The sequence below is a fragment of the Halomonas organivorans genome (assembly GCF_014192055.1).
Classification (GTDB): domain Bacteria; phylum Pseudomonadota; class Gammaproteobacteria; order Pseudomonadales; family Halomonadaceae; genus Halomonas; species Halomonas organivorans.
The window spans coordinates 56,037-110,854 of record NZ_JACHXM010000006.1 but is presented as its reverse complement, the minus strand read 5'-3'; the positions used below and the strand labels follow the sequence as shown (position 1 = coordinate 110,854).

Below are 54,818 nucleotides of genomic sequence, written 5' to 3'. Positions count from 1 at the left end.
GCATCGTAGCCCTTCGGGTTGACCGCCCACAGCTCACCGCGAAATCCCCCCTCCTGCAGGTTGCGGATCACCAGCCCCCCCATCGAGTGGGGCTTTTCCGAAGCGCCCACGACGGCAATGGTGCGCGGTTCGAAGAAATGGTGCAGAAAGCGGGTGCTCATCGGGCGACTCCGTGGCGGGCAAACAGTCTCCTGTGTACGACTTATGGCCACTGTTCCGCAAGGGCCCAGCGCGCTTAGGGTAAGGGAACCTGGACGGAGCGCTAGCATGATTACGGCCTATCTCACCCACCCTGACTGCCAACGCCATCACATGGGCCCCGATCACCCCGAAAGCCCGCTGCGCCTGGAGGCCATCCATGCGCGGCTGATGCGCGACGGCCTCCTCCAGCAGACCATGCAGGGTGACGCCCCCCTGGCCACCGACGAGCAGCTTGCTCGGGTGCATCCCCCCCGCCACCTGAGAGCCCTGGAAGAGTGCCTGCCCGAGCACGGCCTGATAGCGCTCGACGGCGATACCCTGATGAATCCGGACAGCCTGCTGGCCGCACGCCATGCCGCCGGCGCCGTGGTCCGCGGGGTCGACCAGGTATTCCGCCACCAGGCCGACAACGTCTTCTGCGCGGTGCGCCCGCCCGGCCATCACGCCGAAGCGACCGATGCCATGGGCTTTTGCTTCTACAACAACGTGGCGGTGGGCGCGGCCCATGCCAGGGCCAGGTATAGTGCCCAGCGAGTCGCCATCCTCGATTTCGACGTCCATCAGTGCAACGGCACCATCGATATCTTCCGTGACGATCCCGAAGTGCTGATCTGCACCAGCTACCAGTATCCCTTCTACCCCTGGCGCTACCTGCGCAACGAGCATCGCAACGTGGTCGACACGCCGCTGCCCGCCGGCACCGACGGGGCCGCCTTTCGACGCGCCGTCGAAGACGACTGGTTGCCCGCCCTTCATGCCTTCAAGCCCGACCTGGTGCTGGTCTCGGCCGGCTTCGATGCCCACCGCGATGATCCCCTGGCCGAGCTGTGCCTGGACGACGAGGACTACCACTGGGTGACCCGACTCGCCATGGAGATCGCTGCCCTTTACGCCGACAACCGCCTGGTCTCGGTGCTGGAGGGCGGCTACGACCCCGACGCCCTGGGGCGCGGTGCGGCGGCACATCTCAAGGCACTGCTGGGGCTGCCCTTCGACTGACCCCGGACCTGACCATGGCGTCAGGTTTCTCGATGGCGGGAAACCTCGCTGCCCGCGTCATCGCCCCCGGACGACGTCGCAGCCGGCCTGTTCAGCGTCGCGACGGGAGTCTGCATGCGCTGGCGGATGTGGTAGCCTGTAGGAAACCTTGTTTCCAATAGTGAATCTTCCATGACCGCCACCAAAGACCAGGAGGCCGCGCTACGCATTGCCTCCGGGCGCAAGCCCTTCGTCGAGCCACTGCGCCTTGGCGAGCGCCTCAAGGAGATCCGCCTGGCAAATCAGTGGACCCTGGGCGACGTCAGCGAACGCACCGGGCTGGCGCGCTCGACCCTGTCCAAGATCGAGAACGATCAGATCTCGCCGACCTTCAGCGCCGTGCAGAAGCTGATCAGCGGACTCGACATCGACCTGCCGCAACTGCTCTCCCAGCCGCGTCCCCAGTCGCGCACCATGGGACGCCGCGATTTGACCCGCCGCGGCGAGGGGCAACAGCATCCGACTCCGACCTACGAGCACGAGCTGCTCAGCTGCGAGATGGCCCAGAAGCGCATGATCCCCTTCAAGACCATCGTGCGGGCACGCAGCTTCGAGGAATTCTGCCAATGGGTGCGCCATGACGGCGAGGAGTTCCTGATGGTGCTGGAGGGCGAGATTCAGCTGTTCTCGGAGTTCTACGAACCCCTGCACCTGGCCAAGGGCGACAGCATCTACTTCGACAGCGACATGGGCCATGCCCTGGTCTCGGTGAGCGAGGAAGATGCCGTGGTCCTCTCGGTGTGCACGCCGCGCGAGACCCAATAGCCGCGCTCAGCCCGCTCGATCCCCAGGCCGGCGCGGGGGAATGGCGTCCAGCTCGAGACGCCCCTCGGCGCCGATGGCCTGAAAATGCTTGCCCTTGGCACGAGCAATCAGCAGCACCCCGAAACGCTCGGCGAGCTCTACCCCCTTCTGGGTCACCCCGGAGCGCGATACCAGCACGCCGATCCCCAACTGGGCCACCTTGAGTACCATTTCGGAGGTCAGCCGCCCCGTGGTGTAGAAGATATCCGGCGGCTCGGCGCTCCCCTCACCCAGCCACTGGCGTCCCGCCAGGGTATCGACCGCATTATGCCGCCCCACGTCCTCGACGAAATCCAGCACCCTGGCCTGGCGACACAGCGCGCAGCCATGCACCGCCCCGGCGCTGCGGTAGGTGGCGTTATAGGCGCCGAGATTCTCGAGGAGCGAATAGAGCACCGACTGGCGCAAATGGGTCGGCAGCGGCGCGTGCAGGTCGGTGGCCTCGAGCAGCCGGCCGAATACCGTGCCCTGGCCGCAGCCGGTGGTCACGGTACGCTGGCCCAGGCGCGCCTCCAGGTCGGCGGGTTCGCGACGCGTCACCACGGCCGCCGCTTCGACCTCCCAGTCCACGTGAACCGCCTCGAGATCCTCGAGCCGCTCGATCAGTGCCTGGTTACGCAGGTAGCCGACCACCAGGGCCTCGGGGTCGTCGCCCAGCGTCATCAGGGTGACGATCTCGCGACGATTGAGATAGATCGTCAAGGCACGCTCGGCGGCGATCGCCTGGCGGCGCGCCTCGCCAAACTCGTCGACGACGCGGATCTCCAGGGTGGCCGGCAAGCGGGCGCGACTAAGCCGAATCGACGACATGGGCGAGACTCCGATGGCGACAGGCTTCCCTCATGATGGCACTCCAGGCGCGACGTCGCGACTCGATCGCTGACGCCCCAGCCACCCCGACATTTGGTAAGCTGGACGCCTACCCGATGGGCCAGAACGACAACGGAGTCAATACCATGCAACACCTGGACGACAGCACCCGCACCGAGCTCGAAGCCGCCGCCTTCCGTCGCCTGCTTCGCCACCTGGACGAGCACAAGGAAGTGCAGAACATCGACCTGATGATTCTCGCCGACTTCTGCCGCAACTGCCTTTCCAAATGGCTGGTCGCCGCGGCCGAGGAGCGCGGAGAAACCGTGAACTACGAGGCTGCACGGGAATACGTCTACGGCATGCCCTACGGTGAGTGGAAGGCCAAGTATCAGGCCGACGCCACGCCGGAACAGCAGGCCGCCTTCGAGGCTCGCCAGCAACAGAAGGCAGCGGCCAAGCAGGACGCCGACTCATGAGCGAGGCGATGATCCCGCTGTCGGTGGCGGTTCTGACGGTCTCGGATACCCGCACCGAGGACACCGACCGCAGCGGCCAGGCGCTGGTCGAGCGTCTCACCGCCGCCGGCCATCGACTGGCCGACAAGCGTATCGTCGCCGATGACGTCTACCGCATCCGCGCCGTGGTGGCCGTCTGGATCGCCGATCCCGAGGTCCAGGTGGTCTTGACCACCGGCGGCACCGGCTTCACCGGTCGCGACTCCACGCCCGAGGCGGTCTCGGTGCTGCTCGACAAGCGCATCGAGGGCTTCGGTGAACTGTTCCGCCAGCTTTCCTGGCACGAGGTGGGCAGCTCCACGGTGCAGAGTCGCTGCCTGGGCGGGCTGGCCAACGCCACCGTGGTGTTCTGCCTGCCCGGCTCCACCGGCGCCTGCCGCACCGGCTGGGACGGCATCCTCGCCGAGCAGCTCGACAGCCGACACAAGCCGTGTAATTTCGCCAACCTGGTGATTCCGGAGCGAGGCACCCATGGATGACACCAGCACCCGGCGACACACGCCGTGTCACTCTCTGCAAGGTCCTGCCAACCCGATGATTCCGGAGCGAGGCACTCATGGATGACACCAGCACCCGGCGACACACGCCGTGTCACTCTCTGCAAGGTCCTGCCAACCCGATGATTCCGGAGCGAGGCACCCATGGCTGAGCTCAAGCCGGTCGAGGCCGCGCTCACCGCCCTGCTCGAGGACGTCGTGCCGCTCGGTGCCGAGCGCCTGTCGACCTCGGAGGCCGCGGGACGAGTGCTGGCCGAGGACGTGGCGGCCCAGCTCGACGTGCCGCCCTTCGACAACAGCGCCATGGACGGCTATGCGCTGCATCACGACGACGCCGGTCGCTGGCTGCCGGTCCGCCAACGGATCACCGCCGGTGCAGTGGCCACGCCGCTCGAGCGCGGAAGCTGCGCACGCATCTTCACCGGTGGCGAGATCCCGCCCGGCGCCGATTGCGTGGTCATGCAGGAAAAGGTCGAACTGGACGGCGAGCAGGCATGGATTCCCGCCGACGTCCCGTCCGGCGACAACCTGCGTCGTCGCGGCCGCGACGTGGCGGCCGGCGCATGCCTGCTTGGCGCCGGCACGCGTCTCGATGCCGCAGCACTCGGCCATCTCGCCGGCCAGGGCATCACCGACGTCTCGGTCCGGTGTCGCCCGCGGGTCGCGCTGCTCTCCACCGGAGACGAGATCGTCGAGCCCGGCCAGCCGCTGGGCCCGGGACAGATCTACAACTCGAACCGCCCCATGCTGCGCGAACTGCTGACCCGTTTCGGCGCCGACGTCATTCAGGTCGCCACTGTCCCGGATACCGCCGAGGGAACGCGGCGCCTGCTCGCCCAGGCCGCCGAACAGGCGGATGTGGTCATCACCACCGGTGGTGTCAGCGTGGGGGAAGAGGATCACGTCCGTGGCGCCGTCGAGGCGCTGGGCCGGCTCGACCTGTGGCGGCTGGCGATTCGCCCCGGCAAGCCGTTGGCGCTGGGGCGCCTGCCCGGCGCCAGCGGCGAGGTGCGCTTCGTGGGGCTGCCAGGCAACCCGGTGTCCGGCTTCGTCGGCGCCTGGCTGTTCCTGCGTCCGCTGATGGGAGCGCTGCTGGACTGCCCTGCCCTTGGCAGCCTGCCCCGGCTCAACGCCCGTGCCGCCTTCGAGACGCACACCGGCCCCCGCCAGCATTACATGCGCGTGACCCTGGATTTCACCGCCGAAGGCATCACCGCCCACGCCTTCCGCGACCAGAACTCCGGCGTACTGTCGTCCTGCGTGGGGGCCGATGCCCTGGCCATCGTCCCGCCCGAGACATCGCTGGCGAAAGGCGCTGCCGTGGACTGCCTATGGCTGCGGGTCGACTGACCCCGGCCGGACCCCGAGCCTGGCCTCGAGGTCCGGCCACAGGCGCTCGAAGGCCTCGTCCAGGGCCATATAGTCGCGCTCGAGCCAGGGCAGCAACTCCGCAAGCCGGTTGGGTCCCGAGAGCCGTCGCCCCAGCCCCGCCACGGCCCGGCAGGTGAAGCGAAAATCCGCATAGCCGCGCAGCCAGTCCTGGCTGACCAGGGCCGGCGCCATGGCCGCCAGGCGCGTCGGGGCCGGCCGCGTCTCCAGCAGCCGGTAGCAGCGGGGAATCAGCCAGTCGCGTTCGGCTATCGTCAAGCGGCGTGCCAGACAGTGATCCCACATCAGATCGAGGGCGATGCCGGCGACGCGGCGCCCACCGCGGGGAGCCCTGTCCTTCATCTCGCCGATCACCGCATGACCATCGACGAAGGCATCCACGCGACGATGGTGGCGGATCCCCTCCGCCACTGCCGTCGGCCACGCCGACAGGTCGGCGCCCTTGACGCCGTCGGCGATCAAGTTGCCGTAGAGGAAGTCGTCGCTGCCGCCGCGCGCGAGCCAGCCGTGGGCCAGGAAGTTCATGTCACAGGCAATTGGTCGGTTTGGGCAATCCCGCCAGGCGCGCCGCCAACTTGGCGGGGCTGCCGGGGAACAGCCGCATCAGATGGATCGAGCGCCCCTTGTCAGGCCCCAGCTCGCGGCCGACGGCCTTGACCAGGGGCCGCATGGCCGGTGCCATCTGGTAACGGGCATAGAATTCGCGCAGCACCTCGAGCACTTCCCAGTGCTCGGCTTCCAGCGTCATCCCTTCCTCTTCCGCCAAGGCCTCGGCCACCGTGGATGACCATTGGCCGAGGTCGACCAGATAGCCCTCCGGGTCGAGCCCGATATTGCCTTCCGGCACGGATAGATAACGGTATATTTCGGTGCTCGCCATGACTCAGTACCAGCTCAATGTCTGTTCGGCTTCTTCGGTCAACTGGACGAAGCCATCCACGTCCACCACCTGCACCGAGGCGTCGCAGTGGCCAAGCAGACCACGCGCCTCCAGATCCTCGCGCAGCGCATAGAGCCGTCCCGGGATGTCCTCATAGTAGCGGACCAGTTGGGGCAAGGCTCCCTGCACGCCATCCTCGATCAGCAGCAGTCGGTCGTCCGGCCCCATGGCGGACAGCGCCTGGCCGTAGACGCGGCTGCTGGCCGGCGAACGATTCACGATATGGAGTTTCATGGTCGTCAGGCTCCAGGCCGAGGCTAGAAGGTCAGCACCCGAGGATGCGTCTCGACCGCATGGGCGATCGCCTCGGCGGTCAGGGCTTGGGGGGCAAGCATCAGCTCGTGCTCGTCCAACCCGAAGCGCGCCAGGGCCTCGGCCTCGACCCATAGCGTCTCGATATCATACATCTCGAGCATCTCGAGTGTCGGCGCGGTGCCTTTCTGCCCCAGGGCACCGGTACCCTGCCCGGCGAGGAGTGCCAAGACGCCATCTCCCATGAAAAGCAACGAGACCCGGCGCCCGAAGGCGGCCGCCACCAGGGCCACGTCCAGGCCTTCGCGCAGCCAACTGCTGCCGTGGGGACCATGACGCAGGATGACCAGCAGCTCGCCGTCAGGCATGTCATTGTCGTGGCTCATCGTTCCTCTCTTTTCAAGGCCCGAAGGTCACCAGCCGGTCACAGCGCTGACCCAGGTCGACCAGTTGCCCTACCCCGGTCAGCTCGAACGGCTCAGCGACGCTATGTCCTTCCTTGCCATGACGGGCAGCCTCTCGCGCGTCCATCAGGCCGCGACGCAGTGCCGCCGCGATGCATACCTGCAAGGCGACACCATGATCGTCATGAAGCGCCACCCAACCGTCGACCAGATGCGGCTCATCCTGGGGCGGTGCCGCCAGCCGGGCCGCATTGTAGACCCCGTCATGGTAGAAGAACACCGCTTCGAGGCGATGCCCCCGTGCCACCAGCGCTCGGGCAAAACGCAGCGCCGAATGGCTGGCCTGATCGCTGTAGGGAGCCCCCATCAGCAGGATCGCATAACGCATGATCATTCTCGCAGAAACAGGCTGGCCCCGCCGTAGCGGGGCCAGCATCCTCATATCGCTTGACGCGTCAGTCCTGGCTCATGACCCCGAGCAGGGAGAGCAGGCTGACAAAGAGGTTGTAGATCGATACATAGAGGGTAATGGTCGCGAGAATGTAGTTGGTTTCGCCGGCCCGATGAACGATCTCGCTGGTCTGGTAGAGAATGGCCGCGGAGGCAAACAGTACGAAGCCTGCGGAGACCATCAGCGACAGCGTGGGGATCTGGAAGATCAGCGCGGCGACCATGGCCAGCACCAGCACGATGGCGCCCGCCATCATGAAGTTGGCGAGGAAGCTGAAGTCCTTGCGCGTCACCAGCGCCACGGCGGAAAGACCGAAGAACGTCAGACCGGTCAGCCCGAGGGCGGTCATGATCAGCTCGGCACCGTTTGGCAGTGTCAGGTAGGCACTGAGGATCGGCCCAAGCGTGAAGCCCATGAACCCGGTGAAGGCGAAGGTCGCCAGCAGGCCCATGGCGGAGTTGGCGGTCTTGTGGACCAGGAACATCAGCCCGTAGGCGCCGATGAAGAAGACCAGGATGTTCATCTGCTGGATGCCCAGAGCCACGGCGGCACCCGCCGTCACGGCGGAGAACAACAAGGTCATCGCCAGCAGGCCATAGGTATTGCGCAGCACCTTGTTGGCGCTGACGGCACCTGTCCGCTGCGTTGTCACTCGTGTGTCTTGGTAAGCCATCGATCCAGAGCTCCCTTTGGTTGATCCTGGCAATGTGGACACAGGATGCCGCCTGGGGGTTCCCGACGCAAGTATCGCCCCGGGCGCGATTCAACGAACTTCTGGCGCAGCGAAGCCAGCCAGCAGCCGCTCGGCAACGGCCAATTCATGGGGCGTCGCCACGAACGCCGGCGCATTGCGCTGCTGTGGGGCTCGCGCCGGCCGGCCCCACGACCTCATCTTCGCCGGCGCAGAGAACATGCGATAACACCTTGATCGCACGAGAGTCTTGACCTCCGAAAAAATAATGGTAAAGTAGCTCGCCGTGAGCCGGAGGGATGGCAGAGCGGTTGAATGCACCGGTCTTGAAAACCGGCGTAGGTGAGAGCCTACCCAGGGTTCGAATCCCTGTCCCTCCGCCACCTTTTTCCAAGGGGATCAGCTACTTAGCTGATCCCCTTTTTCGTTTTCGAGCCCCCTGAGGTGTCGCCAGCAGAGCAGCGGCTTGGGGACCGGCCGACATTCCTCTTCCCTCTTCCCTCTTCCCCTGCACCGCCCGCAAGGCAGGTATCACGGAAATCGAGGACGGCCCGGCTTGCGAGAGAAAGCGGCATCCGAGGCTTGCTCGGGGCGACCTGCACCGCTTGGACGATCCACCTGTCACAATGGCGTTTTAGCGCGTTCCGCCATCTTTCTTTCGGCCAAGCGCCGCCGTGCTGCGCCTGCGTCCTCTGGCTGATATGATCCGAAGGATTTACCGCCGAGCGGACGCCGCAAGAGTCTTCTCATGACCCATCGAGACACAGGCATCTTCACCACGCACGAGGATCCATACCCCGTGGTAGCGACGATTGCCGTATTGATTCGGGACGGCCGGATTCTTCTAGTGCGTCGCGCCAATCCACCCGACGCCGGCCTGTGGGGCTTTCCGGGTGGAAAGATCGAGCGGGGAGAAAGCATAGAGCAGGCTGCCATGCGCGAACTGCACGAAGAAACCGGTATCGTGGCAAGCGCGCACAGGACCTTCAATGCCATCGATGCGTTCGACGTTGGCGACGACGGCAGGCTTCGGCATCACTTCGTTCTCATCGCCGTGCTGTGCACCTGGCGAGCCGGCGAACCTGCTGCGGGTGACGATGCCCTCGAAGCCGGCTATTTCGATATTCAGGGTCTGGGCGATGGCCGCGTCCCGCTTAGCCGAAACGTAGCGGAGGTGGCGCTCCAGGGTGCCGACATCTTCCGGGCAGAGCTCGCCGAATAAATCGCCTTGCGGCTTTCGCCCCTGCCGCGGTCTGCTTTCGATGATGCCAGGCCGCTCGCTAAAGCATGGGTGGGATGGTGCAACGCGATGGCGGGCTGCCACGGCAACACACAATTCAAGGGAGCAGCGAATTCGCTGATCCGCTTTATCGCGTGTTCGATGGCGGAAATATCGTCGAACACCCCGCTCGGCCGCTGCTCGCCAACCTGGGCGCTCGAGTCATAGTGCGGCAAGCTACCGTCCCCTCCCTCCTTGTCATGGCAGCCCAATGGGAACAGCGTCACTCAGCAGCCTGATAGCCCGGCATCGGCAGGATTGGCCGGCAGGCGTGGCCCATGCCATTCGCGACCCGCGTGAGCCGCATCTATCGCTTTACGCCGATGAAGAAGCCGCCATCACGGGTATGGGCATCAAACGGCGAATGGAGTTCGCAGCCGGACGTTCGGCTGGCCACGCCGTGCTGGAAAGCCTCGGCTGCCCTGCCACGTCAATTCCGATGGGTCGGGATCGAGCCCCCATCTGGCCATCGGACGTCGTTGGCAGCGTTTCGCATAGCCAGGACGTCTGTGTGGCGGTCGCAGCGTTATCCTGCAATGTCCGGGCCATCGGCATTGATGTCGAGAACCTGACGTCGCTGGACGATGACCTCGCGGCAGACATAGCCAGTCCCCGGGAGCTGGCCTGCATGAATGCCCCTGTCGGGCTGGCAGCGCTACGCGTCTTTTCCATGAAAGAGGCCGCCTACAAGGCGCAATACCCCATCAGCCGAACGCCCCTGGACTTCGATGCCCTGGAAGTCACGCCACTAGGGTTGCGCTTTCGCTTCCCGGTCCCCGGCTTTCATCGCGGCGCTCTGCTCCCTGTATGCCAATGGACCAACGCCGACCTGTGCCTTTCGCTTTGCGTGCTGTAGCGCCGTGTGCATGGCCAAGCGCCTCGGGGTCAGCGCATGGACATGCACGGGCGCCAGCCAATAGTCGGCGCCCGCTGGCCTTGGCCATGAATGATCGAGGCGTGGTTACCCGCTAGTCGACGGCTTCCCCCTGCGGGATCGGCACGCCGAGATACGACAGGTAGCTCTCCAGCTCTTCGCGCGCGAATACCGGCTCCTCGATACCGCTGTCACGGAGAAAGTGCTTGGTATTCCGGCAATCCCAGAGGTAGGTGTTCTGATAAAGCTCCACCGTGGACTGATCCTCGTACATGATGTCGTTGAACAGGCTCAGCAAGGGATACAGCGGTGCCTTGTCATCATGCTCCCACTGCGCCTTCCATTGCGCATAGGGAAGCGCCCGAAAGCGATAACCGAAGTGCTCTTCCAGACGGCGGAAGAATTCCTTTAACGTGAGATTGTTGTCTCCCTCATGAATGAGGTTGAACTTGTGCCCCAGACCTTCCGGGTTTCGGGATATGTGCGCGATCGCCGCCGTCATGTAGTCGACGCTGGTCAGCCCCTCGCGTAACGCTGCAAGATCCGGGATGCTCTGGTGCGTCACGCAGGTCTTCACCAGACGCCCCCACCACTGGTAATCCGCACACACGCCTCGGCCGCTATGATAAGTGGCATAGCCCAGACGGAAGGTCATCAGCGGCAAGCCACGCTCGGCGGCCTGATCAGCGATCTTTTCCATGACCCACTTGCTGCGCACATAGCCGATATCGGTGATCACCGCCTCCAGGTTCTGATCGATATCATCGCTCTCAAACATCACGCGCTTGCGAGTATGCAAGTGGCCCCAGCTGTATACGGAAATTGTCGAGAGCAGAATCAATGGCTTGGTGCGCACGGCGGCGGCGAAATTGAGCAGCTCCAGCAGACCCTGGACGTTATCCCGCTTCATGTAGGAATAGGGCTGGATGAAGTTGACCGCGCTGGCCGAGTGGTAGATCACGTCCACCTGACCGGCGAGCTGCTCATAATGCGTTGCCGTCAGCCCGAGACGCGGTTCTGCCAGGTCGCCCCGATAGACCTCGATGCGCTCACGCTCTGCCTCGGAGAGCGTGATGCCGTAGCGCGCCAGGGTGTCCTCCAGTCTCCGCCAGGGGTCGGTGCCTGAACGCGCCCGGACGGGACAGTGGACGCATGCGTCGGTAGTGGCAAGCAGGTCCGACAGCAGATGGGCACCGACGAAACCGGTGACACCGGTCAGCAGGATGTGACGAGGGTGAGTCAGCGTGTCCGGCGACGCCCAGGGCGAGAACGCCAGCTCATCGGGGAGCGCGGCATCCTCTCGCAAGGGGTGAATACGCTCCCGGTCCAATGAGGTCCGAGGCCGCCCTTCTCCGCGCCGCTCTTCCAGCAGGCCTGCCAGCGAGGCGATGGTATCGTATTCGAAGAGATCGCGGATCCACACCTGAACGGACAATCGCTCACGCACATCCTGCATCAGGCGGGCGGCCAGCAAGGAGTGGCCACCGACGTCGAAGAAGCGGTCGTTGCGGCCGAAGCGTCGATGACCGAGGGCCCTCTCCCAGGCGTCGGCGAGGTCAGCTTCAATTCGAGTGGCATATACCTCCTCTGGTGCGCGTTCACTGACGCCGTTGTCGGTACTGCCTATCAGCCGATGATACTTCTGCAGCAGCGCCGGCTTGTCCGTCTTGCCATTGGCATTCAGCGGCAAGGCATCGAGCCGCAGAATGGCCGCCGGTGCCATGTAATCCGGGAGGGTGTCCATCAGACCCCGACGGAGCTCGCTTTCCGCTACCGGCTGCGTATCATCGGGCACGATAAAGGCCAGCAGTTGGTGTTCGCCGCCGGTCTCCGTCGACGCCACCAGCACCACCGCCTCTCGTACGCCGGGCTGTGCGTTCAGGGCTTCCTCGACTTCTGCCAGCTCGACGCGGTTGCCGCGAATCTTCACCTGATCGTCCAGGCGACCAAGGAACTGCAGGCGCCCGTCCGGCAGGCAGCGAGCCAGGTCGCCACTGCGGTACAAGCGCTGTCGCCACTGGGGATGGATGATGAATTTCTCCCGCGTCAGCGGCTCATTATGCAGGTATCCCCTGGCCAGATTGTCGCCGCCGATGAAGATCTCGCCGGTCTCGCCGTCCGGTACGGGATCCAGGTGCTCATCGAGCAGGAAGATGTCACTGCCTGCCATGGGTCGGCCAATGGCGGGGCGATCATCCACCTGGCTGCCCGGGACTCGATGGATGGTGGCGAAAATAGTGGCCTCCGCCGGTCCGTAGCAATCCACCAGCTGATAGGGCAAGTGCTCGGTTGGCGGTGGCGTCAGCTTCTCCCCCGCCGTGTAGACATGCGTCAGCGCCAGTTCCTTCGGCTGAGGTCGCGCGGTGATGGCCGGTACCAGGGCGGTGGGGACGAAGGCATGCGAGAGGCACTGGTCGGCGAAGAATCTCAGTAGCCGATCGGGATCAAGTCGCGTTTCCTCATCGGGCAGGATCAGGGTACCCCCGGCGATCAGCATCGAGGCAACTTCCAACTGCGCCACGTCGAAGCCGGTGCCGGCCATCAGCGTGGAGCGGCTGTCCGAGGTCACGCCCAGGTTGTCGTTGTGGGCGACCACCACACGGTTGAAGGCATGGTGCTCCACCATCACTCCCTTGGGGTTGCCCGTCGTGCCCGACGTGAAGATCACGTAAGCCAGATCCTGGGACGACGGCAAGACACCCGGGGCATCTTCGACGTCCTGCAGGTCGTCGATCGCATGCAGGCAAAAGGCAGCGTCGCGAGGAGGTTCGGCGCAAGCCGCCAGTGCAAAGGCAGCACCGCTCTGCGACAGGATGCGTTGCTGGCGCTGCAGTGGATAGCGAACGTCAACGGGGATATAGGCGGCACCGCTTTTCATGACCCCCAGAATGGCCGCCACGAAACGATGCGTTCGATCGCACAGCAGGGGCACCAGATCGCCCTTGCCCACCCCCTTTTTCCTCAAGAAGCTGGCGATGGCATCGCTGCGGCGATCCAGCTCCCGGTAAGAAAGACGGGACCCCGGGTCGACCAGGGCAATCTCGGTCGGAGTCCGTTCGGCGTGATACAGGAAATGATGAAGCACTGTGGCGCGATCCGTCATCATGATAATTCCTTTTTCTGATGATTAACGACCAATGAGGCACACTTTCCCGATAGAGGGAGGCTATCCCTCGCACCAAGCGTAGGAGAGGGTCAGGGGCTGTAAAGGAAATTCTTATTAAGAAATTTCTTAATTAATCATCAAGCCGACAGATTTCCGGCGGCAGAAGCGGGGCAAGCAGCCAGTTCCTTCAACGGCGACGACGAATCGCCTGCAGATAGCCGCCTGGAAACACGCTTAGGCCATGCCAGACAGCAGCTCACGGGCCTCGATCAGCGTCAGGTTGCCGGTGGCGAAAGCCCCGGTATCGATGTAATGCACGTTGCCCAGGGTCGTCGGCGACTCGAGGATGGTATGGCCCACCACGACGGCATCGATCCCGGCCACGGGCGTATCGTCGCCACAGCGGATGCGCCGCCTGCCCCACACCAGGTCATGGCGATCGCTATCGTCGATACGTGACCAGTCCGTCGGCGGCTCGGCATGCAACAGGCCGATACGCCGATCTCCCACGGCGATCTCGCGGGCATAAGGCAGGCGTTGCAATGCCGCCTCGAGCAGGCGACCGAGCGACTGCTGATCCTCTGCCAACGCCCAGCCGCCGCCGTTGAGCTGCCACAGGGCCATGGCATCGCCATCCTTGGCGAGGGCATCGCGCGCCAGCAGTTCGTGATTGCCTCGCACGCCGAAGAACCACGGCTCGAGGGCCAGCGCCAGGCAGTCTCGCGAACGTGGCCCACGATCGATGAGATCGCCGACGGAGAACAGGCGATCACGCCGCACGTCGAAGGTGACGCTCTCGAGAAGCCTCATCAACTGTTCGTACTCGCCGTGGAGATCGCCCACGAAAAAATCGCGCCCCCATGCATTGGTCGAGTGCCGGATCATGGTGACCGCTCCGCGGATTAGAGTGGCGGAAGCTGCCGACACCGCCCCCAGCGGACTGGCTCGGGCCGGCTTTCGACTGCAGTGTCGACCACCGCGGCGCGACTGTCAGTAGAGACGCAGCCCCACCCGGGTGATGCGATTGCCGTCCATCTCGTTGACGACCCAGTGGATGCCGTGCCAGTCCACGTCATCGCCCACCACCGGATGGCCGCCGACACGCAGGGCAATGAACTCGGCAAGGGTCATCTCCTGCTCACCCGGGCTGAGGGTCAGGCCGTAGGCATCGGCGATATCGCCGAGACGCGCCTCGCCGTCGAAGTTGAAGGCACCGAAGAAAGCGCTCTGCCGCCGCAGGGTGGCATCGCCGTTGAACAGCCGGTTGAGGGCCGGCAAGTCATCCTCGCGGCCGATCACACAGACCGTATCGCCCCGACACAGCCGCGTGCTGCCCTTGGGATGCAGCATCACGCCGTCCCGGAACAACGAGGCAATCAGCGCCCCGGAGGGGAAGCGCAGCAGCCGGATCGGCACGTCCTCGAGGTCTGCGCTCTCGACCCGATAGACGAGCATCTCGTAGTCGTTGGCGGACTGGATACCCAATGGCCCCCGACGGCTGGGCGTGATGCTGGGCGGTATCTCCACCCGCAGCCGGCGAGCCATCCACGGCAGGCTGCCCCCCTGGATCAGCAACGACAACAGCACCACCGCGAAGGCGACATTGAAGTACAGCGAGGCATTCTCCACGCCGCCGATCACCGGGAAGATCGCCAGTACGATGGGGACGGCGCCCCGCAGCCCCACCCAGGCAATGAAGCCGACCTCGCGCCAGCGAAAGCGGAAGAACGGCTTGATGGCCACCAGCACGGCCAGCGGACGGGCCACGAAGATCAGCGCCAGGGCCACCACCGCGGCCGGCAGGGCGTAGGCCATCATCTCGCTGGGCGTGACCAGCAGCCCCAGCACCAGGAACAAGCCGATCTGGCTGAGCCAGGCCAGGCCATCGTGGACCGGCAGAATGAAGTTCAGGTGGCGCCCCGGCCGGTTGCCGATCATCAGCCCGGTCAGGTAGATGGCCAGGAAGCCGCTGCCGCCCAGTGCGCTGGTCATGCCGAATACGCAGAACCCCAGCGCCAGCGCCAGCAGCGAGTAGAGCCCCGGCGCCAGGTCAAGCCAGGTCAGCAGCCGGGCGATCAGCCAGCCGGCGCCGAGCCCAAGGGCGATACCCAGGCCGAACTGCTGGAGGAAGAACAGCGACGTTTCGAGCCACCCGCCAATGTCGCCGACCAGCAACTCGACCAGCATCAAGGTCAGGAAGATCGCCATGGGATCGTTGGTGCCCGACTCGATCTCCAGCGTCGCCCCGACCCGCTCGTTGAGGTTGATGCCACGCCCGCCCAGCATCGAGAACACCGCAGCGGCGTCGGTGGAACCGACGATGGCCCCCACCAGCAGGCCCTGGACCAGGCTCAGCCCGAAGACCCACATGGCGATCATCCCCACCAGCGCACTGGTGACGAATACGCCCAGGGTCGCAAGCGACAGCGCGGGCTTGAAGCCGACCCGGAAGGTCTTGAGCCGGGTGCGCAGGCCGCCGTCGAGCAGGATCATCGCCAGCGCCAGGTGACCGATCAGGAAGGCCAGCGGATAGTCGTCGAACTCGATGCCGAGCAGCCCCTCCTCCCCGGCCAGCATACCGAGGCCGAGGAACAGCAGCAGCAGCGGCACGCCCACCAGGGTGGAGAGCCGGCTGGCAAGGACGCTCAAGGCAATCAGGAAGCCGCTGAGCAAAAAGAGAGTGTTGATCGTGTCCATGGCATCCTGCCTCAGAGATGAGCTGAAGTATCTCACGCCGCACGCCCGCTCGCGACGACCGACCTACGTTGATCGCGGTGCTGGCCAGGCGGGACCGCTCGCCGCTAGACTAGCCGCGTTTTGCCCCGGCCCCGAGCCTCGCGTCGTCACCACCGGGGCCCCGCTGGAGTCACTGTGCATGCCGTCAATGACACGCTACCTGGCCCGGATGCGGCGCTGGGCCTCGCCGGCCCTCGCCGTTGTCCTGCCGGCCCTCCCCTTGGCCGGGAATGCCAACCCGGGAGATGCCCCCGCGTCAGGCTATCCGCCGCTCGGCACCGAGGTCATGGTGCCGGACCTGGCACCGTCGACGAACGAAGATGTACTGGCCGACTTCGAGGGACACATCGGCGGTCCGGCCGTGGATACCCCCACGCGACCGGCCGCACCGGCCATGGCCAGCGGGCCTGTAGGCCCGATCGCGCCGCCCCCGGTCAGCCACCTGTCGCTGATGCTCGACTGGTACCCAAGCCCGCGTCATGCGGCACTGTTCGTGGCCCGTGCGCTCGACATGTTCGCCAGCCGCGAACTGGACGTCGATATCCGCACGCCCGCCGACCCCGACGTCCCCACCAAGTTGCTCGCAGCCTCGCGGGTCGATCTGGCGCTCACTCGGCAGCCACTGCTGCACCTGCTGGTCGACCAGGGGCAGCCCCTGGTGCGGGTGGCCACCCTGGTTGGCGTTCCCTTGGCAGCGCTGGTGATCGACGACGATGCCGGCATCGAGGGACCAGCGGACCTCGCCGGCACGCGCATCGGCCATGCCGACCTGGATGACGAGGTGGTATTGCTGGCCAGTCTGTTGGCCAGGCACGACATACCTCGCGACGCCCTCGACAGCCCAGACCTGCATTTCCGCCTGGAGCAAGCCATGCGCGAGGGGCGCGTGGATGGCGTAATCGGCGCGGTGCGCTATCTGCTGCCCCGCTCGCTGGCCGACGATGGCCTGTCGACCCGCACCTACACCACCGAGGCAATGGGTGTCCCGCGCTATGATGGCCTGATCCTGGTCGCCAATCGCCACCACCTGGCCCAGCAGCGCGACGCCATCGTGCGGCTGGTGGACGCGTTGGAGGAAGCCACCGCCTGGATCCTCGAGAACCCCGAACGAAGCTGGGAATTGCTGGTCACCGCCGAGCCCGCACTCGACACCCCGACCAACCGCAGCGCCTGGCCCGAGGCCATGGCCCGGCTCAGCCTGACGCCCGCCGCCCTGCATCGGAAGCGTTACATCGATCTCGAACGCTTTCTGGCGGATCATCACATGGTCTCGGCGACCACGCCGGTGAGCAGGCTGGCCGTCGATCCCAATCGATGAACGAGCCGCCTCAAGGACGAGGTCAGTCGGCCTGGCTCGCCAGGAAGCGATTGACCGCCGCCTGGAACTCCTCCGGTCGCTCGGCATGCAGCCAATGGCCCGCGTCGAGGGTCTCCAGTTCCGCACGTGGGAGCACCTCGCGCAGCACCGGCAGCATGGCGTCGGTCACATAAGACGAGCGCGCCCCGCGCACCACCAGGGTCGGCCCCTCGTAGGCGCCCTGCCCATCCGGCGCGCCACTGATCGAGGCATAGTCATCGGCGATCTCGTCCAGCCCGACGCGCACTGTCATGCCCTCCTCGCCTCGCACAAGATTGGTGGCCAGGAACAGGCGCGTGGGGCGTTCATCGATGTACTCGGCCATCAACGCATCCGCCGCACGGCGGTCGGCGGGCCGCTCGTCGCGCACTCGCCTCAGCGCGCCCAGTTCGTTGTCGTGACCGTGGCCGTAGGCCTGCGGCGCCACATCGGCGACGATCAGCGAGGCGATGCGCTGCGGCGCCATCCGGGCCAGGGTGATCGCTACCTTGCCACCCATGGAATGGCCCAGCACGTGGGCCTTCGTCACGTTCAACTGATCCAGCAGCGCCAGCACGTCGCCGGCCATCTCGGCGTAGCCCATGCCCGGCGCATGAGGCGAGCGCCCGTGGTTGCGCAGATCCAGGGCGATCACTCGCCCTCGCTGCTGCCACTTCTTGATGTGCGAGCGCCAGTTGTCGGCGCTACCCAGCAGGCCGTGGATCACCACCAGGGGCGTGCCGTCGCCACCGGTGTCGAGATGATGGAGAGCAAGCGTCATCGAGAACTCCTTGACGGGTTAGCGCACCTGGGCCCGCTCCGGCGCCAGGTCGGATTCGCCGGTAGCGGCCACCAGCCGCCGCGTCAGCCAGGCCAGCAGCACGCCATACAGGGGCAGGAAGAACGCCAGGCTGATGCCCAGCTTGATCCCGTAGTCCACCCAGGCGATCTCCGGCCAGTGGCTGGCCATGAAGGCGTCGGGCCCGCGGTGGAAGGCAACGGAGAAGAAAGCGAAGGTATCTGCCAGATTGCCCAGCAGCGTCGACATGGCCGGCGCCACCCACCAGGCACGCAGCCGGCGCAGGCGGTCGAATACCGTGACGTCGAGCAACTGGCCCAGCACATAGGCCATGAAGCTGGCCAGCGCAATGCGCGCCACGAACAGGTTCCACTCACCCAAGGCATCGAGGCCGGCGAAGCCGCCGCGGGGGAACACCACCGACACGACATAGGAGATCACCAGTGCCGGGAACATCACCCGCAGGATGATCGCCCGCGCCGGCTCCTTGCCGAACAGCCGCACGGTCAGGTCAGTGGCCAGAAAGATGAAGGGAAAGCTGAAGGCGCCCCAGGTCGTATGCAGGCCGAACAGGCTGAACGGCAGCTGTACCAGGTAGTTGCTGGCGGCGATCACCAGGATATGAAAAGCGACCAGCCACGTCAGGCAGCGGCGAGTCTGGGCGGCGGAGAGCACGAACATCGGGCACCTTTTTGGCGAGAGGGGTGAGGGAACCCTCATCGAATGGCAGGCCGGAGCTCCGGCGGACGGAGGCGAATTATACGCACCCCTCCGCTCCGGGCCAAACCCCTTGCCCCTCGCGCCATGCCCTGTGACGGGCCTGATGCCCTGTGGCGAGCTAGCGCTGCCGTGCCTGATCGGCGCTGCCCAGCGAGCGAGCCTTCATCGCCTCGTGGACATCGCTCAGGCTTGCCGGATCATCGATCGTCGAAGGCACACCGTACTCCTGGCCGTCGGCCATGTGGCGCAGCAGCTTGCGCAGGATCTTGCCTGAGCGGGTCTTGGGTAGCCGATCGACCACGAGCACCTGCTTGAAGCACGCCACCGGGCCGATGATGTCACGCACTCGAGCAATCAGCTCGCGCTCCAGATCAACCTCGCTGCCATCGAAACCGTCCTTGGGAATCACCAGCCCCACCGGCACCTGCCCCTTGAGGGCGTCGTGGATGCCGATCACCGCGCACTCGGCGACTGCCGGATGCCCGCCGACCACCTCTTCCATCTCCCCGGTGGACAGCCGATGGCCGGCGACGTTGATGACGTCATCGGTGCGCCCCATGATGAACAGGTAGCCGTCCTCATCCAGATAGCCCGCATCACCGGTCAGGTAGTAGCCCGGATAGGCCGCCATATAGGCGGCATGGAAGCGCCGCGGATCGCGCCAGATGCCGGTCAGGCAGCCCGGCGGCAGCGGCTGCTTGATCACCACGCTGCCCTGCTCGAGCGCCGGGGCATCATGCCCTTCGCGGTCGAGAATGCGCACGTCGAAGCCGGGCACGGACACGGTGGCCGACCCCGCCTTCACCGGCATCGGCTCGAGCCCCTGCAGATTGGCGGCGATCGGCCAGCCGGTCTCGGTCTGCCACCAATGATCGATCACCGGCACCTCGAGCAGGTCCTCGAGCCAGTGGAAGGTCGGTGGATCCAGGCGCTCCCCGGCCAGGAACAGCGCCTTCAGGCTGGAGACGTCGTATTCACGCAGCAGAGTGCCATCGGGGTCTTCCTTCTTGATCGCCCTGAAGGCGGTGGGCGCCGTGAAGAAGGCCTTGACGCGATACTCGGCGATCAGCCGCCAGAACGCGCCGGCATCCGGCGTTCGAACCGGTTTGCCTTCGTAGACGACAGTGGTGCAGCCGCGCAGCAAGGGGCCGTAGACGATGTAGGAGTGTCCAACGACCCATCCCACGTCGGAGGCCGAGAAGAACACCTCGCCCGGCGCCATGTCGTAGATCGCCTCCATGGAGTAATGCAGGGCCACGCCGTAGCCCCCGGTATCTCGCACCACGCCCTTGGGCTTGCCGGTCGTGCCGGAGGTATAGAGCACATAGAGCGGGTCGGTCGCCTTGACCGGCACGCAAGCTGCCGGAGCCGCACCGGCTTCCAGCGACGCCCAATCGTGATCGCGTGCCTCGAGTTCGGCCCTGCACTGCTCTCGCTGCAGTACGATGCAGGCGTCGGGCTTGTAGGCGCTCTGTTCGATGGCCGCATCGACGATGGGCTTGTAGGGCAGCACCCGATCGACCTCGACACCGCAGGAGGCCGCAACCACCACCCGCGGCTCGGCATCCTCGATGCGTACCGCCAGCTCGTGCGGGGCGAAGCCGCCGAACACCACCGAGTGCACCGCGCCCAGCCTTGCACAGGCCAGCATGGCGATCAGCGCCTCGGGCACCATTGGCATATAGATGATCACCCGATCCCCCTTCTCGACCCCGAGCCCCTTCAGCGCGCCGGCGAATCGCGCCACCCTGTCACGCAATTCGACGTAGCTGAGACGTCGACGCGATCCGGTGACCGGCGAATCCCACAGCACAGCGGCCTGATCGCCGCGCCCCTGTTCGACATGATGGTCGAGGGCGGCATGACAGAGATTGAGCTCTCCATCGGGATACCAGCGTGCATGGCCCTGATCGTCATAGGACAGCATGGTGCGAGGCATGGTGGTCCAGGGCAGGCGCTTCGCCTGCTCGGCCCAGAAGACCTCGGGTTGATCGATGGAACGTCGATACTCACGGGAATAAAGAGACATGAGGAATTGCCTGCTCAACGAGGATGTCACAATTGTTGACACTCTAGGACAGCAGGGAAGTAAAAACCTCATACAAAGGACTAATATTCGACAAAAGAACGACAAGTCACGCTAAATTGTCGACAAAAAACACCTGTTGATCACGGAGAAGCCCAGTAACACTGGCCACACTGAGCTATAATTGAGTGATGGCTGAATCAGGAAACGAAAGAGATACGGCAGCGGGCAACGAGGGCGGTCGCCCGGCACACAGCACAGGCCTGATCGGCAAGGGAGGGCCGTCTCAAGCCACCCTGACAACGTCAGAGGGGGTGATATCATGAGCAGCTCGCAAGGCCAGGCGGCGCGACTATTGAAAGGCGGAGACGCAGTGATCGACCAGGCCAGCGCCTTGCTCAAGGCAATGGCCAACGACAACCGACTGCGGATCCTGTGCCTGCTGGACGGCCAGGAGCTATCGGTCACCGAGCTCAATCGGCAACTTGCGCTTAGCCAGTCGGCACTTTCCCAGCATCTCGCCATCCTGCGGCGCGAGGAACTGGTCAGCACGCGCCGGGCTTCACAAACCATCTACTACTCGCTACAGGGAGAGCGCGCCCAGATCATCCTGGCAGCCCTCGACAAGCTGGGATTGTACGACGGCTGAGCCTCTCATCGCTTCTGCCAGCCGCGTGCCTCCAGGCCCTCGACGACCCTCTCCACACCATGCTCCAGGCCGCGAGATACCGTCAGCCCCAGCCGCTCGACCAGCGGCTGGCGGCGCTCCAGCCGCAGGGTCACGACGCGGGCGGAGGCCATGCGTTCCACCAGGTAAGCTTCGCTGGTTCCCAGCTCATCGGCCAGCCCACGCGGCAGCGCGTCCTGCCCGTACCAGATCTCGCCGGTGGACACCGCCTCGATATCCAGGTCGGGGCGACGCTCCGACACGTAGCGCTTGAACAGACCATGCACGGTCTCGAGGTCTTCCAGGAACTTCTCGCGCCCCTCTTCGGTATTCTCGCCGAACACCGTCAGGGTGCGCTTGTAGCGTCCGGCGGTCAGCACCTCGACGTCAACGTCGTGGCGCTTGAGCAGACGATGCAGGTTGGGCACCTGGGCGACCACGCCGATCGAGCCCAGCACCGCGAAGGGCGCGACCCGCAGCCGGTCGGCACAGCAGGCCATCAGATAGCCACCGCTGGCCGCCACCTTGTCGACGCATACCGTGGTGGACAGCCCCGCCTGACGCAGTCGATCGAGCTCGGCGGCGGCGTGGCCATAGGCGTGCACCAGCCCACCGGGAGACTCGAGCCGCACCACTACCTCGTCCTTCTCGCCGGCCACGTCCAGCACCGCCGACACTTCCTCCGCGAAGCGTCCGGTGACGCTGGCCTTGAGATCGCCGTGAAAATCCAGCACCCAGACCATCGAGGAAGCATCGTCATCGCCTTGACGCTTGCCGCGCGCCTTGTCGTCGCGCCGAAACGCCTTCTGCAGGCGCTTGCGCGCCCCGGGCTCGCTGGCCGCCAGCTGCAATCGACGCCGCCGTCGCCGGCGATCGTCGTTGAGCTCCTCGACACGGAGCCTGACGCGCTCGCCGTCTCCACCGCGAGCCCGCATCACTACCAGCACGCCCAGGGTCACGATGACCACCACCGCCACCAGCTGCGCCAGGAACATGCCGAAATCCGTCAGCCACTCGTTCACCTTGTCTCTCCTTCGGGGTGTCTGCCCACATCCTGCCCAGCGACGACTGCCGCGACAAGCCGGCCACTTGATGCGCCCGGCGGTTTTCCCTACGCTCGCGGATCGATCCCCAGACGACCCCCGGAGTCACCCGATGACCGACAGCACCCTCGACAAGCTCCATGACCGCTTCGATCCCGAAGCCGCCCGCGGCATGGACGAGGTCTTCCAGTTCCATTTCAGTGACGCCGGGGACTACCACCTGGTGGTCCAGGACGGGCAACTGGCGGTCCATGAGGGCGTGCACGACGACCCCTCGATCAGTCTCAGCCTCAGCACCGAGACGCTGAAGGGCGTGATGAGCGGCGACATCAGTGGCATGAGCGCCTTCATGAGCGGCAAGCTCAAGGCTACCGGTAACGTCATGCTGGCGACCAAGCTGGGCAGCCTCTTCCCGCGACGCCACTGATCCCTTGGCGCGACCGGCCAGTGCATGACACGCGCAGGCCGGCGTGCCCTGGCCTAGCGCGCGCCCACCTCGGCCAGATGGGTCTCGATCAGTGCCCGTGAGATCGAATAGGGGGGCGGTAGCTGGGGCAGCCGCCGCGGCGAGAACCAGGCGGCATCGGCGATCTCGTGGCCGTCGATGCGTATGCGTCGGCAGGCCGCCTCGGCGAAGTAGCCGAGCATCAACGAATGCGGAAAGGGCCAGGCCTGGCTCAGGAAGTAGCGAAGCCGCCCCACGGTCAGCCCCACCTCCTCGAAGATCTCGCGCCGTACCGCCTCCTCGGCGGATTCCCCTGGCTCGATGAAGCCGGCCAGCGTCGAATAGCGCCCCGGCGGGAAACGCGGACTGCGTGCCAGCAGCAACGACTCGCCATGGGTCACCAGGGTGATGATGCACGGCGAGATGCGCGGATAGTTGCGGTGACCGCAGCGCTCGCAGTGCATGGCGAACTCATGGTCAAGCCGCGAGGCCGGCGCCCCGCAGCTGCCACAGAACCGATGATGGCGTAGCCAGGCACCGACCTGGAGCGCCGTGGAGACCAGTGCGAACCAGGACTCCGGCAACCGTGCCAGCCACGCCCGCCCCTCGATCCAGTCGTCGCCGGGCGACGGCTCCAGCGACAGGGCGACCGGGACATCCTGCCACCAGCACAGCGGCTGCATGGCGGGCAGCCAGGGCTGCACGGGCTGCAGCGGCCCACCGTCCGGTCCCGGGGCGATTCGTCCCTCTGCCAGCCGAATCACGTGGCCCGACGTTTCCTCGTGGGGCAACTCGCGTCGCAGCATCAAGGCGCCTCCTGCCCAGGCCAGCCATCCAGGCCATCCCAACGACACTCGCCACCGGCGTCACGAATCGTGGCCAGCTTGTCGCGATGAGCCTGCCACTCGGCATCGTCCGGCGCCTGAACCCGCAGGGACCCCGGCGACAGCGACAGCCGGCGTACGTTGAGACCGCCGCTGGCCGCGGCCGCGCCCTCTTCACTGGAGGCGGAGGCATCCAGCAACAGCGCGGTCTGTCCCCCGGTCATCGCCAGATAGACGTCGGCCAGGATTTCGGCATCCAGCAAGGCGCCGTGCAACACACGGTGACCGTTGTCGATCTCGTAGCGCTTGCACAGCGCATCGAGATTGTTGCGCTGGCCCGGGTGCTTGTCGCGGGCCAGTTGCAGGGTATCTAGGATGCGACAGTGCTCGGCCACCGGCCCCAGGCGCGGCTCGCCGCGAGCCTGGTTCAGGCGACCCAGCTCGTGGTCGATGAAGCCCACGTCGAAGGGGGCGTTGTGGATCACCAGCTCCGCGCCTTCGATGAAGGCCCAGAAGGCGTCGGCCACGTCGGCGAACAGCGGCTCGTCGGCGACCCGCTCGTCGGTGATGCCGTGAACCGCCACCGCTTCGGCGTCGATGGCCCGCTCGGGATTGATGTACTGGTGATAGGTGTTGCCGGTCAGTCGGCGATTGACCATCTCCACCGCGCCTATCTCGATCAGGCGATGGCCGTCGCGGGGATCGATGCCGGTGGTCTCGGTATCCAGAATGATCTGGCGCATGGGGCGTCCCCTGTTGGATGACGTTCCGGATTGGCCGGGCTCACGCCCGTGCCAGCATCTCGTCGATGGCCTCGTTGGCCAAGGCATCGGCACGCTCGTTGCCGGGATGGCCGCTGTGCCCTTTTACCCAGTGCCACTCGATGGCGTGTCGCTGGGCTTCCTCGTGCAGCGCCCGCCACAGCTCGGCGTTCTTGACCGGCTGCCTGGAGGCGGTCTTCCAGCCACGCTTGATCCAGCCGTGAATCCACTCGGTAATCCCGCGCCGCAGGTATTCCGAGTCGGTCCACAGCGATACCCGACAGGGGCGGGTCAGCGCGCGCAGGGCCATGATAGCGGCCATCAGCTCCATGCGATTGTTGGTGGTGAGCTCTTCAGCGCCCATCAGGGGCTTTTCGTGAGGCCCACTGCACAGTAGCGCCCCCCAGCCGCCGGGGCCGGGATTCCCGCGGCAGGCGCCGTCGGTATAGATCGTCACTTCGGGCAACGCCCCTGACTGTGGTTGGTCTGTCACCCTCGGTCACCCTCTCCGGAGGCGGCCCGGCCGGTAGCATTGCCCAGCGTCGACCCGGCGATCGGCGTCGGGAAGACCACCCGGCCGCGCCGGGGCTGGGCCAGCTGGGACCGGCGCCGCGCATGAATCATGAAGCTATCGCCGAACGGCAGGTTGTGCCGGCGCCCCAGGGTCTCGAGCATGGTGTTGTGCACCAGTCCTCCGGGCAGGCGAAAGCCGCAGTAGTCTACCCGCTGGGCCTCGAAGTCGACAAACGCCAGCCAGTCGGCGAGCCGCGCCGGCATACGCCAGCGGCCGCGCCCGGGAAGCCGGCGACGCTGCCCCGGCCACCAGCGCAGCCAGCCTCCCGGCCCCAGGGGATGCCAGCAGAACAGGATCAGATGGCCATCGTCGGCGGTGACCCGCGCCGCCTCCTGCAGCAGATGATGGGGATCGGGGACCACCTCGAGCAGATGATGCACCACCACCAGGCTCAGGCAGCCGTCGGGCAACGGCAGGGCATCGGGCGTGCAGACCAGGGTGTTGTCGGTCTGCGCCAGCTCGCGGGTCGGCGACCAGCGCAGGGCGTGACGGACAGGACACATGTCGGTGAGGGTCGGGGCCAGGCCGAGCTCCAGGCCATGGACGCCGAACCAGCGCTCGCAGAGTGGTCCCAGGCAGGCTCGCTGGGCCTGCCAGACGCCCTGACCGGCGGGGCCTGCCCAGTAACGACGGCCTTCGCGCACCAGCCGCGCCATGATCATCGCATCCTGCGAATTTGACATGATCCGTTCATCTCTCCAAAGTGATCGGCTTTGTGAACGATTTTGAACCAAGACGCCCGCGGCTCCCAGGCCCTCGACCGCGGCGCAAGGACCCCGAGCCCATGTTGAGCGTGACACCGATTCCCGCCTTTCGCGACAACTATATCTGGCTGCTCCGCCAGGATACGAGCGACGATGTCTGCGTAGTAGACCCGGGCGACGCCGCCCCGGTGATCGAGACCCTCGAGCGGGAAGGACTGACGCTGGGCAGCGTATTGATCACCCACCATCATCCGGACCACGTGGGTGGCCTGCCAGAGCTGATCGCACGCTATGCGCCCCGCGTCATCGGCCCCCACAACCCGGCGATCGACGGCATCGACGAGCGCGTCGCTGCCGGCGACGAGGTGCGGGTCATGGGACGCCTTTTCGAAGTTCTGGAGGTCCCGGGCCATACCCTGGATCACATCGCCTTCTTCACCGCCGGCATTCCGCCGCTGCTGTTCTGCGGCGACACCCTGTTCAGTGCCGGCTGTGGACGCCTGTTCGAAGGGACACCCGAGCAGATGCACGCCTCGCTGTCGCGCCTCACGGCGCTTCCCGAGGACACCCTGGTCTTCGCGGCCCATGAGTACACGCTGGCAAACCTGCGTTTCGCCAAGGCAGCGGATCCCGACAACCCCGACATCGACACCGCCGAGCAGGAGTGCCGGCGGGCCCGGGAGCTCGAGCGCCCCACTCTGCCCAGCACCATCGGGCGAGAGCGGCGCATCAACCCTTTCCTGCGCTGCGAAGACGCCGGCGTTCGTCGTGCCGCCGCCACCCAAGGCGACACCGCGGATGCTGTGGCCACCTTCGCCACCTTGCGTGCCTGGAAAGACGACTTCTGAGACCCAGCCGCCGGGCGCCAGACAATGCCGCCGTCACGGTGGACACCGTGCGCCCCCGGAGACCCCTGCATGACCTATCACACATCGCGCCGACGTCTCCTCGGATTCGCCAGCACGATCGCCATGACCGGCGCCCTGATCGCCGGTGCCTACAGCAAGGCATCGACGCTCCCCGCCGGCCGCCTGGGCGCCGACATGCCGACGTTCACGCCGACTCATCGCGGTGAACCGGCAGGCCGACGCACCTTCTGGAGCCACTTGCAGCTGCAACCCGCCGACGCCTGGTCGCGGCTGCGCGACACCTTCCAGTGGCAGGGACAGTGGCAGAACGGTGCCGGGCACGCGCGCGTGCAGCAATGGATCGACGAGTACAGCGCCAAGCCTCACAATATCGTCGAGATCACTGAACGGGCCCGCCCCTGGCTGGCCTGGATCCTGGAGCGCGTCGAGGACCGCGGCCTGCCCGGCGAGCTGGCCCTGGTTCCCTTCATCGAGAGTTCCTTCGATCCCGAAGCGCGTAGCCACTTCGGTGCCGCTGGCCTGTGGCAGATCATGCCGCGTACCGGCGACGCGCTGGGCCTGCGGCGCTCGGGAAGCTGGGACGGCCGGCTCGACGTGGTCCGCTCGACACAGGCCGCGCTGGACTACATCGAATACCAGGCCGAGCAGTGGTACCAGGGTGATATCGAGCTCTCGCTGGCCGCCTACAACGCCGGTGCCGGCACGGTGAATCGTGCCAAGCGCCGCGCCTTGGCCAGTGGCCAGGCAGGCAGCTACTGGGACCTCCAGCTGCCCAGCGAAACCATGGATTACATCCCCAAGCTGCTGGCGATCTCCGCCATCGTCAGCGACCCCGAGCGCTACGGCGTCACGCTGCCCGAGATCGAGGGGTCACCCGCCTTCGAACGCGTGCCGGTCACACGCACCGTGCACATCGGCGAGGCCGCGCGTCTGGCCGGCGTTCCGACCGGCCAGCTGGCAGCGCTGAACCCCGGGCTGCGCAGCAACACCGCTCGCCCCGGCCAGGTCCGCGAACTGCTGGTTCCCGTCGACAGAGCCGAGCCGCTGCTGGCCGCCATGCGTCGCCCGGGACCGCCCAGCCGCAACACCTCCGAGATCCACGTGGTACAGAGTGGCGACACCCTGTCCGCCATCGCCTCGGAGCATGCCGTGGCGGTCGCCGACCTGGCCCGCTGGAATGGCCTCGACAGCCCCAACGCTTTACAACCCGGCCAGCAGCTGACACTTTCCGGTAGATAACGGGGGGCCCGTCGCCCCCGATCTGGTACAAGGATGCTGACCGATGCGATCGATCGTGCTGCTGACGGCGGCCATGGCGGCGATCCCCGCCCTGGCCGCAGATCCGGCTGACGTGCCCACTCGCCACGCCCTGGCGCTCTACGGCGACCCGGCGCTGCCGGCCGGCTTCAACCACTTTCCCTACGTCAATCCCGATGCTCCGACGGGCGGCACCCTGACCCGCGGCGCCAGCGGCAGCTACGATTCCACCAATCCGTTCATCGTCCAGGGCACCCCGGCCGCGGGCCTGACCGCCATCTACGACACCCTGATGGTCGCCAACCCCGACGAGCCCTTTACCATGTACGGGCTGCTGGCCTCCGGCATTCGCCTCGACCCTGAGCGCCGCTGGATCGAGTTCGATCTCGACCCGGAGGCTCGCTTCCACGACGGTGAACCGGTGACCGCAGAGGACGTGGTCTTCAGCTTCGACACCCTCACCGAGAAGGCTCAGCCGTTCTATGCCGCCTATTACGCCGACGTGAGCGACGTGCGAGCGGTCGACGAGGACACCGTGCATTTCGACCTCGCCGCCGGCGAGTCCCGCGAGCTGCCGCTGATCCTCGGCCAGCTGCCGATCCTGCCGGCCCACTACTGGGAAGGCCGCGACTTCGAACGGCCCACCCGCGACGCCCTGCTCGGTTCCGGCCCCTACCGTATCGCCGAGATCGATCCGGGACGACGCATCGCCTATGAACGCGTCGACGATTACTGGGGCCGAGACCTTCCCGTCAATCGCGGCCGGTACAACATCGATCGCCTGGTGTTCGACTACTATCGCGACCAGACCGTCGCACTCGAAGCCTTCAAGGCCGGCAACCTCGACATGCGCGTGGAGTCCAGCGCCCGCAACTGGGCCACCGCCTACGACTTTCCTGCCGCCAACAACGGCTTCGTTAAGCGGCTCGAGGTGCCCAACGGACAGCCGGCAGGCATGCAGGCCTACGTCATGAACCTGCGCCGCGACAAGTTCCAGGACGTGCGGGTACGCGAGGCGCTGAACCTGGCCTTCGATTTCGACTGGCTCAACCAGAACCTCTTCTACGGTGCCTACCAGCGCACCCACAGCTACTTCGAGAACTCCGAGATGGCCGCCGACGGCCTGCCGAGCGATGCCGAACGGTCGCTGCTCGAGCCCTACCGCGATGAGCTTCCCGACGAAGTCTTCGACCGACCGCTGCCCATCGAGCAGCCACAGGACATGCGTGCCCGCCTGCGCAAGGCACTCGACCTGCTGCACGACGCCGGCTATGAAAATACCGATGACGGCACCCTGGTCAACGCCGAGACCGGCCGGCCGCTGACCCTGGAGGTGCTGCTCTACGACACCCAGTTCGAGCGCGTGGTCCAGCCGCTGCTGCGTAACCTATCGCGGCTCGGCGTGAAGGGCGACATTCGCATCGTCGACGTCAACCAGTACCTCAACCGACTGCGCGACTTCGACTTCGACATGGTGGTTGGCGGCTTTCCGCAGTCCGCCAACCCGGGCAACGAGCAGCGCGAGTTCTGGGGCAGCGAGTACGCCGATGCGCCGCAGAGCCGCAATCTGATCGGACTCGCCGACCCGGCGATCGACGCTCTGGTGGACGACCTGATCGCTGCCGACAGCCGCGAGGCGCTCGACACTGCCGCCCAGGCGCTCGACCGCGTGCTGCGCTGGGGATTCTACGTCATTCCGCAGTGGCACATGGACAGCACTCGCATCGCGGTGTGGGACAAGTTTGGCTGGAAGGAGCCCTTCCCCGAGTACAATCTCGACCTCGACGCCTGGTGGGTCGACCCCGAACGCGGCGCCGAGATCGAGGCACGACAGAGGAATCGGTGATACAGGTTCGAGGTTCGATATTGACGCTGCTGGTAGATGAGCGCCGGGGACAAGGCGAAGCGGGGTTCTTTTGACAGGGACGTCAAGAGAAGCGCCCAGGGATGGGTTTATCGCGTCCTCGCGATGGTCCGACACTTCGGGGCTTGTCGCCGCGAAAGCTCATCATTCGTTGAGATTCCATAGAAGCCCTAAGGACACTCCGTGGCCGCCTACGTACTGCGCCGCCTGCTGCTGATGATTCCCACCCTGCTGGGAATCATGCTGCTCAACTTCCTCATCGTGCAGGCCGCCCCTGGCGGCCCCATCGACCAGATGCTAGCCCGCTTCGAAGGCCTGTCGACCCAGGCCAGTACCCGCCTCGAGGGCGGCGGCGGCGACAGCGCCGGTGGCAGCGGCGAGTCCCGCGGCTCCCGCGGAGTGCCGCAGCAGTACATCGACCGCCTCGAGACTCAGTTCGGCTTCGACGAGCCGGCCTACCAGCGCTTCCTCGACATGCTCGTCGACTATGCCACCTTCGACCTGGGCGAGAGCTTCTTCCGCGGAGAGCCGGTCACCAAACTGATGCTCGAGCGCCTGCCGGTGTCGATCTCGCTGGGCCTGTGGACCACCCTGCTGGTCTATCTGATCTCGATCCCGCTGGGCATCCGCAAGGCGCTGCGCCACGGCTCGCGCTTCGACGTCTGGAGCTCGGGGCTGGTGATCGTCGGCTACGCCATTCCCGGCTTCCTGTTCGCCATCCTGCTGATCGTGCTGTTCGCCGGCGGCAGCTACTGGGACGTCTTCCCACTGCGCGGCCTGACCTCGCCGGACTTCGGCGAGCTCTCCTCCTGGGGCAAGGTCAAGGACTACTTCTGGCACATCAGCCTGCCGGTGCTGGCGTCGGCGATCGGCAGCTTCGCCACCCTGACCATGCTGACCAAGAACAGCTTCCTCGACGAGATCCACAAGCAGTACGTGCTGACCGCTCGCGCCAAGGGCGCCAGCGACCGCCGCGTGCTCTACGGCCACGTGTTCCGCAACGCCATGCTGATCATCATCGCCGGCCTGCCCTCGGCGCTGGTGGCGATCTTCTTCACCGGTTCGCTGCTGATCGAGGTGATCTTCTCGCTCAACGGCCTGGGCCTGCTGGGCTTCGAGGCGGTGATGCAGCGTGACTATCCGGTGATCTTCGGCACCCTGTATCTCTACACCCTGATCGGGCTGATACTGAAGCTGGTCTCGGACCTGACCTACGTGTGGGTCGATCCCCGCATCGATTTCGAGACCCGGGAGTCCTGAGCATGGCACTGAGCGAACGATTCTCTCCCATCACCCGCCGCCGGCTGGCGGTGTTCCGCGGCAACCCCCGCGCGCGCCTGTCGCTGTGGGTGTTCCTGGTGCTGTTCGCGGTCAGTCTCGGCGCCGAGCTGGTGGCCAACGACAGGCCACTGCTGGTCCATTACCAGGGGCAGTGGTACGCACCGCTGATCGTCGACTATCCGGACAGCGAGTTCGGCGGCTTCCTGCCCACGCCGGCCGACTATCGCGACCCCTACACCCGCGAGGCCATCGAGGCCGACGGCTGGATGCTGTGGCCACCGATCCCGTTCTCCTACGATACCCTCGATCAGGAACTCGACCATCCGGCGCCCTCGCCGCCCGATGCCCGCCACTGGCTGGGCACCGACGACCAGGGCCGCGACGTGCTGGCCCGGGTGATCTACGGCTTCCGCCTGTCGGTGGTGTTCGCCCTGGCGCTCACCGCCGGTTCGCTGGCGCTGGGCGTATTCATCGGCGGCGTGCAGGGCTACTTCGGCGGCAAGGTCGACCTGATCGGCCAGCGCCTGATCGAGATCTGGTCCGGCCTGCCGGTGCTGTTCCTGCTGATCATCCTGGCCAGCCTGGTCGAGCCGAACCTGTGGTGGCTACTCGGCATCATGCTGCTGTTCTCCTGGCTGGGGCTGGTCGACGTGGTGCGCGCCGAGTTCCTGCGCGCCCGCAACCTGGAGTACGTGCGCGCCGCCCGGGCCATGGGCCTGCCCTCGCGGATCATCATGCGTCGCCACGTGCTGCCCAACGCCATGGTCGCCACCCTGACCTTCATCCCGTTCCTGTTCACCGGCGCCATCACCACCCTCACCGCCCTGGACTTCCTCGGCTTCGGGCTGCCGCCGGGCTCGCCGTCGCTGGGCGAGCTGGTGGCCCAGGGCAAGAACAACCTCCAGGCGCCGTGGCTCGGCATCACCGCCTTCTTGACCCTGGCGGTGATGCTGTCGCTGCTGGTGTTCATCGGCGAAGGGCTGCGTGACGCCTTCGACCCGCGCCATATCCAGCACGCCAGCGGCAAGGCCACTCCGGCCGGCAGCCAGCGCCAGACCGCCACCAGGAGCGCCAGATGAGCGACGAGACCCTGCTGCGCCTCGAGGATTTGACCATCGCCTTCGACGACGCGCCGGTGGTCGAGGGGCTGTCGCTGGAGGTGCGCCGCGGCGAGACCCTGGCGCTGGTCGGCGAGTCCGGCTCCGGCAAGTCGGTGTCGGCGCTCGGCGCCCTGGGACTGCTGCCACCCGGGGCCCAGGTGAGCGGCACACGCCGGCTCGGCGATACCGATCTGGCAAGGCTCTCGACGCGAGACTGGCGGGCACTGCGCGGCGGCCGGGTCGGCTTCGTGTTCCAGGAACCGATGACCTCGCTGAATCCGCTGCACACCGTGGCCCGCCAGATCGGCGAGACGCTACGCCTGCACCAGGGGCTTCGGGGGGCGGCCGCACGCCGGCGTTCTCGCGAGCTGCTCGAGCAGGTCCAGTTGCCGCGCGCCGAAGAACTGCTCGACGCCTGGCCCCACCAGCTCTCCGGCGGCCAGCGCCAGCGGGTGATGATCGCCATGGCCATCGCCAACCATCCGCGGCTGCTGATCGCCGACGAGCCGACCACCGCGCTGGACGTCACCGTGCAGCAGGAAATCCTGGCACTGCTCGCCGAGCTGCGCGATACCCACGGCATGGGCATGCTGTTCATCACCCACGACCTCAACCTGGTGCGCCGCCACGCCGACCGGGTGTGTGTGATGCGCCACGGGCAGGTGCAGGAGACCGGTCCCGTGTCACGGGTGTTCGAGCGCCCCGAGAGCGCCTATACGCGAGAGCTGCTGGCCGCCGACCCCACCGGTCGCCCGGAGCCGGTCGCTCATGGCGCACCGTTGCTCAGCGCCCGTGGGCTGGGCATTCGCTTCCAGCGGCCGAAGAAGCTGTTCAGCCGCCGCCCGCCGGCGTTCGAGGCGGTCAAGCCGCTGGACCTGTCAGTGGCGCCGGGCGAGACGCTCGGCATCGTCGGCGAATCCGGCTCCGGCAAGACCACCCTGGCGCTGGCGCTGTTGCGCCTGCAGCAAAGCCACGGCGAAATCGAATTCGACGGCGAACGCCTCGACACCCTTCATGGCGACGCCCTGCGCCGCCAGCGGCGGCGGCTGCAAGTGGTGTTCCAGGATCCTTACGGCTCGCTGTCCCCGCGCATGCCGGTGGCCGATATCGTCAGCGAAGGGCTGCGCTTTCACCATCCCGAACTGGACGACGCCGAGGTCGACCGCCGCGTGCGCGATACCCTGCGCGAGGTCGACCTTCCCGAGGCATGCGGTGCCCGCTATCCCCACGAGTTCTCCGGCGGCCAGCGCCAGCGCATCGCCGTGGCCCGAGCGGTCATTCTCGAACCGTCGCTGCTGGTGCTCGACGAGCCTACCTCGGCGCTGGACCGCACCGTGCAGAAGCAGCTGGTCACCCTGCTGCGCGAGCTCCAGCGCAAGCGCGGGCTCAGCTACCTGTTCATCAGCCACGACCTGGCCGTGGTGCGCGCCATGGCCCATCGCCTGCTGGTGCTCAAGGACGGCGAGGTGGTCGAACAGGGCGACTGCGAGAGCGTACTGACCCACCCTTCCACCGATTATACCCGCGCCCTGGTCGAGGCCGCCGGCCTCTTCCCGGCCGCCTGATGGATCGTTCAGGCTCACGGGGTGGATGACAGGTTTAAACTGCATGAGATAACGGTATAAAAAACCGGTTTGTTCGGCGTTGGAGAAGACCTGATCTCGTTGAAGTCGAGCAGGCATTCCCGCGGCGGACTCCACGTCTGCCCCGGCTATAATGGGCCCACACGATCTGATGACGAGACATGTCATGGGGCAAGCGGGAAACCGGTGGGCGGTCGTCATGCTGCTGTGCGTGTTGAGCCTGCTGGCCACCACGGCCCTGGCGTCATCTCGCGATCTGGAGAGCGGCTGGGAATATCGCTGGGGCGACTCTCCGCGGCTCGCCGACGGCACGCCAGCCTGGATACAACCTGGCAAGGACGAGGCCTGGCACGCGATCGGCTTCCCCTCCAATCCGCCCCATCGCGAAGGTCGCCATCACGCCTGGTTCCGCGTGACCCTGCCGGAGGGCGACTGGCGCGACCCGGTGCTCTACGTCTATAGCATCGACCTGATCGCCGAGGCCTATCTGGACGGCAAGCGCATCTACCGTCACGGCGCCTTCGACACCGCCGGCGAAGGCCGTTTCGCCGGCTGGCCATGGCACATGATCCCCCTGCCCACCGATGCCGCGGGACATCAACTGTACTTCCGCGTCTATTCCAACTACACCGATATCGGCCTGTGGGGCGAGATCAAGCTGATGGAGCGCGCCGATCTTCTCGGCTACATCCTGAAGCACTCCGCCAGTGCCATGGTCGTCAGCCCGCTATGCCTGTTGCTCGCCCTGCTGGCCGGCATCTTCGCCGTCATCCAGGCCAACCGTCGCAGCTTCGCCGCCATTGCGCTGTTCGGCCTGGCCGCCGGCACCATGATCCTGGCCGAATCCCAGGCCAGCCAGCTGCTGCTCGATGCCCCACTGCTGTGGGACTTCCTGGCCGCCGGCGGTTACTACACCCTACCCATCGCCCTCGGCCTGCTGCTGGAGCACTGGTTCGCCAAGACGCGCCCACGGCTGATCCGGCGCATCTGGCAGGCACATCTGGCCTACCTGGTCGCGGCCCTGGGCGCCGCCGGGCTCGGCTGGATCGACCTGGCGATCACCTTTCCAGTGTTCGACGCCCTGCTGGTCGCCAGCCTGGCGCTGCTGATGGCGGCCATCGCCCCACGGCTGCATCGGCTCGAAGGGCGCCAACGTGCCATCCTGGCCACCTTCGCGCTGTTCGGTGCCTTGCTGCTGGCCGACATGGCGGTGGCTCACGGCCTGCTGCCCTGGACCCGCATTCCGGTGAGCGTCGGCGCGTTGGTGTTCGCATTGGCCATCGTGGTGATCTCGCTGCTTGACTATGCCCACACCCAGCGCGACCTCAAGCGTCTGAATCAACGTCTGGAGGCGGAAGTATCCGCCCGGACACAGCAGCTGCAGACGCTGGTGGAACGCCTGGAGACCTACTCCTATACCGACCCCCTCACCGGCTTGCACAATCGCCGTTATTTCGACGAACTGCTGCAGCATGAGGCTCGCCAGGCCCAGCGCGAGTTCACGCCGCTGGCCCTGGCGATGATCGATATCGATCACTTCAAGCGGGTCAACGACCGCCACGGCCACGAGGCGGGCGACAGGGTGCTGGCCGGCGTGGCCACTATCCTGAACGACCACTTCCGCGATGCCGACGTGGTCTGCCGGCTGGGTGGAGAGGAATTCGTGGTGCTGTTGCCAGGCGCGGATGCCGATACGGCACGCAACAGGCTCGAGACACTGATGACCCAGTTGGCGGGGCGCGTCTACTGGCACGGGGAACGCATGCTGGGCCCCGTCACCATCTCCTGCGGCATCGCCGTCTATCCAACGCACTCCACGAGCCCCATGGCCCTGGCCGGGCTCGCCGACCGCGCCCTCTATGCCGCCAAGCAAGGAGGCAGGGCTCGCGTCGCCGTCTACGCCTAGATCGACACGCTGCGAACCGGCCGCCAGACCCTAGCGACGCCGGCGATGCCGGGACAGCGGCTTTTGGTCGCGGGCTAGTAGAAGGCCTTGACCTCGGCATCGTCGAGTTCGCGCCACTCACCGGGCGCGAGATCATCGTCCAGGTGCAACGGGCCTATCGACTCGCGATGCAGGGTCTCGACGTGGTTGCCGAGAGCCGCGAACATGCGCCGCACCTGATGATAACGTCCCTCGTGAATGGTCAGCCGGGCATGATGGGCATCGAGCAGCGCCAGTTCCGCCGGCCGGGTCGGCTGCTCGTCCCCCTCCAGCAAGATGCCCTCGGCAACGGCAGTCACGGCACGCTCGGCCTCCGCCCCGGCCAGCGGCCGGGCCAACTCGGCCCGATAGACCTTGGCGCAGCCGCGTCGCGGCGAACTGACCCGATGGGACCACTGGCCGTCGTCGCTGAGCAGCAGCAGGCCGGTAGTATCGACATCGAGCCGCCCCACCGGCTGCAGCCGCTCGGCCTTGGGCAGGTCGATCAAATCCACCGCCCGCGGATAGAGCCCACGCCGCGCCGTACACTCGACCCCGGTCGGCTTGTGCAGCATCACGTAGCGCAGCCCCACCAGCGCCAGCGGCTGACCGTTCCAGGTCACCCGATCAGCGTCTTGTATGTGCCGGGCGCCCTTCTTCTCGAGCTCGCCGTTGACATCGACCTCACCGCGGGACAAGGCTCGCTTGGCCAGGCTGCGGGTCAGCTCGGTACTCTCGGAGAGGAAACGATCCAGCCGCATCAGGCGCCCACCCCGTCAGACAGGTCAAAATGATCGGCATCGCGCCAGGCCGGAAACTTCTCGCGGAAGGCCTCGAGTTCGTCCAGCGACAGCGTGCCGGTCTTGACGAAGGGCGTATCCCGCGGTTCGTCGATCAGCGGCTCGCCCTTGGCGTCCACCAGCATGGAATCGCCGGCATAGGCCAGGCCCTTGGCGTCCTCGCCGACCCGATTGACGCCGATCACCGGACACAGGTTCTCCACCGCCCGAGCCTGCAGCAGCACTCGCCAGGGATGGCGGCGCGGCGCCGGCCAGTTGGCCACGCACAGCAGGGCGTCGTATTCGAAGTGTTCGCCCGGCGCCGGCTGCTGACGCAGCCAGACCGGGAAACGCAGGTCATAGCAGACGCTGAGCAGCAGGCGGAAACCCTTGAGCTCGACGATCACCCGCTCGTGACCCATGGCGTAGCGCTCGTGCTCGCCGGCCATGCGGAACAGATGACGCTTGTCATAGTGCACCAGGCTGCCATCGGGGCGCGCCCAGACCAGGCGATTGAAATACTCGCCGTCCTCCACCACGGCCACGCTGCCGGTCACCACGCAACCGCGGCTTGCCGCCTGGTCGCGCAGCCAGGCCACGGTGGCACTCTCGTCCATGGGCTCGGCCATCTCACGCGAGTTCATGGTGAAGCCAGTGGCGAACATCTCGGGCAGTACGATCAAGTCGGTGTCGTCACCGCCGAGCTCGCCGAGCGCCGACTCCAGCATCCGGCAATTGGCCTCGGGATCTTCCCAGCGCAGATCGGCCTGCACCAGGGTGGTTCTCAGTTCGCTCATCGGGGGCTCCATCGGGATCGGGCAACGCCTCCAGCCTACCCGAGACGGCGGCCATACGCAGCCACCGAGCCATGACACGCCGGGCCATCGGCGCTAGGCTGTGGCTTTCTTCGTTAGGATGTTAAGCATGAACGCGACGACCACCGATCCTCGGGCCACCCAAGGGGTGGGCTTCGGCCTGGCCGCCTACCTGATGTGGGGCTGTTTTCCGCTGTTCTTCGCGCTCTTCGAGGGCGTCCCGGCCTATGAGATCCTCGTGCACCGGGTGCTGTGGTCCTGCGTGTTCCTGGCCGGCGTGGTGACGCTTCTGCGCCGCTGGCGACCGGTGACCGAAGCGCTTGCTCATCCGCGCCGCCTGGGGCGCGTGCTGGCCTGCGCGGTACTGATCGCCGCCAACTGGGGACTCTACATCTATGCCGTCGAGTCCCACCAGGTGCTGCAGGCGAGCCTCGGATACTTCCTGACGCCGCTGGTCAACGTGGCGCTTGGCATGCTGGTGCTGCGCGAGCGCATGAGCCGCCTGCAGGGCCTGGCCGTGGCGCTGGCCGGCGGCGCCATCGCGCTGCAGGTGGCGCTGATCGGCGCCTTGCCGTGGATCAGCCTGGTGCTGGCCCTGACGTTCGGCACCTACGGCCTGTTGCGCAAGCAGGTGCCGCTGGACGGCCTCTCGGGCCTGTTCGTCGAAACGCTGCTGCTGATGCCGCTCGGCCTGCTGGCCCTGGCGGGGCTCCAACAGGCCGGCATGTCGCACTTCCTGGGCGAGCCACGCACCACCTGGCTGCTGGTGGCCAGCGGCGTGATCACCGCGCTGCCCCTGCTGGCCTTCGCCGGCGCCGCCCGCCGCCTGCGCCTGGCCACCTTGGGCTTTCTGATGTACCTGAATCCCAGCCTGCAGTTCCTGCTCGCCCTGCTGGTCTTCGACGAGCCCCTGGACCCGATACGCCTGGGCACCTTCATGCTGATCTGGGTCGGGCTGGCACTCTACAGTTGGACGCTCTGGCCACGGCGAACGGTATCCGCGGCGCAACGCTGATCATGGTGAGGTGGGCGACCCGGCCCGGCGTCCGAGATCTCGGGATCACGCTCGCGGCATGGACATGGGTCGGCTAATCTCCCGACATGATCGTCGACCCTCCCCCCTCAGGCGCCCCGCTGCTGCTCGTGGGCGCCGGCCATGCGCACCTTCACCTGATCCGCCAACGCCGGCAGCTGCCCGCGCAGCGGGTCATACTGCTCGATCCCGGTGGCTTCTGGTACTCCGGCATGGCCAGCGGCATGTTGGGGGGGCAGTTTATGCCACAGGCCGATCGCCTCGACCCAATGCAACTGGCCCGGCGCCATGGCGTGGAAGGCATCCGTGGCCGGCTGTCGGGGCTGGACCTGGATCGACGCGAGGCCCTGCTGGCGGACGGACGCCGACTGGCCATCGCTGCCACCTCGCTGAACCTGGGATCGACGCTGCACCTCCCGGCTGCGCATCCCGAAGGCCCCGCCCTGTGGCCGGTCAAGCCGATTCCGCGCCTCCTGGCACTGCGGCGCCATTTGAGTCGGGCGTTCGATAGCCACCAGCGGCTCCACCTGGTGGTCGTGGGCGGCGGCGCCAGCGGCATCGAGGTGGCCTGCCAGCTACGCGCCTTGGCGGAGCGCCACGCCGCCACCCCCGAGATCCGCCTGCTGACCCGTGCGCCGGCACTGCTGCCGGGCGCCCCAAGGGGCGCCGTCAACTGGCTGAGACGCCGGCTCGCCAGGCGCCGCATTACCGTCATGACCGGGCTCGAATGCTGCGGGCCTACCCGCGGCGGCGTGATGGTGGCGTCGCCGAACCAGCCCTGGGGCGAAGACAGCTACCGGTTCCTGGCCGCGGATCATGTCGTCCATGCCACCGGGCTGTCGCCTCCCGACATCGTCGAACGGCTCGGACTGCCGACCCTGCCCGACCGCGGCCTGGCGATCACCGCCACCCTGCAGAGCCCGGCGGCTTCCTGGGTCTTCGCCGCCGGCGACTGCGCGGCCATGATCGATCATGAGCTGCCGCGACTCGGCGTCTACGGAGTACGTCAGGCGCCGGTGCTGCTGGCCAACATCGCCGCCTATCTCCAGGGCAGCGAACTACACCCTTATCATCCCCAGCCTCGTGCGCTGTCGATCCTCGACCTCGGCGATGGCCAGGCGCTGGCCATTCGTGGACGCTACTGGTGGGGAGGACGCCTGGCCTGGTGGTGGAAACGCCAGTTGGACGAGCGCTTTCTGTCGGCCTACCGCTGAGCCCACGCCGCATCGCTCAGGCCTTCACGGGATGTATCGAAGCCGTCGATCGTTTAGTCTGAAGCAACAGACTGACAGCCGCCTGACCACGACGGGCACCGGATGCTCAAACGCTACCTGCCGATCCTCGCCTGGCTTCCCCATTACAACCGCCGCTTGTGCGGCGCCGACCTGCTGGCCGGCCTGATCGTCACCATCATGGTCATTCCCCAGTCGCTGGCCTATGCCCTGCTGGCCGGACTGCCCGCCGTGGTCGGCCTCTATGCCAGTATCCTGCCGCTGGCGGCCTATGCCCTGCTCGGTACCAGTCGTACCCTGGCGGTCGGCCCGGTAGCCATCATCGCGCTGATGACCGGCGCGGCCCTGTCGGGCGTAGCGCCGCCGGGCAGCCCGGCCTACCTGGAGGCCGCCCTGGTGCTGTCGCTGCTCTCAGGCGCCATGCTGGCGGTAATGGGCGTGCTGCGCATGGGCTTCTTCGCCAACTTCCTCAGCCATCCGGTGATCGGCGGATTCCTCTCCGCCTCGGGGCTGCTGATCGCCATCAGCCAGCTCTCCCACCTGCTCGGCGTCGACGCCAGCGGCTACACCGCCTTCGCCTTGCTGACCAGCCTGTCGCGCCACCTGCCGACGCTGCACTGGCCGACCCTGGCCGTCGGCGCCGGCAGCCTGATGTTTCTGGTCGCGGTGCGACGCTGGGGACAGCCGGCGCTGCGGGCCATCGGCCTGCCCCGGGGGCTCGCCGCCCTGATCGCCCGCGCCGGACCGGTGTTCGCGGTGATCGCCACCACGGCGCTGAGCGCCTGGCTCGACCTGGCCGAACATGGAGTGGCAGTGGTCGGCACCATTCCCGGGGGGCTGCCGCCGCTGACCCTGCCCGGCTTCGATGGCCCGCTGTGGCGCCAGCTGCTGGTGCCGGCACTGCTGATCAGCGTGGTGGGCTTCGTTGAATCGATTTCCATGGCGCAGATGCTCGCCGCCAAGCGCCGCGAGCGGATTTCACCCAACCAGGAGCTGATCGGACTGGGCGGCGCCAACCTGCTGGCGGCCGTCTCCGGCGGCATGCCCGTCACCGGCGGCCTGTCTCGCACCGTGATCAACTTCGAATCCGGCGCCCGCACCCCCATGGCCGGGCTGTTCGCGGCACTCGGCATCGGGCTGGTGACCCTGGCGTTGACCCCACTGCTTGCCCACCTGCCAGTGGCCACCCTGGCGGCCACCATCACCGTGGCCATCCTGACCCTGGTCGACGTACCGCTGATCCGCCGGACCTGGCGCTACTCGCGCAGCGATTTCTCGGCCATGGCGCTGACCATGGCGTTGACCCTGGGGGAAGGCGTCGAAGCGGGCATCATCGGGGGCGTGCTGCTGTCGATCATGCTGTTCCTGTACCGTACCAGCCGCCCGCACAGCGCGGTGGTCGGCCGTATTCCGGGCACCGAGCACTTCCGCAGCGTGACCCGCCACGACACCGAAACGGTCAGCCACCTGGCTCTGCTGCGGATCGATGAAAGTCTCTACTTCGCCAACGCCCGCTACCTGGAAGACACCCTCTACGCCCTGGTGGCGAGCCGACCGGAGCTGGAGCACGTGGTGCTGATCTGCTCGGCGGTCAACCTGATCGATGCCTCGGCCCTGGAAAGCCTGGATGCCATCAACGCCCGTCTCAAGGACTCCCGGGTCACCCTGCACCTCGCCGAAGTCAAGGGCCCGGTGATGGACCAGCTCAAGAAGAGCAGCTTCCTCGACGACCTCGCCGGGCGCGTCTTCCTCAGCACCTATTCGGCCTGGAGCGAGCTCAGCCGGCCGTCGTCCTGACGTGCCGAAGGCCGGCACCCGGCCGGCCTTCGGGCAGCGGGTACCGCTGGTTCAGGGCATCATCACCCGGTCGATGACGTGGATCACGCCGTTGGCCTGGGCAACATCGACGATGGTGATATCGGCGCTGTGGCCCTGGGCATCCATCAGCATCAGGTTGTTGCCATTCGGCACCACCGTCAGCCGCTCGCCCTGCACGGTCTCGAAGCTTGCCGCATCGCCGCGCTCCATGACGGCCTCATGCAGATCCTCGCTGGTCAGTCGGCCAGGCACCACATGGTAGGTAAGCAGCGCCTGCAGCTTGTCGCGATTCTGCGGCTCGAGCAGCGACTGGACGGTGCCATCGGGCAGACGATCGAAGGCGGCATCGACCGGCGCAAAGACGGTGAAGGGACCATCGCCCTTCAACGTGTCGACCAGCCCCGCCGCCTGGACGGCGGCCACCAGGGTCTCGTGGTCGGCAGAATTCACCGCGTTCTCGACGATATTGCGCTCGGGCAGCATCGACGCCCCGCCAACGCTGGTCGGACCATGGTCGGCCTGGGCCTGACCCGCGGCCAGGGCCGCCGTGCACAGGAAGCTACAGAGGAAACGATTAAGGGTATTCATGGCGATCTCTCCTTGTCGGGATGTCGCCTTCCATCGGGAAGGCTCATGGAGGAATACGCATCCGGACGCGAGATGGATGCAGCAACGGTGCGTTGACGGCCCGAGGTTTACTCCCGGTCCCCCACCCGAGACCATCAAGGGCCTTCGCCCCCAGCCCAAGGACGCGGCATGAGTGATCCGTCACAACGACTCCTCGACGATCTCGCCGGCTGTGCCCGAGGCGAGCATCGCGCCCTGTCCCGCCTCTATCGCGCCACCAGTGCGCGTCTGTATGCGCAGCTGCTGCGTATCGTCAGGGAAGAGACGGCCGCCCAGGACTGCTTGCAGCAGGTCTACCTGCGCGCCTGGCAGTCGGCCGACCACTATGATCCCGATCGCGCTCGGCCGATGACCTGGCTGTCCACCCTGGCCCGCAACGTCGGCATCGACTGGCTGCGTCGCCGCCGGCCCGAAGGGGACGAAGCCGCGGTGGACGCCCTCGACGGCGGCCACCGGCCGGAGGACGATAGCGTGGCCCTGCAGAGCGCCCAGGCATTGCACGATTGCCTGGCGGTCCTCGGCCAGGAGCAGCGCCAGGCCATGGAGCTCGCCTATTTCCAGGGACTGACCCACGGCGAACTGGCCGAACGAGTGGCCCAGCCGCTGGGCACGGTGAAGAGCTGGATTCGACGCGGACTCGAGAGGTTGAAGTCATGCCTGACCAATGGGATCTGAGCCGCCCCGACGAGCGCCATCTGGCGGCAGGAGAGTACGCCCTGGGCGTGATGTCCGCGGACGAGCGGGCACGCTTCGAGGCACTGCTGGCGGTCAGCCATGACGTGCAGCGCGACCTCGCCGACTGGCGGGAACGCCTGCAGCTGTTCAACGAGCAGTTGGACCCGGTAACGCCTCCTGACTCGGTGTGGCGGGCAATCGCCGAACGCACCGGCGCCGCGCGCTGGCGTTCGCTGGCGCTGTGGCGCGCTCTGGCCGGCGGTTTCGCCGTGCTGGCGATGGCGTTTTCCCTGCTGTGGCTCGCGCCTTCCGCCCCGTCGCCGGACGAGGCCGCCGTCTACGTCGTGCTCGACGAGTCGCGCAACCCGGATTGGATCATCAGCGCCACCGAAGAAGGAGCGCTGCGAGTACGCGCCGTGCAGCCGCACCGCGTGGGGGCCGACCAGACCGGCGAGCTGTGGCTGGTCGCCGACGGCACACCGATCTCGCTCGGCCTGCTGCCCGAGCGCGGTACCCGGCTGCTGAGGCCCGACGCCGCCCTTCGCGAGCGGCTGATGACCGCTGACCTGGCGGTGAGCGTCGAACCCGAGGGCGGCGCCCCCGAGGGCAAGCCCAGCGGGCCGATCATCGATCATGGTCGGCTGACGCCGGTACGCGGCGCCAGACTGCGCTTTTGAGCTCAACGCTCGCAGAAAATATCCACTATCTGCCGGGATGACGATCGTCTTGGGAAGTGGCCACGATTCTCGAGAGTGGCGATGATCGGGTATCATGATCGCCCATTCACGGGAACGGCCACACCATGGACAGCACGCCCAAGCAGAATCTCGGCATCAGCGCCTACAGCTGGCTCAAGCACGACATCATCCGCGGGGTCTTCCAGCCCGGCGAGAAGCTGCTGATGAGCCGGCTGAAGGAACGCTACGACCTGGGCATCGGCCCGTTGCGCGAGGCGCTGTCCCAACTGGTCGCCGAACGCCTGGTGGTGGCCATCAGCCAGCGCGGCTATCGCGTCGCCACGATGTCCCGGGAAGAACTGGCCGATCTCTACGATGCCCGCGCCCAGTTGGAGGGGCTGGTGCTGGAGCTGGCCATCGAGCGCGGCGACGATGCCTGGGAGGCCGACATCCTGGCCAAGGCCCACACCCTGGCCAAGGTCATGGAAGTCCACTCCGCGGAGGAGATGCTCGACGTCTGGGACGCCCGTCACAAGGCGTTCCATACTGCCATCGCCGCCGGCTGCAACTCTCCCCACCTGATGCAGCTGCGTCAGCATCTGTTCGATCAGGTCGAGCGCTATCGTCACCTGTGGCTATGCGAGACGGTATTCTCCGAACAGGCCCTGGAGAGCAAACGCCAGGAGCATGCTGCCCTGGTCGAGGTCATCCTGGCACGTGATACCGAGCGAGCCCGCCACATGATGCGCGACCACCTGATGACGCCGGTACCGATCATCCTCGACGTCATGCAGCAGCGCGGCCTGGCCTGAACGCCAAACCGCCGCCGCCATTCCTCGCCGGCGCCATGGCCAGCGACGCAGTCCGGCTGAATCCGGCACGCCGATGTCGTTCACCGTCATGATCCTGTCACGGCGCGATGCGACACTCCGAATAGCCCATAGAGGAGTGCTCGCCATGCCCATGCCCCACTTGCTGCGCCTGACCCGCGACCAGGAGATGCGCCTCGACCGTCTCGCCGAGCGCTGCAACCTGTCGCGCAGCGAACTTCTCGAACGCCTGGTGGCCGAGGGACTGGCCAGCCTGGAGACCGAGCTGATGATCGAAGGCGCCGGCCTGCGCCGGGCCGAGCGCAGCATCGACCAGCTGCTGCGCGAGAGCGGGCTGGGGGCCTGAGCTGCGGGCTTCAGGCGAAGAGGCGGCGAAAACGACGGTACTCGTCCAGTGCCCGCTCGGCCGACACCGCCGTCAGGCGTACCTCCCGGCCGGGCAGGCACTGGGCCAGACGCGCGCAGGCCAGCGGCGTCAAGGCCCCGAGACGAGGATAACCGCCGATGGTCTGGCGGTCGTTGAGCAGCGCGATGGGCTGGCCGTCCGGCGGCACCTGTACGGCGCCCAGCCCCAGGCCCTCCGAGATCATGCTCGTCAACCGGCAGTGCAGCCGCGGCCCCGTGAGCCGCACGCCCATGCGGTCGGCCCGATCGTCGACCGTCCAACGCCGGTTGAAAGCCGCGAACAGGCTTGCACCCTCGAAGTCGGCGATCTGGGCGCCGGGCATCAGGGCCAGTCGCGGCACGGCCTCATAGTCAGGGCGGTGCTCGCCCGGCACCTCCGCCGCGCCGCTACCCTGCCCCGCCTCCGGAGCGACGGCCAGAAGATCCTCGGCGGCCAGCGGCCGTCCGCGCCCGTCGTGCCCCCCCAGGCCCTCGCGTGACACGGCGCTGATGCTGCCCAGCACCGGCGCGGCGCGAAAGCCGCCGGCCACGGCCAGGTAGGCACGCAGACCGCTGATCGGCTGGGCGAAACGAAGGATCTGGCCGGAGCGCATGGAGAAACGCCGCCAGCACGCCAAGGGAGCATCATCCAGCGTCGCGCCCAGGTCGGCACCACACACCGCCAGGGTCAGGTCTCGCTCGGCTTCGAGCGTCAGGCCGCCGAGGGTCACCTCCAGGGCCGCCGCGCCCCAGGCGTTGCCCGCCAGGCGATTGGCCCAGGCCCAGGCATGCAGGTCGACGGGCCCGCCCTGGGTCACCCCCAGTCGACGCACGCCGAAGCGACCGGCATCCTGAAGCAGCCCCAGTGGACCGGCTCGTACCACGCGCAGCCCCGTCACCGAATCGCTCATCGTCCCGCCTCCATGGGGCGCGGATCGCCGCCCAGCCGCTCGAACTCGTCCCGCGTCACCGCCACGAAACGCACCCGGTCGCCCAGCGCCAGCAGGCCAAACCCCTCGCGGTCTCGATCGAAGAGTCGTGCCGAGGTGCGCCCGATCAGGTTCCAGCCGCCCGGCGAGACGGCCGGGTAGGCGGCGGTCTGACGCCCGGCGATACCCACGCTGCCGGCGGGTACCTTCTTGCGCGGCGTCTCGAGTCGAGGGCATTCGAGGCATTCCGCCACACTGCCCATAAAGGCGAACCCCGGCGCGAAGCCCAGCGCATAGACCCGGTAGGTGGCCCCGGCGTGGCAGGCAACGATATCGGCCACGCTCATCCCTGCCCGTTCGGCCAGCCGCGGCAGCTCCGGTCCCATCCGCTCGTCGTACCAGGTCGGCAGCTCGCGCAAGGGCGCCTCGCGATCCGCGTCATCGTGGGGCGTCAGGCTCGCCAGTACAGCGGATAGGCGCTGCCGTGCCTCGGCGGGCGTCAGCGCGAGCGGGTCGAAGACCACCAGCAGGGTGGTGTAGGACGGCACCAGGTCGACCAGCGCCTCGCCGAAGGCGGTCTCGCAGTCGCGCACCAGGGCCGTCAGCCAAGGCAGGTTGGCCTCGTCGATGGCCTCGAACAGCCGGACCAGCCAGCCGTCCAGGCCGGCCGCTTCCAGGCGTGGCAGCGTCCGGCCAGCCATCAGGAGGCCTCCGGCTCGTGCAAGGCTGCACGGATGGCCCGTATGGCGGCGATCGATTCGGCGTTGTCGCCGTGCACGCAGAGCGTGTCGGCACGCAGCACCAACTCGCTGCCGTCGCGGGCGATCAGCGGCAGGCCGCGGGCGATGCGCCGCGCCTGGTCGACGATCGTCTCGGGATCGTGATGCACCGCCCCCGACTCGCGCCGCGAGACCAGACGCCCCTCGGCATCGTAGGCGCGGTCGGCAAAGGCCTCGAACCACAGGGTGACGCCGTGCTCGGCGGCCAGGGCCTCGGCCTGAGAGTTGTCGCGGGTGGCCATGACCATCAGCGGCAGCTCGGGATCGAAGGCGACCAGCGCCCGCATCACGCCGGCCAGAACCTCCGGGTCGCGCATCATGTCGTTGTAAAGCGCCCCGTGGGGCTTGATGTAGCCGAGCGACAGGCCTTCGGCGCGGCACACGCCCGCCAGGGCCCCGGCCTGATACAGCACCAGGTTCTCGATCTCTTCCGGCGTACAGGCCATGGAACGCCGGCCGAAGCCCACCATGTCGGGATAGGCCGGGTGCGCTCCCACGGTGACGCCGTGCTTGCGCGCCAGGCGCACCGTCATGCGGATCACGTCCGGATCGGAGGCATGGAACCCGCAGGCCACGTTGGCCAGGTCCACATGCGGCATCACCTCGGCATCCATGCCCATGGTCCAGGCGCCGAAGCTTTCGCCCATATCGGCATTGAGCAACAGGGTCTTCATAGGCACCTCGGCTGAAACGTTTGGTCGGCCATAACCTATCAGGGTGCCGACGCCATGACATCCCCGACGCCGACGGCACAGCGTTGACTCACGCCGCCGTCGCCGCCGAGGTCTTCGCGGCCGCAGCCGCTATGCTCAGGGCATTGTCATGTCATTCGACAGCGCTCGAGACCAAGCGACGTCGATAGCAACGACATTTCCCGCACCGACCCGCGAGAGGATTCGCCCATGACCCTGCGTCACGCTCTGCCCCGCCTGGCCACCGCCGCCGTGCTCGGCGCCGGCCTCGCCACCCAGGCCGTCTCGACCCAGGCCGCCACCGAGTGGGACATGCCCACCCCCTACGGCGACCGCACCTTCCACACCGTCAACATCCGAGAGTTCGCCGACGACGTGCGCGAGGCGACCGACGGCGAGCTGGACATCACCGTGCATTCCAACGGATCGCTGATCGGCCACGCCGAGATCAAGAACTCGGTGCGCCGCGGCATCGTGCCGATCGGCGAGCTGATCATGTCGCGACTGGCCAACGAGAACCCCATCTTCGAGGTCGACTCCGTACCCTACCTGGCGGCCAGCTACGACGACGCCCAGGCCCTGTGGGACGCCTCCCGCGAGGTCATCGCCGAGGAGCTGTCCGCCCAGGGCCTGCGGCTACTGTTCGCCGTGCCCTGGCCACCCCAGGGCATCTACACCAAGCAGCCGATCGAGGCCCCGGAGGACCTGCAGAACCTGAGCATGCGCGCCTATAACGCCGCCAGCGAACGGCTCGCCCAGCTGGCCGGCGCGGTGCCCACCCAGGTCGAGGTCCCGGACATTCCCACCGCCTTCAGCACCGGGCGGGTGGACGCCATGATCACCTCGCCGGCCACCGGCGCCGACACCAAGGCCTGGGATTACTTGAGCCACTTCAACCACGCCCAGCTGTGGCTGCCCAAGAACATGGTGATCGTCAGCGAGCGGGCCCTCTCGCAGCTCGACGACGCCACCCGGCAGGCGCTGCTGGACGCTGCCGACGCCGCCGAGCAGCGCGGCTGGGAAATGAGCCGCGAGGAGACCGACGAGGCGCTGAAGGTGCTGCAGGAGCATGGCATCGAGGTGTCCACGCCAACGCCGGCGCTGGCCGCCAAGCTCGAGGAGATCGGCACCACCATGACCGAGGAATGGGCCGAGCGCGCCGGCAAGCAGGGCGCCGCCATCCTCGAGGCCTATCGGGCTTCCAAACAGTAGAACGCCAACCGCCGGGCTCGGGAAGCCCCCGGACCCGGCGTCGAGGACCATGACCATGACCTATCGGCTCAGGCCCCTCTACATACTGGGGGGCTATCTCTCGGCCACCTGCCTGGTGCTGATCTGCGCCCTGATTACCGCGCAGATCATCGGTCGGATCGTCGATCTCGTGGCCACCGCCCTGGGCGGCGAGCGCATCGGCCTGGCCATTCCGGGGCTGGCCGAAATCTCGGGGTTCCTGCTGGTCGGCGCCACCTTTCTGGGGCTGGCCTATACCTTCATCCACGGCGCCCACATACGCGTGACCCTGCTGATCGGCCGGCTGCCGGCCCGGCGGCGGGTCTACGTCGAGGCCGCCTGCCTTAGCGTGGCACTGGCACTGTGTCTCTACCTGACCTTCTATACGTATCGACTGCTGGCCGACAGCATCGCCTTCGGCGAGACCTCCTACGGCCTGTTGAGCATCCCGCTGTGGCTGCCGCAGTCGGCCATGCTGGGCGGCATCGTGCTGCTGTGCCTGGCACTGGGCGAGGCCTGGTGGCAGGCCCTCGCGGCCGCGGCGCGCCACCCGGAGGCCTTCACCCTCGACGACGGCAGCCCGGAATGAGGCATTCGCCATGCTGATGCTGACCACCACCCTCTTCGTCACCCTGCTGGTACTGCTGGGCAGCGGCGTCTGGGTGGCTTTCTCGCTGCTCGGACTGGGCTGGCTGGCGCTCAGCCAGTTCACCAGCATTCCCACCGGCGACGTCATGGCCTCCGACATCTGGGGCGCCAGCTACAGCTGGGAGCTGACCGCCCTGCCGATGTTCATCTGGATGGGCGAGATCCTGTTCCGCTCGAGGCTGGCCGACGACATGTTCACCGGACTCTCGCCCTGGATGCAGCGCATCCCGGGCCGGCTGTTGCACACCAATGTCATAGGCTGCGGGCTGTTCGCTGCGGTCTCGGGCTCCTCGGCGGCCACCTGCGCCACCATGGGCCGCATGACCATCCCCGAGCTCACCCGGCGCGGCTACGACGAGCAGTTGGTGATCGGCACCCTGGCCGGCTCGGCCACCCTGGGCCTGCTGATCCCGCCGTCGATCATCCTGATCGTCTACGGCGTGGCCACCGACCAGTCGATCGCTCGGCTGTTCATCGCCGGCATCTTACCCGGGCTGCTGCTGATCGGCCTGTTCGCCGGCTACCTGATGCTGTGGGCCTGGCGCCACCCCGATCGGGTGCCGGCAGCCGATGCCCGGGTGCCTTGGGGCGAGCGCCTGCGTCGCTCGCGTCGCCTGATCCCGCTGCTGGCATTGATCGTGGGCGTGATCGGATCCATCTACGCCGGCCTGGCCTCGCCCACCGAGGCCGCCGCAGTGGGCGTGGTGCTGTCGCTGCTGCTGGCCAAGGTGCAAGGCAGCATGAACCGCGAGGTGTTCCGCGACGCCCTGCTCGGCGCGGTGCGCACCTCGTGCATGATCGCCTTCATTCTCGCCGGCGCCTCCTTTCTCACCGCCGCCATGGGCTTCACCGGGCTCCCCAGCGACCTGGCGGCCTGGATCGGCACCCTGGGGCTGTCGTCGATGCTGCTGCTCGCGGCGTTGACGCTGCTGTTCATCCTGCTGGGCTGCTTCCTGGACGGCATCTCGGTGGTGGTGCTCACCACCTCCATCCTGTTGCCCATGGTGGAGGCCGCCGGCATCGACCTGATCTGGTTCGGCATCTACCTGGTGATCGTGGTGGAAATGTCACAGATCACTCCGCCGATCGGCTTCAATCTGTTCGTGCTGCAGGGCATGACCGGCCGCGACATCCTGAGCATCGCCCGGGCGGCGCTGCCGTTCTTCTTCCTGATGATGCTCGGCGTACTGCTGATCGGCGCCTTCCCGGAGATCGCCACCTACCTGCCGAGCCTGATGGGTAACCGCTGACGGCGCGGTTCCGTCATTCCGCCCCGGCCTCCCGCCGAGCCGCCGTCAGGGCGGCCCTCGGGTCGCGAGGGTAGAATCGCTCCGGCTGGCGCGCCACGTGGGCGAAAACGCGAGTGTCCTTGTAGGGCATCTTCATGAAACCCGAGACCCCGAGCCCCTCGATCAACCCCACGGCGTCGAGGATGTCGTCGAGGCAGCGACGGAACTCGGCCTCCCGCGACGGGTCGAGCAGCCGGTAGTGGCTGTGGATCTTGAGGTGCTCGGGCAATGCCTCGAAGATGATCATCCCGGTATGGTGAATGTCGTTGAGCGCCTCGAGCGAGGTGATGATGGCCTCGGGCAACACCAGGAATTCCTCGGGATCCGGGCCGTCCTCGAAGTAGCTGTGCAGCCGCGAACGGTCCTCCAGTTCGGGCACCGCGCTGACCTCGTACTCGAGCCGCAGGTCCGGGGTAATCACGAAGGGCCTGTCCGGGCCCTCGCGCTCGAGGTGCAGGGTGTCGCGGGCGTTGAACAGGCAGCTCTTGAAGATGCCGCGGCGATGGATGGCCCGGGCCAGGGTCACCATGTTGTTGACCGCCGCCACGAAGGCCGGCTTGAGGGTCGGGTCGTGCAGGTTGAGCGAGGAGTCGAAGTAGACGCCGTCGACCTCCCAGCGCACCGCCAGACCGCCCACCACCGGATACTTGCCGAGCCGGCTCACCGCCGCCAGGAAGGCCTTCTCGGTCTCGCCCATGCCTTGCATGAAGTTCTTGTAGTAGCGATCGAGCTGAACGTCGTTGACGTCGTTGAGGGTCTCGCGGACGCCCTCCTCGCGCAGGAAGGACTTGCGCGAGCTATAGACCACAGTGTCGATTTCGCGATCGGCGGGCCGGGTCCACACCGGCACCAGCGGGGATTCCGGCGGGCTTGGCAGGTCGAGCATCACCAGCTTGCCCAGCCGCGGCATCTCGCGGATGAAATGGTCGCCGGCCTTGAGGCGCACCCGCGGGTCGGGATCGAGCATGCCGTCGAGCATGCGGGCGAACTCCATGGGCAGGCCGAGCGAGGTGGCCGGCATGGCCCGGTGCCCGAAGCGGCACGACTGCGCCGACGCCAGGGCGTAGAGGGTGCCCGCGGCGCCCTGCTCGTCGAAGCGCGGCGACGACAGCGCGCCGTTGAGCTGGTCGTCGCCGATGAAGTAGACGTCGCCCAACCGGGCGTTGGTCTGCTGCAGGTTGTCCGACATCAGTTCCATGACGTTGGCGGCCACGAACTGCTGGTTGGCATCGAGCTGGGCAAACACCGAGGAGCCCCAGTCGATCAGCGCAACGGTCTCGTCACGCTCGTCGAACACCAGGTTGGAGGGCTTGATGTCGCCATGCACCACGGGCTTTCCCGAGGGCCCGGACTCGCGGCGCAGGGCACGCAGGATATCGGCCAACTGGTCGGCGATGCGCACGATCAGCCGCGGCGGCAGCCGCCCGTCGCGCAGCGAGACCTCCTCCAGGTTGTCCCCGGGAGCCCGCTGCATGACCAGGATCGACTGGTTGCGAACCCGCTGGAAGACGATCAGCCGCGGCACCCGGGGATGGGCGACCTGCTCCAGCATGAACGCCTCTTCCTCGAGGCGGTCCTGCAGGTGCTGGGGCAGGTTGACCCGGGTGAACTTGAAGACGTACTCCTCGCCGGTGGCGGTGAGCCCGGCGAACACGAAGCCGTAGGCGCCCTTGCCGATCAGCTCGATGCGCCGATAGCCCAGCTGCTCGAGCTGGGCCCGGCACAGCGCCACCCACTCCTTGAGCTTGCGCGCATCGTGGTGGCTCAGCAGGTAGACCGACTGGTCTTCCGGGATATAGAACTGCTGCAGCGGCGCCTGGGTCATGTCATCGATCTGCCTTCAGCGGACGCATCGCGGCCCCGGACGATGCCGCCGCGTGATCCGAGCATCGCGGCCACGCGGCGGCAGCGACTCAGGAAAGCTCCAGTAGCATGGTCTCCGGCGCTTCCAGATAGCCCTTCCAGGCATTGCAGAAGCGGGCGATGGTGCCGCCGTCGAGCAGGCGATGATCGCCGGCCCAGGTCACGGTCATGATCGCCCGCCGGGTGAGCTCGCCGGCCGCGTCGAAGCGCGGCAGCCACTGGCTCTTGCCGATGGCCACGATCGCTACCTCCGGAGCGTTGATGATCGGCGCGGCATAGGTGCCGCCCAGGGCGCCGATATTGGAGATGCTGATGGTGCCATCCCGCAGGTCGGCCTGGGCGACCCGGCCTTCCCGAGCCTCGCCGGTGAGGCGCTGGATCTCGCGGGCCACGTCCAGCAGGCTGCGCCGCTCCACGCCCTTGACGTTGGGGACCATCAGGCCCGCCTTGCCGTCCACCGCCATGCCGATGTTGCAGCTCGGCAGGTAGTGGATCTCGTCGGCGGCCTCGTTGAGCCGGCTGTTGAGCAGTGGGAACTCCTGGATCGCCAGCGCCATGGCCTTCATGAAGAACGGCATCAGGGTGAGCCGGGTGTCCCTGGCCTCGGCGCGGGGCTTGAGGCGCTCGCGCAGCGCCAGCAACTCGGTGACGTCGATCTCCTCGCCATACTGGAAGTGCGGGATGGTCGAGGCCGAGGCCACCATCTGCCGCGCCATGGCGGCACGCACGCCGCGCAGCGGCTCGACGCGCACCTCTCCCGGCCCGGTGGCGGCCGGCATCGCCTCGGGGGCTGGCCTGGCCGGCGCGGCGGCTGAACGCGCCGCGCCGCCCTCGACGAAGGCCATCACGTCGGCCTTGAGCACCCGACCGTCCTTGCCGGAGCCGGGGATGTCCTCGAGGCGCAATTCGTGCTCGCGCACCAGACGACGCACCGCCGGACTCGCCGGAATGCGGCCGTGGGGGCCCTTGCCCGCCCCACCCGACGGCGCCTGGCGAGGCGCGGCCGGCTGGGCCCTGGGCGCCTCGGCGGTCGACGCACCGCTCGCCGCCGTCTGGTCGGACGCCTCGGCCTCTGGCGCGGCGTCTTCGGGCACATAGGCAAACAACGGAGCATGGACCTTGGCGGTCTCACCCTTGGCCACGTGCAGTCGGGTGACCCGGCCGGCCTCGGGGGCGGTGATCTCGACCATCGCCTTGTCGGTCATGACGTCGACCACCGGCTGGTCCTCGGCGAGCGTCTCGCCCTCGGCCACCCGCCACTCGACCACCTCGCACTCGACGATGCCTTCACCGATATCCGGCAGGATAAAGTCCTTCGCGGCACCGCCAGCGCCTGCCGGGGAAGTTTCGGGCTCGCTCCCGGCCTTGGCCGCCGGCGTCGCGCTTGACGAAGCCTCGTCGATCCCGCCAGCGGCCTGGCCCTCGGCCTCATAGGCGAACAGCGGCGCATGCACCTTGGCGATCTCGCCCTTGGCCACGTGCAGCCGGGTGACCCGGCCGGCCTCCGGCGCGGTGATCTCCACCAGCGCCTTGTCGGTCATCACCTCGACCACCGGCTGGTCTTCCTCGATGGCATCGCCCTCGGCGACCCGCCATTCCACGACCTCGCACTCCACGATACCTTCGCCGATATCGGGCAGCTTGAACTCGGTCATCATCTCTCTCCCGTCCTGATATCGGTCGTCAGTAGTTCACGCTTTCGCGAATGGCCTCGAAGACCTTGAGGTGGTCCGGCAGATACTCCTTCTCCAGGGTCAGCGGGAAGGGCGTATCCAGGCCAGTCACGCGCATGATCGGCGATTCCAGGTACAGGAAGCAGCGCTCCTGGATGGTGGCGGCGATCTCGCCGGCGAATCCGCCGGTCAGCGGCGCCTCGTGGGTCACCACCAGCCGGCCGGTCTTGAGCACGGACTCGGCCACGGTGTCGGCGTCCCAGGGCAGGATCGAGCGCAGGTCGATGACCTCGCAGGAGATGCCCTCCTTCTCGGCCAGCTCCACCGCCTTGTCGATGACCTCCATCTGGGCGCCCCAGCCCACCAGGGTGACGTCGCCGCCCTCCTTGGTGACCTCGGCCTCGCCCAGCGGCAGCTGGTAGTCCTCCTCGGGCACCTCGCCGGTGGACGCCCGATAGAGCCGCTTGGGCTCGAAGAACAGTACCGGGTCCGGATCACGGATCGCCGCCAGCAGCAGCCCCTTGGCTTCGTAGGGGTTACGCGGCACCACGATCTTGAGCCCTGGCGTATGGGCGAAGTAGGCCTCCGGCGACTGGGAGTGATAGTGGCCGCCGGAAATGCCGCCGCCGTAGGGCGCGCGAATGGTCAGCCCGCCGACGTTGAACAGGTCGCCGGAGCGATAGCGGAACTTGGCGGTCTCGTTGACGATCTGGTCGAAGGCCGGAAAGATGTAGTCGGCGAACTGGATCTCCGCCACCGGCACCGAGCCCTGGGCGGCCAGGCCGTTGGCGAAGCCGATGATGCCCTGCTCCACCAGCGGGGTGTTGAAGCAGCGCGCCTTGCCGTAGCGCTCCTGGAGATGGCTGGTGGCGCGAAAGACGCCGCCGAAGCCGCCCACGTCCTCGCCGAAGCACAGCACCTTCTCGTCCTCGGCCATGGCGATGTCCAGGGCGTTGTTGATCGCCTGCAGCATGTTCATGGTCGGCATCTCAGGACTCTCCCTCGTCGTTGGCGTCGGGTCGGCTCACCTCGGGGTCCAGGAAGCGCGCGCCCCTGGGATAGGCATCGGGGTGGCGGC

56 protein-coding genes and 1 tRNA gene (2 of these 57 cut by a window edge) are annotated in these 54,818 nt (G+C 67.0%); 28 read left to right on the top strand and 29 right to left on the bottom strand.

Annotated elements, in window-relative coordinates:
- Window positions 1-161 carry the 5' portion of a bifunctional acetate--CoA ligase family protein/GNAT family N-acetyltransferase gene (locus FHR96_RS08700; RefSeq protein ID WP_183387276.1) on the bottom strand. It extends 2,587 nt beyond the left edge of the window, so 161 of the gene's 2,748 nt are visible here — the first part of the coding sequence; the start codon lies at window positions 159-161; its stop codon lies off the left edge, out of view.
- Between the two features lie 106 nt (window positions 162-267).
- Here FHR96_RS08700 and FHR96_RS08695 point away from each other — a divergent pair, with 106 nt between their 5' ends.
- Window positions 268-1,200 (top strand): histone deacetylase family protein, encoded by a 933-nt coding sequence (locus FHR96_RS08695; RefSeq protein ID WP_183387275.1) that lies wholly within the window; start codon window positions 268-270, stop codon window positions 1,198-1,200.
- 171 nt (window positions 1,201-1,371) lie between these two features.
- Window positions 1,372-2,004 (top strand): helix-turn-helix domain-containing protein, encoded by a 633-nt coding sequence (locus tag FHR96_RS08690; protein WP_183387274.1) that lies wholly within the window; start codon window positions 1,372-1,374, stop codon window positions 2,002-2,004.
- A 6-nt stretch (window positions 2,005-2,010) separates the two neighbouring features.
- Here FHR96_RS08690 and FHR96_RS08685 read toward each other — a convergent pair whose 3' ends face one another.
- A complete protein-coding gene (locus FHR96_RS08685) occupies window positions 2,011-2,853 on the bottom strand; it encodes a formate dehydrogenase accessory sulfurtransferase FdhD (RefSeq protein ID WP_183387273.1) in 843 nt (280 codons plus the stop codon).
- Window positions 2,854-2,999: 146 nt separating this feature from the next.
- Here FHR96_RS08685 and FHR96_RS08680 point away from each other — a divergent pair, with 146 nt between their 5' ends.
- The 3 genes from FHR96_RS08680 (at window position 3,000) to FHR96_RS08670 (ending at window position 5,218) form a co-directional block, all read left to right on the top strand.
- A complete protein-coding gene (locus tag FHR96_RS08680; protein ID WP_183387272.1) occupies window positions 3,000-3,332 on the top strand; it encodes a DUF1244 domain-containing protein in 333 nt (110 codons plus the stop codon).
- On the top strand, window positions 3,329-3,850 hold the full coding sequence (moaB, locus tag FHR96_RS08675; protein ID WP_183387271.1) for a molybdenum cofactor biosynthesis protein B: 522 nt from the start codon (window positions 3,329-3,331) through the stop codon (window positions 3,848-3,850). Before FHR96_RS08680 ends, moaB begins: the two co-directional genes overlap by 4 nt.
- Before the next feature lie 162 nt (window positions 3,851-4,012).
- Window positions 4,013-5,218 carry a molybdopterin molybdotransferase MoeA gene (locus tag FHR96_RS08670; RefSeq protein ID WP_183387270.1) on the top strand — a complete coding sequence of 402 codons (1,206 nt, stop codon included), beginning with the start codon at window positions 4,013-4,015 and terminating at the stop codon, window positions 5,216-5,218.
- Here the strand turns inward: FHR96_RS08670 and FHR96_RS08665 are convergent.
- The 6 genes from FHR96_RS08665 to FHR96_RS08640 all read right to left on the bottom strand — a co-directional run bounded on the left by FHR96_RS08665 (window position 5,198) and on the right by FHR96_RS08640 (window position 7,977).
- Entirely contained in the window at window positions 5,198-5,782 is a 585-nt protein-coding gene (locus tag FHR96_RS08665) for an acyl carrier protein phosphodiesterase (RefSeq protein WP_183387269.1), read from the bottom strand. The genes FHR96_RS08670 and FHR96_RS08665 overlap by 21 nt on opposite strands.
- A 1-nt stretch (window position 5,783) precedes the next feature.
- A complete protein-coding gene (locus tag FHR96_RS08660; protein ID WP_183387268.1) occupies window positions 5,784-6,137 on the bottom strand; it encodes a TusE/DsrC/DsvC family sulfur relay protein in 354 nt (117 codons plus the stop codon).
- Between the two features lie 3 nt (window positions 6,138-6,140).
- Complete coding sequence (tusB, locus tag FHR96_RS08655) at window positions 6,141-6,431, bottom strand: sulfurtransferase complex subunit TusB (protein ID WP_183387267.1); 291 nt, start codon at window positions 6,429-6,431, stop codon at window positions 6,141-6,143.
- Between the two features lie 23 nt (window positions 6,432-6,454).
- Window positions 6,455-6,835: a sulfurtransferase complex subunit TusC gene (gene tusC / locus FHR96_RS08650; protein WP_246392865.1), complete on the bottom strand. Its 381-nt coding sequence runs from the start codon at window positions 6,833-6,835 to the stop codon at window positions 6,455-6,457.
- Window positions 6,836-6,848: 13 nt separating this feature from the next.
- Window positions 6,849-7,241: a sulfurtransferase complex subunit TusD gene (gene tusD / locus FHR96_RS08645; RefSeq protein WP_183387266.1), complete on the bottom strand. Its 393-nt coding sequence runs from the start codon at window positions 7,239-7,241 to the stop codon at window positions 6,849-6,851.
- Between the two features lie 67 nt (window positions 7,242-7,308).
- Complete coding sequence (locus tag FHR96_RS08640) at window positions 7,309-7,977, bottom strand: Bax inhibitor-1/YccA family protein (protein WP_183387265.1); 669 nt, start codon at window positions 7,975-7,977, stop codon at window positions 7,309-7,311.
- A gap of 311 nt (window positions 7,978-8,288) precedes the next feature.
- Between FHR96_RS08640 and FHR96_RS08635 the strand changes: the two genes are divergently transcribed.
- From FHR96_RS08635 to FHR96_RS08625, 3 genes are all read left to right on the top strand, one after another.
- Window positions 8,289-8,378: transfer RNA gene (locus FHR96_RS08635), tRNA-Ser, on the top strand.
- 365 nt (window positions 8,379-8,743) lie between these two features.
- Complete coding sequence (locus tag FHR96_RS08630) at window positions 8,744-9,217, top strand: NUDIX hydrolase (RefSeq protein WP_183387264.1); 474 nt, start codon at window positions 8,744-8,746, stop codon at window positions 9,215-9,217.
- Between the two features lie 328 nt (window positions 9,218-9,545).
- The gene (locus tag FHR96_RS08625) at window positions 9,546-10,130 is read left to right on the top strand and encodes a 4'-phosphopantetheinyl transferase superfamily protein (RefSeq protein WP_183387263.1); all 585 of its coding nucleotides are present in this window, start codon (window positions 9,546-9,548) and stop codon (window positions 10,128-10,130) included.
- A gap of 112 nt (window positions 10,131-10,242) precedes the next feature.
- Here the strand turns inward: FHR96_RS08625 and FHR96_RS08620 are convergent, their stop codons facing one another.
- From FHR96_RS08620 to FHR96_RS08610, 3 genes are all read right to left on the bottom strand, one after another.
- On the bottom strand, window positions 10,243-13,254 hold the full coding sequence (locus FHR96_RS08620; protein WP_221195750.1) for an amino acid adenylation domain-containing protein: 3,012 nt from the start codon (window positions 13,252-13,254) through the stop codon (window positions 10,243-10,245).
- 234 nt (window positions 13,255-13,488) lie between these two features.
- A complete protein-coding gene (locus FHR96_RS08615) occupies window positions 13,489-14,139 on the bottom strand; it encodes a metallophosphoesterase (protein ID WP_183387262.1) in 651 nt (216 codons plus the stop codon).
- Between the two features lie 105 nt (window positions 14,140-14,244).
- Window positions 14,245-15,951: a potassium/proton antiporter gene (locus FHR96_RS08610; protein ID WP_183387261.1), complete on the bottom strand. Its 1,707-nt coding sequence runs from the start codon at window positions 15,949-15,951 to the stop codon at window positions 14,245-14,247.
- Window positions 15,952-16,129: 178 nt separating this feature from the next.
- Here FHR96_RS08610 and FHR96_RS08605 point away from each other — a divergent pair, with 178 nt between their 5' ends.
- Window positions 16,130-17,308: an ABC transporter substrate-binding protein gene (locus FHR96_RS08605; RefSeq protein WP_246392864.1), complete on the top strand. Its 1,179-nt coding sequence runs from the start codon at window positions 16,130-16,132 to the stop codon at window positions 17,306-17,308.
- 22 nt (window positions 17,309-17,330) lie between these two features.
- On the opposite strand, the gene FHR96_RS08600 is transcribed toward FHR96_RS08605, so the two are convergent.
- The 3 genes from FHR96_RS08600 to FHR96_RS08590 all read right to left on the bottom strand — a co-directional run bounded on the left by FHR96_RS08600 (window position 17,331) and on the right by FHR96_RS08590 (window position 20,874).
- A complete protein-coding gene (locus FHR96_RS08600) occupies window positions 17,331-18,107 on the bottom strand; it encodes an alpha/beta fold hydrolase (protein WP_183387260.1) in 777 nt (258 codons plus the stop codon).
- Between the two features lie 18 nt (window positions 18,108-18,125).
- Window positions 18,126-18,806, bottom strand: coding sequence for a 7-cyano-7-deazaguanine/7-aminomethyl-7-deazaguanine transporter (locus tag FHR96_RS08595; RefSeq protein WP_183387259.1), 681 nt, complete (start codon window positions 18,804-18,806; stop codon window positions 18,126-18,128).
- Between the two features lie 157 nt (window positions 18,807-18,963).
- Complete coding sequence (locus FHR96_RS08590; RefSeq protein ID WP_183387258.1) at window positions 18,964-20,874, bottom strand: propionyl-CoA synthetase; 1,911 nt, start codon at window positions 20,872-20,874, stop codon at window positions 18,964-18,966.
- A gap of 319 nt (window positions 20,875-21,193) precedes the next feature.
- Here FHR96_RS08590 and FHR96_RS08585 point away from each other — a divergent pair, with 319 nt between their 5' ends.
- A complete protein-coding gene (locus FHR96_RS08585) occupies window positions 21,194-21,520 on the top strand; it encodes an ArsR/SmtB family transcription factor (RefSeq protein WP_183387257.1) in 327 nt (108 codons plus the stop codon).
- 5 nt (window positions 21,521-21,525) lie between these two features.
- Here FHR96_RS08585 and sohB read toward each other — a convergent pair whose 3' ends face one another.
- Complete coding sequence (sohB, locus tag FHR96_RS08580) at window positions 21,526-22,560, bottom strand: protease SohB (protein ID WP_183387256.1); 1,035 nt, start codon at window positions 22,558-22,560, stop codon at window positions 21,526-21,528.
- Window positions 22,561-22,693: 133 nt separating this feature from the next.
- On the opposite strand from sohB, the gene FHR96_RS08575 reads away from it, so the two are divergent.
- On the top strand, window positions 22,694-23,008 hold the full coding sequence (locus FHR96_RS08575) for an SCP2 sterol-binding domain-containing protein (protein ID WP_183387255.1): 315 nt from the start codon (window positions 22,694-22,696) through the stop codon (window positions 23,006-23,008).
- Window positions 23,009-23,061: 53 nt separating this feature from the next.
- Here the strand turns inward: FHR96_RS08575 and nudC are convergent, their stop codons facing one another.
- Genes nudC through FHR96_RS08555 form a run of 4 tightly spaced genes read right to left on the bottom strand, consistent with a single transcriptional unit; the run spans window position 23,062 to window position 25,868 of the window.
- Entirely contained in the window at window positions 23,062-23,832 is a 771-nt protein-coding gene (gene nudC, locus FHR96_RS08570; RefSeq protein ID WP_183387358.1) for an NAD(+) diphosphatase, read from the bottom strand.
- Window positions 23,832-24,593 (bottom strand): DNA polymerase III subunit epsilon, encoded by a 762-nt coding sequence (dnaQ, locus tag FHR96_RS08565; protein WP_183387254.1) that lies wholly within the window; start codon window positions 24,591-24,593, stop codon window positions 23,832-23,834. Before dnaQ ends, nudC begins: the two co-directional genes overlap by 1 nt.
- Before the next feature lie 40 nt (window positions 24,594-24,633).
- A complete protein-coding gene (gene rnhA, locus FHR96_RS08560) occupies window positions 24,634-25,104 on the bottom strand; it encodes a ribonuclease HI (RefSeq protein WP_183387253.1) in 471 nt (156 codons plus the stop codon).
- The gene (locus FHR96_RS08555; RefSeq protein WP_183387252.1) at window positions 25,101-25,868 is read right to left on the bottom strand and encodes a methyltransferase domain-containing protein; all 768 of its coding nucleotides are present in this window, start codon (window positions 25,866-25,868) and stop codon (window positions 25,101-25,103) included. The genes rnhA and FHR96_RS08555 overlap by 4 nt, the downstream gene beginning before the upstream one ends.
- Window positions 25,869-25,969: 101 nt before the next feature.
- Between FHR96_RS08555 and gloB the strand changes: the two genes are divergently transcribed.
- The 7 genes from gloB (at window position 25,970) to FHR96_RS08520 (ending at window position 35,749) form a co-directional block, all read left to right on the top strand.
- Window positions 25,970-26,737 (top strand): hydroxyacylglutathione hydrolase, encoded by a 768-nt coding sequence (gene gloB, locus FHR96_RS08550; RefSeq protein WP_183387251.1) that lies wholly within the window; start codon window positions 25,970-25,972, stop codon window positions 26,735-26,737.
- Window positions 26,738-26,806: 69 nt separating this feature from the next.
- Window positions 26,807-27,997 carry a transglycosylase SLT domain-containing protein gene (locus tag FHR96_RS08545; protein ID WP_183387250.1) on the top strand — a complete coding sequence of 397 codons (1,191 nt, stop codon included), beginning with the start codon at window positions 26,807-26,809 and terminating at the stop codon, window positions 27,995-27,997.
- A 43-nt stretch (window positions 27,998-28,040) separates the two neighbouring features.
- A complete protein-coding gene (locus FHR96_RS08540) occupies window positions 28,041-29,861 on the top strand; it encodes an extracellular solute-binding protein (RefSeq protein WP_183387249.1) in 1,821 nt (606 codons plus the stop codon).
- Window positions 29,862-30,062: 201 nt separating this feature from the next.
- Window positions 30,063-31,139, top strand: a complete 1,077-nt coding sequence (locus FHR96_RS08535; protein ID WP_183387248.1) for a microcin C ABC transporter permease YejB — start codon at window positions 30,063-30,065, stop codon at window positions 31,137-31,139.
- Window positions 31,140-31,141: 2 nt separating this feature from the next.
- A complete protein-coding gene (locus FHR96_RS08530) occupies window positions 31,142-32,239 on the top strand; it encodes an ABC transporter permease (RefSeq protein ID WP_183387247.1) in 1,098 nt (365 codons plus the stop codon).
- Window positions 32,236-33,825, top strand: coding sequence for an ABC transporter ATP-binding protein (locus tag FHR96_RS08525; protein WP_183387246.1), 1,590 nt, complete (start codon window positions 32,236-32,238; stop codon window positions 33,823-33,825). Before FHR96_RS08530 ends, FHR96_RS08525 begins: the two co-directional genes overlap by 4 nt.
- A 184-nt stretch (window positions 33,826-34,009) precedes the next feature.
- Window positions 34,010-35,749 (top strand): GGDEF domain-containing protein, encoded by a 1,740-nt coding sequence (locus FHR96_RS08520; protein ID WP_183387245.1) that lies wholly within the window; start codon window positions 34,010-34,012, stop codon window positions 35,747-35,749.
- Window positions 35,750-35,823: 74 nt separating this feature from the next.
- Here FHR96_RS08520 and FHR96_RS08515 read toward each other — a convergent pair whose 3' ends face one another.
- Window positions 35,824-36,528, bottom strand: a complete 705-nt coding sequence (locus FHR96_RS08515) for a pseudouridine synthase (RefSeq protein WP_183387244.1) — start codon at window positions 36,526-36,528, stop codon at window positions 35,824-35,826.
- Complete coding sequence (locus tag FHR96_RS08510) at window positions 36,528-37,343, bottom strand: amidohydrolase (RefSeq protein WP_183387243.1); 816 nt, start codon at window positions 37,341-37,343, stop codon at window positions 36,528-36,530. Before FHR96_RS08510 ends, FHR96_RS08515 begins: the two co-directional genes overlap by 1 nt.
- A gap of 127 nt (window positions 37,344-37,470) precedes the next feature.
- Between FHR96_RS08510 and rarD the strand changes: the two genes are divergently transcribed.
- The 3 genes from rarD to FHR96_RS08495 all read left to right on the top strand — a co-directional run bounded on the left by rarD (window position 37,471) and on the right by FHR96_RS08495 (window position 41,423).
- Complete coding sequence (gene rarD, locus FHR96_RS08505) at window positions 37,471-38,376, top strand: EamA family transporter RarD (protein WP_183387242.1); 906 nt, start codon at window positions 37,471-37,473, stop codon at window positions 38,374-38,376.
- 86 nt (window positions 38,377-38,462) lie between these two features.
- Window positions 38,463-39,608, top strand: a complete 1,146-nt coding sequence (locus FHR96_RS08500) for an NAD(P)/FAD-dependent oxidoreductase (protein ID WP_183387241.1) — start codon at window positions 38,463-38,465, stop codon at window positions 39,606-39,608.
- Between the two features lie 102 nt (window positions 39,609-39,710).
- A complete protein-coding gene (locus FHR96_RS08495; protein ID WP_183387240.1) occupies window positions 39,711-41,423 on the top strand; it encodes a SulP family inorganic anion transporter in 1,713 nt (570 codons plus the stop codon).
- Between the two features lie 51 nt (window positions 41,424-41,474).
- On the opposite strand, the gene FHR96_RS08490 is transcribed toward FHR96_RS08495, so the two are convergent.
- Window positions 41,475-42,032, bottom strand: coding sequence for a fasciclin domain-containing protein (locus FHR96_RS08490; RefSeq protein WP_183387239.1), 558 nt, complete (start codon window positions 42,030-42,032; stop codon window positions 41,475-41,477).
- A 168-nt stretch (window positions 42,033-42,200) separates the two neighbouring features.
- On the opposite strand from FHR96_RS08490, the gene FHR96_RS08485 reads away from it, so the two are divergent.
- The 4 genes from FHR96_RS08485 (at window position 42,201) to FHR96_RS08470 (ending at window position 44,599) form a co-directional block, all read left to right on the top strand.
- Window positions 42,201-42,746 carry a sigma-70 family RNA polymerase sigma factor gene (locus tag FHR96_RS08485; protein ID WP_183387238.1) on the top strand — a complete coding sequence of 182 codons (546 nt, stop codon included), beginning with the start codon at window positions 42,201-42,203 and terminating at the stop codon, window positions 42,744-42,746.
- Window positions 42,725-43,423 carry an anti-sigma factor gene (locus FHR96_RS08480; protein WP_183387237.1) on the top strand — a complete coding sequence of 233 codons (699 nt, stop codon included), beginning with the start codon at window positions 42,725-42,727 and terminating at the stop codon, window positions 43,421-43,423. Before FHR96_RS08485 ends, FHR96_RS08480 begins: the two co-directional genes overlap by 22 nt.
- A 125-nt stretch (window positions 43,424-43,548) precedes the next feature.
- Window positions 43,549-44,235: a DNA-binding transcriptional regulator CsiR gene (gene csiR / locus FHR96_RS08475; protein WP_183387236.1), complete on the top strand. Its 687-nt coding sequence runs from the start codon at window positions 43,549-43,551 to the stop codon at window positions 44,233-44,235.
- Between the two features lie 145 nt (window positions 44,236-44,380).
- Complete coding sequence (locus tag FHR96_RS08470; RefSeq protein ID WP_183387235.1) at window positions 44,381-44,599, top strand: DUF1062 domain-containing protein; 219 nt, start codon at window positions 44,381-44,383, stop codon at window positions 44,597-44,599.
- A 10-nt stretch (window positions 44,600-44,609) separates the two neighbouring features.
- Here FHR96_RS08470 and FHR96_RS08465 read toward each other — a convergent pair whose 3' ends face one another.
- Genes FHR96_RS08465 through FHR96_RS08455 form a run of 3 tightly spaced genes read right to left on the bottom strand, consistent with a single transcriptional unit; the run spans window position 44,610 to window position 47,019 of the window.
- Window positions 44,610-45,548, bottom strand: a complete 939-nt coding sequence (locus FHR96_RS08465) for a 5-oxoprolinase subunit C family protein (protein WP_183387234.1) — start codon at window positions 45,546-45,548, stop codon at window positions 44,610-44,612.
- Window positions 45,545-46,267, bottom strand: coding sequence for a 5-oxoprolinase subunit PxpB (gene pxpB / locus FHR96_RS08460; protein ID WP_183387233.1), 723 nt, complete (start codon window positions 46,265-46,267; stop codon window positions 45,545-45,547). The genes FHR96_RS08465 and pxpB overlap by 4 nt, the downstream gene beginning before the upstream one ends.
- Window positions 46,267-47,019 (bottom strand): 5-oxoprolinase subunit PxpA, encoded by a 753-nt coding sequence (locus FHR96_RS08455; protein ID WP_183387232.1) that lies wholly within the window; start codon window positions 47,017-47,019, stop codon window positions 46,267-46,269. The genes pxpB and FHR96_RS08455 overlap by 1 nt, the downstream gene beginning before the upstream one ends.
- Window positions 47,020-47,247: 228 nt before the next feature.
- Between FHR96_RS08455 and FHR96_RS08450 the strand changes: the two genes are divergently transcribed.
- From FHR96_RS08450 to FHR96_RS08440, 3 genes are read left to right on the top strand one after another with little or no spacing between them, the layout of a single operon-like run.
- Window positions 47,248-48,249: a TRAP transporter substrate-binding protein gene (locus FHR96_RS08450; protein WP_183387231.1), complete on the top strand. Its 1,002-nt coding sequence runs from the start codon at window positions 47,248-47,250 to the stop codon at window positions 48,247-48,249.
- Window positions 48,250-48,298: 49 nt separating this feature from the next.
- A complete protein-coding gene (locus FHR96_RS08445) occupies window positions 48,299-48,856 on the top strand; it encodes a TRAP transporter small permease (RefSeq protein WP_246392863.1) in 558 nt (185 codons plus the stop codon).
- A 10-nt stretch (window positions 48,857-48,866) separates the two neighbouring features.
- Entirely contained in the window at window positions 48,867-50,165 is a 1,299-nt protein-coding gene (locus tag FHR96_RS08440) for a TRAP transporter large permease (RefSeq protein ID WP_183387230.1), read from the top strand.
- Window positions 50,166-50,178: 13 nt separating this feature from the next.
- On the opposite strand, the gene FHR96_RS08435 is transcribed toward FHR96_RS08440, so the two are convergent.
- From FHR96_RS08435 to FHR96_RS08420, 4 genes are all read right to left on the bottom strand, one after another.
- On the bottom strand, window positions 50,179-52,029 hold the full coding sequence (locus FHR96_RS08435) for a protein kinase domain-containing protein (RefSeq protein ID WP_183387229.1): 1,851 nt from the start codon (window positions 52,027-52,029) through the stop codon (window positions 50,179-50,181).
- 88 nt (window positions 52,030-52,117) lie between these two features.
- Window positions 52,118-53,722, bottom strand: coding sequence for a dihydrolipoyllysine-residue acetyltransferase (locus tag FHR96_RS08430; RefSeq protein ID WP_183387228.1), 1,605 nt, complete (start codon window positions 53,720-53,722; stop codon window positions 52,118-52,120).
- Between the two features lie 28 nt (window positions 53,723-53,750).
- Window positions 53,751-54,728, bottom strand: a complete 978-nt coding sequence (locus FHR96_RS08425; RefSeq protein ID WP_183387227.1) for an alpha-ketoacid dehydrogenase subunit beta — start codon at window positions 54,726-54,728, stop codon at window positions 53,751-53,753.
- A gap of 1 nt (window position 54,729) precedes the next feature.
- On the bottom strand, window positions 54,730-54,818 hold the final stretch of the coding sequence (locus tag FHR96_RS08420) for a thiamine pyrophosphate-dependent dehydrogenase E1 component subunit alpha (protein ID WP_183387226.1). Its footprint extends 1,129 nt past the window's final position; 89 of the gene's 1,218 nt are visible here — the last part of the coding sequence; its start codon lies off the right edge, out of view — the gene reads right to left on this strand; its stop codon occupies window positions 54,730-54,732.

Coding starts and splice junctions, on each gene's coding strand:
- dnaQ (WP_183387254.1), bottom strand. CDS start 24,593: ATGCGCCAGATCATTCTGGATACCGAGACCACCGGCATCGATCCCCGC.
- gloB (WP_183387251.1), top strand. CDS start 25,970: ATGTTGAGCGTGACACCGATTCCCGCCTTTCGCGACAACTATATCTGG.
- FHR96_RS08465 (WP_183387234.1), bottom strand. CDS start 45,548: ATGAGCGATTCGGTGACGGGGCTGCGCGTGGTACGAGCCGGTCCACTG.
- FHR96_RS08660 (WP_183387268.1), bottom strand. CDS start 6,137: ATGGCGAGCACCGAAATATACCGTTATCTATCCGTGCCGGAAGGCAAT.
- FHR96_RS08665 (WP_183387269.1), bottom strand. CDS start 5,782: ATGAACTTCCTGGCCCACGGCTGGCTCGCGCGCGGCGGCAGCGACGAC.
- FHR96_RS08480 (WP_183387237.1), top strand. CDS start 42,725: ATGCCTGACCAATGGGATCTGAGCCGCCCCGACGAGCGCCATCTGGCG.
- FHR96_RS08545 (WP_183387250.1), top strand. CDS start 26,807: ATGACCTATCACACATCGCGCCGACGTCTCCTCGGATTCGCCAGCACG.
- FHR96_RS08440 (WP_183387230.1), top strand. CDS start 48,867: ATGCTGATGCTGACCACCACCCTCTTCGTCACCCTGCTGGTACTGCTG.
- nudC (WP_183387358.1), bottom strand. CDS start 23,832: ATGCTGCGACGCGAGTTGCCCCACGAGGAAACGTCGGGCCACGTGATT.
- FHR96_RS08600 (WP_183387260.1), bottom strand. CDS start 18,107: ATGACGCTTGCTCTCCATCATCTCGACACCGGTGGCGACGGCACGCCC.
- rarD (WP_183387242.1), top strand. CDS start 37,471: ATGAACGCGACGACCACCGATCCTCGGGCCACCCAAGGGGTGGGCTTC.
- FHR96_RS08575 (WP_183387255.1), top strand. CDS start 22,694: ATGACCGACAGCACCCTCGACAAGCTCCATGACCGCTTCGATCCCGAA.
- FHR96_RS08485 (WP_183387238.1), top strand. CDS start 42,201: ATGAGTGATCCGTCACAACGACTCCTCGACGATCTCGCCGGCTGTGCC.
- FHR96_RS08695 (WP_183387275.1), top strand. CDS start 268: ATGATTACGGCCTATCTCACCCACCCTGACTGCCAACGCCATCACATG.
- FHR96_RS08555 (WP_183387252.1), bottom strand. CDS start 25,868: ATGTCAAATTCGCAGGATGCGATGATCATGGCGCGGCTGGTGCGCGAA.
- FHR96_RS08585 (WP_183387257.1), top strand. CDS start 21,194: ATGAGCAGCTCGCAAGGCCAGGCGGCGCGACTATTGAAAGGCGGAGAC.
- tusC (WP_246392865.1), bottom strand. CDS start 6,835: ATGAGCCACGACAATGACATGCCTGACGGCGAGCTGCTGGTCATCCTG.
- tusD (WP_183387266.1), bottom strand. CDS start 7,241: ATGCGTTATGCGATCCTGCTGATGGGGGCTCCCTACAGCGATCAGGCC.
- pxpB (WP_183387233.1), bottom strand. CDS start 46,267: ATGGCTGGCCGGACGCTGCCACGCCTGGAAGCGGCCGGCCTGGACGGC.
- FHR96_RS08610 (WP_183387261.1), bottom strand. CDS start 15,951: ATGGACACGATCAACACTCTCTTTTTGCTCAGCGGCTTCCTGATTGCC.
- FHR96_RS08520 (WP_183387245.1), top strand. CDS start 34,010: ATGGGGCAAGCGGGAAACCGGTGGGCGGTCGTCATGCTGCTGTGCGTG.
- FHR96_RS08680 (WP_183387272.1), top strand. CDS start 3,000: ATGCAACACCTGGACGACAGCACCCGCACCGAGCTCGAAGCCGCCGCC.
- csiR (WP_183387236.1), top strand. CDS start 43,549: ATGGACAGCACGCCCAAGCAGAATCTCGGCATCAGCGCCTACAGCTGG.
- FHR96_RS08425 (WP_183387227.1), bottom strand. CDS start 54,728: ATGCCGACCATGAACATGCTGCAGGCGATCAACAACGCCCTGGACATC.
- FHR96_RS08500 (WP_183387241.1), top strand. CDS start 38,463: ATGATCGTCGACCCTCCCCCCTCAGGCGCCCCGCTGCTGCTCGTGGGC.
- FHR96_RS08515 (WP_183387244.1), bottom strand. CDS start 36,528: ATGCGGCTGGATCGTTTCCTCTCCGAGAGTACCGAGCTGACCCGCAGC.
- FHR96_RS08455 (WP_183387232.1), bottom strand. CDS start 47,019: ATGAAGACCCTGTTGCTCAATGCCGATATGGGCGAAAGCTTCGGCGCC.
- FHR96_RS08605 (WP_246392864.1), top strand. CDS start 16,130: ATGCCGTCAATGACACGCTACCTGGCCCGGATGCGGCGCTGGGCCTCG.
- FHR96_RS08540 (WP_183387249.1), top strand. CDS start 28,041: ATGCGATCGATCGTGCTGCTGACGGCGGCCATGGCGGCGATCCCCGCC.
- FHR96_RS08615 (WP_183387262.1), bottom strand. CDS start 14,139: ATGATCCGGCACTCGACCAATGCATGGGGGCGCGATTTTTTCGTGGGC.
- FHR96_RS08640 (WP_183387265.1), bottom strand. CDS start 7,977: ATGGCTTACCAAGACACACGAGTGACAACGCAGCGGACAGGTGCCGTC.
- tusB (WP_183387267.1), bottom strand. CDS start 6,431: ATGAAACTCCATATCGTGAATCGTTCGCCGGCCAGCAGCCGCGTCTAC.
- FHR96_RS08670 (WP_183387270.1), top strand. CDS start 4,013: ATGGCTGAGCTCAAGCCGGTCGAGGCCGCGCTCACCGCCCTGCTCGAG.
- FHR96_RS08445 (WP_246392863.1), top strand. CDS start 48,299: ATGACCATGACCTATCGGCTCAGGCCCCTCTACATACTGGGGGGCTAT.
- FHR96_RS08490 (WP_183387239.1), bottom strand. CDS start 42,032: ATGAATACCCTTAATCGTTTCCTCTGTAGCTTCCTGTGCACGGCGGCC.
- FHR96_RS08435 (WP_183387229.1), bottom strand. CDS start 52,029: ATGACCCAGGCGCCGCTGCAGCAGTTCTATATCCCGGAAGACCAGTCG.
- FHR96_RS08495 (WP_183387240.1), top strand. CDS start 39,711: ATGCTCAAACGCTACCTGCCGATCCTCGCCTGGCTTCCCCATTACAAC.
- FHR96_RS08530 (WP_183387247.1), top strand. CDS start 31,142: ATGGCACTGAGCGAACGATTCTCTCCCATCACCCGCCGCCGGCTGGCG.
- FHR96_RS08685 (WP_183387273.1), bottom strand. CDS start 2,853: ATGTCGTCGATTCGGCTTAGTCGCGCCCGCTTGCCGGCCACCCTGGAG.
- moaB (WP_183387271.1), top strand. CDS start 3,329: ATGAGCGAGGCGATGATCCCGCTGTCGGTGGCGGTTCTGACGGTCTCG.
- FHR96_RS08690 (WP_183387274.1), top strand. CDS start 1,372: ATGACCGCCACCAAAGACCAGGAGGCCGCGCTACGCATTGCCTCCGGG.
- FHR96_RS08450 (WP_183387231.1), top strand. CDS start 47,248: ATGACCCTGCGTCACGCTCTGCCCCGCCTGGCCACCGCCGCCGTGCTC.
- FHR96_RS08430 (WP_183387228.1), bottom strand. CDS start 53,722: ATGACCGAGTTCAAGCTGCCCGATATCGGCGAAGGTATCGTGGAGTGC.
- FHR96_RS08595 (WP_183387259.1), bottom strand. CDS start 18,806: ATGTTCGTGCTCTCCGCCGCCCAGACTCGCCGCTGCCTGACGTGGCTG.
- FHR96_RS08470 (WP_183387235.1), top strand. CDS start 44,381: ATGCCCATGCCCCACTTGCTGCGCCTGACCCGCGACCAGGAGATGCGC.
- FHR96_RS08525 (WP_183387246.1), top strand. CDS start 32,236: ATGAGCGACGAGACCCTGCTGCGCCTCGAGGATTTGACCATCGCCTTC.
- FHR96_RS08620 (WP_221195750.1), bottom strand. CDS start 13,254: ATGATGACGGATCGCGCCACAGTGCTTCATCATTTCCTGTATCACGCC.
- FHR96_RS08630 (WP_183387264.1), top strand. CDS start 8,744: ATGACCCATCGAGACACAGGCATCTTCACCACGCACGAGGATCCATAC.
- FHR96_RS08590 (WP_183387258.1), bottom strand. CDS start 20,874: ATGTCTCTTTATTCCCGTGAGTATCGACGTTCCATCGATCAACCCGAG.
- FHR96_RS08510 (WP_183387243.1), bottom strand. CDS start 37,343: ATGAGCGAACTGAGAACCACCCTGGTGCAGGCCGATCTGCGCTGGGAA.